Consider the following 53489-nt stretch of genomic DNA (forward strand, 5'->3'; position numbering starts at 1 on the left):
GGAGCCTTCGAGGACAGCCAGAATGACAGCCATATCCGCCTCACCTGCGCCGGGACAGTCTGCGGCCATCCGAGACGCTATGAAAAGGGGTAAGGCCGAATGAGGCCGAGCCTCGTTCTGCTTGCCGGCCCCAACGGCGCCGGCAAGTCCACGCTCTACGAAACGCGCGTTGCTCCGAGCTTTGCCGGGCCTTTCATCAATGCCGATGTCATCCAGCGCGATGAACTCAAGGACGCTTCCGTAGAGGCGTCCTACAAGGCGGCCGAGATCGCAGCGGCTCGTCGGCTGGAGATGCTGACCGAGGGCAGGAGCTTCGCGACCGAGACGGTCTTCTCCCATCCCTCGAAACTTGATGTCATCGAGGTTGCTCGGAAGCGGGGATACATCGTCATCGTCATGCACGTCGGGGTCGACAGCCCCGATCTTTCGGTTGCCCGCGTCCGAGGACGTGTCTCCGAAGGCGGTCACGACGTGCCCGAGGACAAGGTTCGCGCCCGCTTCGACCGTGGAGGTCCCCTGATCCGTCAGGCCGTGCTGCGTGCCGATCGCGGCTTGGTCTACGACAACTCAAGACTCAACGAGCCGCCGCGACAGGTCCTCGTCTTTGCGGACGGACGCCTGACCCAGGTCGTTCCCGACCTTCCGCAATGGGCACTGTCGATTTACGTCGACGACCTCGTGATCTAGCTCGTCGCGCGTCCCAATAGCTGCCCTGCGGTTCGTCGTCAGGCAATCACGTCTCACGTTTTTATGTAAGCTATAGATTGACATTTGGAAGCCGTTTGCTTACATTACCTCATGATCAGGACGTTCAGGAACAAGGCACTGGCCGAACTGTTCGAGGCAGGACTATCGGCCAAGATCGATGTGAAGATGCGGAAGCGCATCCTCCTGCGACTCGATCGGCTCGACGCCGCTCAACGGCCAGAGGACATGAACCTGCCCGGGTTCGATTTTCATGCCCTGAACGGTTTCAACCCAACCCGCTACACGGTCCACGTCAATGGGCCGTGGTGCATCACCTTCGAGTTCGACGGGCAGGATGCCGTCCGCGTCGATTTCGAGCAGTATCGCTGAGAGGTTCGACATGACCGAGTATATCGCCAAGCGGGGCGCCGATCGGTGTCCGAGCCATCCGGGTGCGTTGTTGGACGAAATCATTCCCGCGACCGGCAAGACAAAGGTGGAGATTGCCGCTCTCCTCGGGATTTCCCGCCAGCAGCTCTACGACATCATTGGCGAGCGCAAGCCCGTTTCGCCGCAGATGGCGGCGCGTCTGGGCAAGCTGTTCGGCGATGGCGCCGGCGTCTGGCTGCGCATGCAGGCTGCCCACGATGCCTGGAAGGCCGAACATGAGGTCGACGTCTCGGCCATCCCGACGCTCAAGGTGGCGTGAGAGCGTCCGCAGCTAGCCCAAACAAAAACCGGCCCCTCGGGGCCGGCTCGTCGTCCGTCTATCGCTCGCCTCACGCCCGCTCGGGCACCGGGGCCTCGCCCTTCTTCTCGCGGATCAGGTTGACGAAGCGCTTGAAGAGATAGTGGCTGTCCTGCGGGCCGGGCGAGGCTTCCGGGTGGTACTGCACCGAGAAGGCCGGCTTGTCTTTCACGCGCAGGCCGCAGTTGGAGCCGTCGAACAGCGACACGTGGGTCTGCTCGACGTTGTCCGGCAGGCTGTCGGGGTCGACGGCGAAGCCGTGGTTCATCGAGGTGATCTCGACCTTGCCGGTGGTGTAGTCCTTCACCGGATGGTTGGCGCCGTGGTGGCCCTGATGCATCTTCTTGGTCTTGCCGCCGAGGGCGAGGCCCATCATCTGGTGGCCGAGGCAGATGCCGAAGGTGGGCACGCCGGACTCGATCACCGCCTTGATGGTGGGCACGGCATAGTCGCCGGTGGCGGCCGGGTCGCCGGGGCCGTTCGACAGGAACACGCCGTCGGGCTGGTGGGCGAACACTTCCTCCGCCGTGGCGGTGGCCGGCAGCACGACGACCTCGCAGCCCTCGTCGACCAGCAGGCGCAGGATGTTGCGCTTGATGCCGAAGTCGAGGGCGACGACCTTGTACTTCTTGTCGATCTGGTGGCCGTAGCCCTTGTTCCAGGCCCAGCTGGCTTCCGTCCAGTCGTAGCTCTGCGGGTTGGTGACCTCGATGGCGAGGTCGAGACCTTCGAGACCCGACCACGCCTTGGCCTTGGCCTTCAGCGCCTCGATGTCGAACTTGCCGTCGGGCGCGTGGGCGATGACGGCGTTGGGCATGCCCTTCTCGCGGATCAGCGCGGTGAGCGCGCGCGTGTCGACGCCGGTGATGCCGACGATGCCGCGCGCCGTCAGCCAGGCGTCGAAGCCCTTGAGGGAGCGGTAGTTGGAGGGGTCGGTGACCTCGTCCCGCAGCACCACGCCGCGCACGCCGCTCTCGGCGGCCATGTTGACGGTCTCGATGTCCTCGTCGTTGACGCCGACATTGCCGATGTGCGGGAAGGTGAAGGTGACGATCTGGCCGGCGTAGGAGGGATCGGTGAGGATCTCCTCGTAACCGGTCATCGCCGTGTTGAAGCAGACCTCGGCCACCGCCTCGCCTCGCGCGCCGATGCCGAAGCCCTCGATGACGGTGCCGTCGGCGAGCACCAGGACGGCGGTGGGCGTGGGTTCCTGCCAGGCGGCGGTGGTCATGGCGGACGCTCCTTTGGGCTGAAAAGGCATCGCGGATCGGCGCTAAGGCGCACCGAAAGGCCGGCACGGCGGGCCGCCCGGCAGATCTCAGGCTACATAGGCGAGCCGGCCGGTGGCGTCAATGACGACGGCCGTCATTGACGCCGGCAGCCACCGGTTTTCGGACGAGGCGGTGGAGGACGAGGCCGGCGATCATCACGGCGAAGACGGTGACAGGGTAGAGGCAGGCCCCGCGCCCCGCCGCCCTGAAGGCCTCGGCCGCGTCGGCACCGTTCGAGAGGGCGGCGAGGCGGGCGCTCTGGAAGACGAGGTCGACCATGGCGAAGCCGAGGGCGGCGCCCACCTGCTGGAAGGCCTGCTGTACGCCGGCCGCCGCGCCATGGTCGGCCGGGGGCGCGGCGGCCATCACCGCCCGGAACAGCGCGTTGACCAGCGTGCCCATGCCGAGGCCGCTGAGGTAATGCGCCGCCGCGAAGGGGCCGGGCGCCGGTTCGGCGCTGCCGAACAAGGCGCGGATCGCCAGCATGCCGAGCGCGAACAGCAGGGCGCCGAGAGCGAGCTGGCGGGCGATCGGCTGACGCGCGATGCGGCCGATGATCAGCGAGGCGGTGAGTACGCCGGCCGGGAAGGCGGCGAGGACGAGGCCGGTGCGGCCTGGCGTCAGACCGACGCCGGCCTGCAGAGCCGTGGACATGGCCGCGAAGATGCCGGGGCTGGTGGTGAAGACGACGGCGGTGAGCGCTACGGCGCCGACCACCAGCGGCTGCTTGACCAGCGAGGCCGGCAGGATCTGCGGCTTGCCCAAGGCGGCGGCGCGGCCGAGATGGCGGCGGAGCTGGAACGCGACCGGCAGGGCGGCGGCGATGGGCAGGGCGATCCAGATCGGCCAGCCGGCGAGGCGGCCGACGGCGAGCGGCACCACCACCAGGAGGATGGCGAACGAGAACAGGAGAGTGCCCAGGCCGTCGAAGCCGGCATGGTTCCTGGCGGTGTCGGGCAGGGTGAGGACGCCGCCCGCGAGAATGACGAGGCCGGCCAGGCTCTCGTAGAGGAAGATCAGCCGCCAGCCGAAGCCGCCGGGGTCGAGCGTCAGCACGGCGCCCCCGAGAAGCGGGCTGAGGATGGAGCCGCCGGCGGTGGTGGCGATGAACAGGCCGATGCCGCTCACGCGCCCCTCGGATGGCCCGAGCCGGGCGGCCAGCGCCATGGCCTGTGGCAGGATGGCGGCAGCGGCGAAACCGGCCAGGAGGCGGCTCGCCAAGAGAGCGACGATGGACGGTGCCAACGCCATCGACAGGCTGGCCACGACCCAGACGGCGGCGCCGGTGAGCAGCACTTTTCGGCGACCGACAAGATCTCCAAGCCGGCCGAGCGGCAGCAGCCCCAGGGCGAAGGCCAGCGAGAAGGCGAGCGGCACCAGCGCCAACGTTGCGGCACCGGGCAGCAGGTCGCGGCCGATGGCCGGCAGCGAGATGATCAGGAGGGAGATGTCCATGATCGTCGTCGCGGCGGCGAACAGCACGACGACGAGCGCCAGGTGCGGGTGGCGGGAGTCGAACGGCGAGGCGGACATGACGACCTCCATGGGGGAATAATTCGAAACTTCATAAGTTACGAAAGAGGGCGCGTCAACCACTCATGTAACTTCTGTTGTTTCGTGATAGGGTGCGCCCGTTTTAGGGAGACGACGATGAGACACGACGGCCGCCTGTCCCGCATGCTGCACGTGCTGCTTCACATGGAGGAGCAGCAGCGTCCCATGACCTCGGATGAGATCGCCGGCATGCTCGGCACCAACCCTGCCCTGGTGCGGCGGACGCTGGCCGGGCTGCGTGAGGGCGGCTACGTCGTCTCCGAGCGCGGCCATGGCGGCGGCTGGATGCTGGGCAAGCCGCTCTCCGAGATGACCTTGCGCGACGTCTACGACGCGGTGGGGGCGCCAGAGGTTTTCGCGCTGGGCCTTGCCGACGACCAGCCGCAATGTCTCGTCGAGCAGGCCGTCAACACGGCGCTGCGCCAGACGCTGGATGAGGCGCGGGCGCTATTGCTCCGGCGCTTTTCCGATATCCGAGTGTCCGACCTGCGCGACGACTTCGCCGCCCGCGCCGCCGCGCTGGGGATCATGCCGGGGATGAGTTGCGCCGAAGCCTGACGCGGGCGCCTGTGAGGACCTGATCGCTTCATCCGTTTTGCCATCGCGCCCAGTTGGCGAACCATCGCGTTCGCAGTCGGTTGGTTGAGGCAGCCTTCCACTTGGACTAGTTTCGTCAACAAGGGCTCTTCCAACCCGCCATGCGCCGCAGACCCCGTTGCTGTGCCTCTCGAGCGATATGAGACGTTGGGACAATGAGATATCGGGGGCTGGACCTCAATCTTCTGGTGGCGCTCGACGCGATGCTGAGGACGCAGAGCGTCTCGCGCGCCGCCAGCGCCGTCAACATCACCCAGCCAGCGATGAGTTCGGCGCTGGCGCGGCTCAGGCAGTATTTCGACGATCCCCTGCTGATCAGCCGGAATGGTAGCTCGGTTCTGTCGCCGCTCGCCCAGACGCTGGCGGCGCCGGTCTCGGACATGCTCCGGACCATCGATCGCACCATCATCACCCAGCCGGCCTTCGATCCTGCCTTGGCCGACCGGGCTTTCAATCTTCTGGCGGCCGATACGGTGGTCGCGGGGCTCTTGGCCAAACCGCTCCAGCATATCTCGCAGCTGGCGCCGCATCTGCGATTGGAGATCACCACGCTGCGCGGCGAGATTTCCGAACGGCTGGATGCCGGACAGGTCGACCTGATCGTCGCCCCCGACGCCCACTGCGCGCCGAACCATCCGAAAGAGCTGCTCGCCGAGGAGGACCACTGCGTCATCGCCTGCGGCAAGAGCTTCGAAGCGGATACGCTGACGCTGGAACAATATGCCCAGGCCGACCACGTGGAAGTCTTCGTCGGCCCAGCCCAGAAGCCCTATCTGCCGGACCACCTCTTTACGGCTCACGGCATCCAGCGCCGGATAACGGTCAGGCTGGACAACTTTTCCCTCGTTCCGTTCTTCCTGACCGGCACGAAACGCCTGGCGACCTTTCCCGGCATGACCGCCGAACTCTATCAATCCATTGCCGATCTGAAACTGTTCGATCCGCCCTTCGAAATCCCCAGGGTGCAACTGATGATGCAATGGCATTCGCGGGCGAACAACGATCCCGGCCTCGCCTGGTTGCGCGACAGCATCAAGCAGGGGCTGAGCGCGTCGCACCGGCAGTATAAATCCCGCTTATACCGGCTCGCGCTGGAAACGATTTGAGTGGCTGTCTCTCCGGCTGCTAGCTCTCGTCGACATGTGAGAGCAACTGCCGGGACCACCAAGAGACATGTGTAAGCTGCACGCCCCGAACCTGACGCGCCGCCGCGCCCTGACCGCGATGGGCGCCACCCTGTTCACCCCCTTCATCGCCAGCAGCCTGTCGGGATCGGCCTTTGCCGCCGACAACGGCTCGGAGGCGGAGCCGAGCGGCGAGATCCTCATCCGTGGCGGCTATGTGCTTCCGGTCGAGCCGGGCATGAAGGACCTGGTCAAGGGCGACGTTCACATCAGGAACGGCGTCATCATCGACGTTTCCGAGCGGATCGACGCCCCGAACGCCGAGGTCATCGATGCCTCGAACATGATCGTGATGCCGGGTTTCGTCGATACCCACTGGCACATGTGGAACAGCCTCTGGCGGGGTATCGCGGACGACGCGACCGACTATTTCCACTACCACGAGCTGTTGCCCTTCTACAGCGTGGACGACCATCGCACGGCGGTTCAGTACGCCGCGCTCGAAGGCATCAACGCCGGCATCACCACCTGCCACAACTGGGCGCACGGGCTGCGGGACTACGACGACGCGCAGGCCGAGCTCGAGGCGCTGGCCGAAACGGGCATTCGTGCCAAGTTCAGCTACGCGGGCGTCATCGGAGGCGCTCCGACCCCGGTCGCCGATCTCCGGCGTACGCAGGACTGGATCGCCGCCAACGGCCATGGGCGGCTCGGTCTGGGCATGGAGCTGGAAGGGGCCGGCGAGCATTTCGCCCCGCAGGTGAAGGTGGCGCGCGAGCTCGGCTTGCGGCCGATCACCGACCACGGCAGCTTCCTGGCCTTCCCCGATCTCATCGGTCCGGAGTTCATCTTCACCCATGGAGCCGGCATCGCGCCCGAGGCCATTGCGCTCATTGCCCAGAAGGAGATCGGCGTCGCCTTGTGCCCCAGCACCGATCCGATGATCGGCAATGGCCTGCCGCCGGTTCACGCCCTGCTATCGGGGGGAGTTTCGCTCGACAACATCAGCTTCAGCGTCGACGTGACCTCTCAGGCGCCCGCCGATCCGTTCGCCAGCCTGCGCACGCTGGTCAACTCCGGCCGCATTCAGCAGGCCGAGGCGAACAAGTTGACCGGCAACATGATGGGGATTGTGGGCGCCGGTCTCAAATGGATGTTCGGTTATCGGGACGCGATCCACGCGGGTACGCTGAGCGGGGCGCACGTGCTCGGCCTGGACGATCAGGTGGGATCTCTCAAGCCGGGCAAGCGGGCCGACGTCATCCTCGTCCGCACCGACGCGCCGAACATGCTGCCGGCAGCCAACACCAACCCGACCTATCAGCTCGTCCAGCACGGCGAACCGGCCAATGTGGACACCGTCATCATCGACGGCATCATCCGCAAGCGTGCCGGCAAGTTGACCGGTTTCGACGTGGCGGCGGTCATCGAGAGAGCCGCCCAGGCCCAGATGGATATCCGCAAGCGCGCCAACATGCCGATGCTCGACACCGCCCTGTGACGGGCTCTCCGTCCTGACCCGCCACGCCGCGCGGCGCCGAACGCGGCGCCGCCGGTCGGCGGGTTGGGGCGGTATCTCGTTTTCCGGCCGACAAGCTGTCAGACTGTGGCGACCGCGTCGATTCCGCACCAACCATCAGGAGTGTATCGCGATGCCCTCTACCACGTCCGGCTCCTGTCAGTGCGGCGCCGTCCAGTTTCAGGTCTCGGGTGAGTTCGAGGCCTTTTTCCTCTGCCACTGCCAGCGTTGCCGGAAGGACACGGGGTCCGCGCATGCGTCCAACCTGTTCTCGTCGAAGGCGACGCTGAAATGGGTCTCCGGCCATGACAGCGTCCGGACCTACCGCGTTCCGGACACGCGTCACGAAAAGAGCTTTTGCGTGACATGCGGGGCCGCCGTTCCGAGCGTTCAGGCGGGTGGGGCTTTGTTGGTGGTGCCTGCCGGCAGTCTGGACAGCGCCATCGACATCCGCCCCAATGCCCATATTTGCTGTTCGAGCCGGGCGGAGTGGGACGACAACCTGGAAACCATCCCGAAACTGGATGGTCTTCCGGGCTAGGCTCGCCGGGTTTCGCCTCGGCGTCGAAACGCTCAGCCGCCCTTCAGGAGCGGCCCGATGGTCTCGACCTTGTTGGTCCAGACGTAGCCGTCGAAGCCCTTGGGGATCTTGGCGGCCAGCTCCGGCGTGTCGATGCCGGTGGAGAAGCCGCCGCCATCATAGGGGCCGACCAGGATCACCGTGGTGCCGGCGTCACGCATGCGCTTCAGGAAACGGTGCGGCCAGCCCCAGGCATAGGGTGCGTAATCGATCGGCAGGGCGACGATGGTGTTGCGGCAGCCACTCGGCACGATGCCGGTCCAGCCGTAGGCCTCATAGGGCAGGAGGCAGCCCTTGATCATCGTCCGGTCGAAACCCTTGAGGCCGGGCACCGCCTTGAGCGCTGCCTGCGTCGGCTCGGAGCCGCCATAGACGCCGAAGGTGGCGGCGCGGGCCTTTGGGTCGGCGTTGAGCAGGGCGGCCAGCGCCTCGCCCTCCTCGACGCGCCGGCTCTTGAAGTTGACGAGGAAGGATCCCTCCGGGAAGGCGGCGTAGACGTCTTCGAGGCGGGGCATCAGGCCGACGCCCTTGCCGCGCAGGGGAAAGGTCTTGCCGCCATCGGCGGTGTAGCCATAGCCGACGTCGAGCGTCTTGAGCGTCGTCCACGGCGTCTCCTCGGTGACGCCGTGGCCTTCGGTGCGGCAGTCGATCGTCCAGTCGTGCATGACGGCGAACACCTTGTCCGGCGTCAGGTGGATGTCGAGCTCCACCACGTCGGCGCTGGCCGCGAAGGCGGCGCGCATGGAGGGAATAGTGTTCTCCATCAACGCGTGGCTGGGCGGATCGATGCGGGCCGCGGTGCAGGTTTCCGCGTCGAGGCCGACGCGCGAATAGGTCTGGTGGACGCCGCGATGGGCGAGGATGCGCGGCGTGCCGGGCGATGCCGGCTCGGCCAACCAGGAGGCATTCAGGAGGTAGACGGCGCCGGCGACGAGTACGACGCCAGCCAGGATTTTCTTTCCGCGCATGCAGCTCTCCCTTCCGGCCCCAGTCGGAGGGGTAGCGACCAAATGCGGCGGCTTGCTGTCAGCGCAGGATGCCGTCGAGCAGCGGCAGGCCGATGACCACGGCGAGGGCGATCAGGCTGAGGCAGATGCGGCGGAAGGTGACCTCGGAGGCGACGCCGAACAGACGAGAGCCGCCCCAGAGGCCGATGGCGTAAGCGGGCGCCGTCATCAGGCAGAGCGGCACCAGCGCCGACACGAACAGGCCGCCCCAGAGGTAGTTGAGAAGCGTCAGCGCCGTCGATACCTCGAAGTAGAGCACGATGTTGGCACGTACGATATTGGCGGGAATGGCGCCGCCCAGCCAGTAGGCGATCACCGGCGGCCCGCCCACCTGGCTCGCGCCCGAGAACAGGCCGGACAATAGGCCGACGCCGACGGTGAGTGGCGGCTTCGGCCGGCCATGGTAGCGCCAGCCCGACAGCAACAGCATGAGAAGCGCGGCGCAGATGCCTATGATCGCCCAGCGGATGGTCAGCGGCTCAAGGTGGGTGAGGAGATAGACGCCGGCGGGCACGCCGACCAGCGCGCCGATCGCCATGGTCGCCACCTCGCGGCGGTCGGCGCGGCGGAAGGCGCCGGGCACCAGGCCGAGGGTGGTGATGGCATCGATGATCAGGATGACCGGCGCGGCAAGGCGCGGGCCGATCAGGGCGCTGGCCACCGGCATGAAGATCAATGCGGCGCCAAAACCGGAAAAGCCACGGGCGAGGCCGGCGACGAAGACGGTGGCGACGAGCAGCGTCAGCGAGGCGGGGGTGAGATCGGCGGGAAGCGACATGGACGGCGACTCGGAACGGCGCCGGGGCGGCGTCGCCTTTCTCCTAGCGCGTCAGATGTGTCCCGTAAACAGGGAGCCTACCTCTATGGGGAATAATATGCTGCGACTATGTTCCGGAGATTTTGCCATCTTTTACCATCATGAGCGAATTTGTGCTGGAAAACGGCGGCGCGTATGGCTCGCCGCTCATCGGTCGGGAATGGCCTTGGCCAGGAAGTCGAGGATGCCGGTGGCGACCTCGTCGTGAATGGCCTTTCGGCTTCGGGTGTCGCCGTCTTTGCAGACGATGCCTTCGCCCGGCATTTCCGCTTCCAGCAGGTCGACGGCGCCCGGCTTGCAGAGCTGCATGAAGCTGAAATGCAGCGCGTCGGGGATTTCGATCTCGGTGGTGGTCGGCTTGGGCAGGTTCTCGGCGAGATAGCCCGACTCCAGCTTTGCCGGCAGGTCGCCGATGTCGATGCCGGCGCCGTAGATCAGGGCCGGAACGCGGACGGCGGCGAGACTGTCCGGCGTGAAGCCACGGGCCAGCCCGAGGTCGAGGGAGACGATGGCGCCAATCCGGTGGTCGCTCATGCCGGTCTCGAAGGCGGCGGCGTTGGCCGGGGTTATGCCGAGCTCGGCGGCGAGGCCGCAGGTGCGTGGGTTGGGGTGGAGCTTGCAGTCCTCGGCGAAGCGGCTGGGGCTGAAGCGCCCGCCGGCGAGGGCAGCCACCGTCCATCCGCCAAGGGAATGGCCGATGGCGGCGATACGGTGGGGCGCGATGGCGCCGCCAAGGCCGGGGTCGCCGATCAGGGCGTCGATCGCCCGGCTGAGATCGTGCGGACGCTCCCACAGGCGAGCGGCCTCCGCCGGGGACTTGTCTAAGGTGGTCGTGCCCGGATGATCGGGCGCGGCGACGACGTAGCCCTCGCGTGCGAGCCTGCCCGCCAGCCAGTTGAGGTTCCGCCAGTTGCCGCCGTAGCCGTGCGACAGCACGACGAGCGGGTGGGCGTCACCGTCCGGCTTGGCATCCCTGATGGCGGCGATGCCATGGAAGACGACGTTGGCGCCAACCTCGACGGTGGGGGCGCTGTCGTCGGTCGGATACCAGAGGCTGACGTGGAGCGGCCGGGCGCCGCTTGCGTCGGGCACGGTCGTTTCCCGGAAGCCGACGGCGTCGGCGGCTTGCGCGGCGGTGAGCGAAAGGGCGGTCAGCAGGGCGGTGGTTAGGGCGGATCTGAGCACGGTTCCTCCGGCGAGGACTGAATGGCTGATCTTTGCCGGATGCGGACGCAACCGGAGACCTCGAACGCGATCAAGGACGGCTTCAGGCCCCGGTCACGGCGCCTTCTCGAAGGCCTCGATGATGATGCCGGCGAGAAGCTACAGAATAGCGTCGATGCCCTTGGTCTTGGCGAGTGCCAGGAGCTTCAGCGACGGGCCGCTGGGCTTTTTCTCGCCGCGCTCCCACTTGCTGACCAGCGAAGTGGTGACGTTAAGAGCCAGTGCGAACGTCGCTTGGCTGAAGCCGGCTTCCTCGCGGATTGCCTTGATGCCGGCTGCATCCAACTCTTCGACCGGGGTCAGGCAGCCAACGTCGAAATGCCGCATCGTCGCCTTGTCGATGACGCCATGACGATGCAGACCGGACATGGCTTCGTGCAAGACCTCCAGCGCATCGCTGCGGTATTTCTGGCCTTGGCTGCCTTCCACGTTAAAGCGCCTTTTCGATCGCCTCGACGATGATGTCGGCGTCGGGAGTGGTGTCGGGGGAGAAGCGGTCGATCACCTTGCCGTCGCGGCCGATCAGGAACTTCTCGAAGTTCCAGAGCACTTCAGGCGCCTCGGTGGGCGTGATGCCATAGCCGACGAGCTGGCTGCGGAAATCGGCTCCGGGCAGGGAACGCGCCTCGGGCTTCTCGGCGATCAGCGCCTTGTAGAGCGGGTGCTTGTCCGGGCCGGTGACGGCGATCTTGGAAAACATCGGGAAGTCGACGCCGAAGGTGGTCGAGCAGAAGGTGGCGATCTCCTCGTTGGTGCCCGGCTCCTGTTCCTTGAAGTCGTTGGCCGGGAAGCCCAGCACCTCGAAGCCGCGATCCTTGTAGCGCTTGTAGAGGCTGACCAGCACTTCATACTGCGGCGTCAGGCCGCACTTGGAGGCTGTGTTGACGACGAGCAGCACCTTGCCCAGCCAGGGCTTCAGCGTGGTGGGCAGGCCGTCGAGCGTGGCGAGCGGCGTATCGAACAGGGCGGTGGTCATTGGCAATGTCCTCGGTGGTTCAGAAGGGTTTGACGGTCATCAGGCCGTAGACGGCGATGAGCGTGACGATCTGGATGAACAGAGCGGTGGCAAGTCTGCCGCTGGCGCCGGCGGCCAGCGCCTTGCGACCGCGAACGCCGGCGACGCCGTGCAGCGCCACGGCGAGAAGACCGAGCCAGGGGAAAACGAAGGTCAGCCAGCCGCCCATCCAGACGATGACGAGACCGGTAACGCCGGAGAGGCCCGTGGTGGCCATGGCGGCGATGTAGGTCGGCTTCCATAGGCGCGGGGCCGGCTTCTGTTGAAGCGTTGGAATGAGGGCGAGGGCTGCCCAGACGACGGTGGCAAGGCAGCCGAGCATGGCGAAGCCGCGATGGGCTTCATAGAATGCGGTGTACATCGGTGCTCCCGAACGATGCTGGCGAGCGAACCGCTCGGATTCGCTGCGCGCCAATAGTGGTATTATCTGTTCAGGATGCGGCCGTCTGCGCAAGATGCCGTGAGCGGGGGATGGGCATGTGACGCCGCGTGCGGAGCAATGAATATCTTGGTTCGTTTCTGGAGCTCTATATCAGCGTTGTGCTCCATTCTGCCTGAGGTCCTGCGCCTTCGCGCAGGATGACGTTAAATTATATAACAAAAACAAACATATAATACCGTCATCCTGCGCGAAGGCGCAGGACCTCGGGCCGGATGGAGCGAGGGGCCGATATCGGTCTCCTGCATTCCGGGGGCAGCCTCCCACTTGTCGCGCTTTCCATCGCTCCCCCGCTCTGACTATATGGCGGCCATGCGCTTTGAACCGTCCCTTCTCGACCAGATCCGGGCCCGGCTGCCGATCAGCCAGGTGGTGGGGCGGCGCGTCACCTATGACAAGCGCAAGAGCCAGCCGGCGCGCGGCGATTTCTGGGCTTGCTGCCCGTTTCACAAGGAGAAGACGTCGTCCTTCCACTGCGACGACCGGCGCGGCATCTATCATTGCTTCGGTTGCGGGGCGACGGGCGATCACTTCAAGTTCCTGACCGAGACGGAAGGGTTGACCTTCCCCGAGGCCGTCGAGCGGCTGGCGGAGGAGGCTGGTGTTCCGCTGCCGAAGGCCGACCCGCGCGACCGCGAGCGCGAGGCGGTGCGCGTCGATCTGGCCGGCGCCTGCGAAATCGCCGCCAAGTTCTTCGAGCAGAAGCTGCGCTCGCCCGAGGGCAAGCCGGCGCGCGACTACATGTTGAGGCGCGGCATCCTGGAGAAGACCTCCATCGAGTTCCGCTTCGGCTACGCGCCCGACGAGCGCGACGGCCTGAAGCGCCATCTGATCCAGAACGGCGTCAAGGAGGAGACGGGCATCGCCGCCGGCCTGCTGATCAAGCCCGAGGATGGGCGCGCTTCCTACGACCGCTTCCGCGGCCGGCTGATGATCCCCATCCACGACGAGCGCGGCCGCGTCGTCGCCTTCGGCGGCCGCACGCTCGATCCGGAAGGGCAGCCGAAATACCTCAACTCGCCGGAGACGCCGCTCTTCCACAAGGGGACGATGCTGTTCAACGTCCACCGGGCACGCGAGGCGGCGCACAAGTCCGGCACGATCATCGTCACCGAAGGCTACATGGACGCCATCTCGGTCTATCAGGCCGGCATCCGCAACGTCACGGCGGCGCTGGGCACGGCCTTTACCGAGGACCACATCGCCCGTCTCTGGCGCTTCGCCGCCGAGCCGGTGATCTGCTTTGACGGCGACAAGGCGGGCGTGTCGGCTGCCCATCGCGCCATCGATCGCATCCTGCCGGCGCTGAGAAGTGGCTACTCCTTCAACTTCTGCTTCCTGCCCGGCGGCCAGGACCCCGACGACATCGTGCGCTCCGGCGGCGCCGACGCCTTTCTTGCCGAGGTGGCCAAGGCCCGGCCCTTGTCGGAAGTGCTGTGGGACCGCGAGGCGACTGAGGCCCGCGTCGACACGCCCGAGCGCAAGGCGGCGCTCGAAGCGCGCATCGACGAATTGGTCCGCCAGATCAAGGACGAGCGGGTGGCGCGGCGCTATCGCCTCGCTTTGCGCGTCAACATGTCCGAGCTGTTCTGGAGCCACGACCGGAAGGGGCGCGGTGAGGGGCGCGGAGAGTTCAGGGGCGAGGGGCGCGGCGAGGGCCGGGGCGAACGGCGCGAGAAGCAGGGGCTTGCCGTCGAGGCCGAGCTCAAGCAGCCGAACGAGCCGGATCTCGCCAACATCGAGCGGGTGCTGCTCGGCCTCGCCGTCGAGTATCCCGACCTCTATGAGGCCAACATGGAGCGGCTCGCCCGGCTCGATTTCCACGTGGCCGCCCTGGAGGATTTCAAGCGGGCGCTCTATCGCATCGCCGTCGATTTCGACGCCGACTCCGTCAGCGATTTCTACGAGGGGCTCGATGCCCGCTTCTACTTCGTGCTCAACGAGGTGCACGGCGACGAGATGAAACGCGAGGACGGCGTCAGCATCGGCCGAGGCCACAAGCTGCGCGAACGGCTGCCGATCCTGCGCTTCCACCCGCCGGAGAGCTTCGTCGAGACCTGCCTCGACCTTCTGATCGAGCGGCTGTGCCTCCGGGCGCTCGCCGCCGACATCGAGCGCGACATGAAGACGGTGACGGCCGACACCGACGAGAGCTTCGCCGCCTACATCTACGAGCTGACGCGCGACCTCAACCGCCGCCGCGAGGAGCTGTTCCGCCGCGAGCAGGAACTGGCCGAGGAAGCCAAGGCCATCCGCGACGCCACCACCGGAGGCGGCTCGTCGCAATCCGCCCTTTGGAAGTGACCGAAATTCGCTGGGGCGGGCATTTAGCTTGGGTTTCGGGGTGATTCTGACGACCTATATGGGCCGATCGCTCTATCCTGCGCGAGGTCCTCGCCTTCGCAAGGATGACAGCATTATACATAGGGATGACAATCGGTTAGGTGGGAGCTCTTTCATCGCGCTGTCATTTGCGACGCTTGCCGCTCATGCGGCATCAAGCTGTATGGCGCACACTCCAGCTGTTTCCCCTTTCTATCAAGTTGTCATCCTTGCGAAGGCGAGGACCTCAGGCCGGAAGGGGTGCAACGCTGATATAGCGCGCCCATGGATGCAGCGCGCAACGATAGCGACGCGAGAAAGGCGGATCAGCCAGAAAGAGGTACGGGGCATATATCGGGCTTCGCAAAGGGGGCGCCAACCCCGGCACCCCGCCACCGAATCACCCCTGCGGCACCCGAATCAGCGCCGAATCAAAGATTCTCTTTCGAATCACCCTTGCGGAATCCGTTTGCGCCGCTAAATACACCTTTCCGGGGATTTTCGGCGGGTCGGCAACGGCCCGCCTGTTTGGCTATGGCCGCAGCGATGCCGTGCGTCTTTTCAAGAGCGTCAGGGTTAAGTTGCGTTTAAGGCCTCGCCCGTATTGGTAGCGCGAGCCTCTTGACGGGACCTTTTGGCCTCGTGGCGAGTTGAGCGGAATGAGACGCGAGGCGTAATGGCCCGGCGCGGACGGCGGAGATGACTATGGCAACCAAGGCCACCGAAAACGACGAAGTCCAGGAAACCGGCAACGAAGGTCCGGACGGGCCTCTTCTCGACCTCAGCGATGCCGCCGTCAAGCGGATGATCAAGCTCGCCAAGAAGCGCGGCTATGTGACCTATGACGAACTGAACGAAGTGCTGCCGTCGGACCAGAACTCGTCCGACCAGATCGAAGACATCTACGCCATGCTCTCGGACATGGGCATCAACGTCGTCGATTCCGAGGAAGCCGAGGAGAGCCCGGCCGAGGACGCCGCCGGCGAGGAAGAGGGCGAAGTCAGCGAGGCCACCGGCACCGCCGTCGCCAAGACCACCACGACGCGCGAGCCGACCGACCGCACCGACGACCCCGTGCGCATGTATCTGCGCGAGATGGGTTCGGTGGAGCTTCTCAGCCGCGAGGGCGAGATCGCCATCGCCAAGCGCATCGAGGCTGGCCGCGAGGCGATGATCGCCGGTCTCTGCGAGAGCCCCTTGACCTTCCAGGCCATCATCTTCTGGCGCGACGAGCTCAACGAGGGCAAGATCCTCCTGCGCGACATCATCGACCTTGAGGCGACCTATGCCGGACCGGACGGCAAGGCCGGCGCGCTGCCCTTCGAGGGCGGCGAGGAGGGCTCGGAAGAGACAGCCGAAGGCGGCGAACAGCCGGCCCGTCCGCGCGGCGAGGATGGCGAGGAACGGCCCGAGGGCGAACTGCCCGAAGGCGAGATGTCCGACGAAGACGACATGGAGAACAACGTGTCGCTGTCGGCCATGGAAGCCGAGCTGAAGCCGAAGGTTCTCGAAACCTTCGACCGCATCGCCGAGAATTTCAAGAAGCTGCGCCGGCTGCAGGAGCAGCACGTCGAGAACCGGCTGAAGAACACCACGCTCAGCCCGTCGCAGGAGCGCCGCTACAAGAAGCTCGAGGAAGAGATCCAGGAAGACGTCAAGTCGCTCTCCCTCAACGCCGCGCGCATCGAGGCGCTGGTCGAACAGCTCTACGACATCAACAAGAAGCTGATGGGCTACGAGGGCAAGCTCCTCCGCCTCGCCGAGAGCTATGGCGTGGGACGCGAGGACTTCCTGCGCCAGTATCAGGCCTCCGAGCTCGATCCCAACTGGATCCGCCGCGTCGCCTCGCTGTCGTCCAAGGGCTGGAAGGAATTCGTCGCCCGCGAGAAGGAAGACATCCGCGAGCTGCGCCAGACCATCCAGACGCTGTCGTCGGAAACCGGTCTTGAGCCCGGCGAGTTCCGCCGCATCGTCCACCTGGTACAGAAGGGCGAGAAGGAAGCGCGCATCGCCAAGAAGGAAATGGTCGAGGCCAACCTGCGCCTCGTCATCTCCATCGCCAAGAAGTACACCAACCGCGGCCTGCAGTTCCTCGACCTGATCCAGGAAGGCAACATCGGCCTGATGAAGGCGGTCGACAAGTTCGAGTACCGCCGTGGTTACAAGTTCTCGACCTACGCCACATGGTGGATCCGGCAGGCGATCACCCGTTCGATCGCCGACCAGGCCCGCACCATCCGCATTCCGGTGCACATGATCGAGACGATCAACAAGATCGTCCGCACCTCGCGCCAGATGCTGCACGAGATCGGCCGCGAGCCGACGCCGGAAGAGCTGGCCGAGAAGCTGGCGATGCCGCTCGAAAAGGTGCGCAAGGTGCTGAAGATCGCCAAGGAGCCGATCTCCCTCGAAACGCCGATCGGCGACGAGGAGGACAGCCATCTCGGCGACTTCATCGAGGACAAGAACGCCATCCTGCCGATCGACGCGGCCATCCAGTCGAACCTGCGCGAGACGACGACGCGCGTGCTCGCCTCGCTGACGCCGCGCGAAGAGCGCGTCTTGCGCATGCGCTTCGGCATCGGCATGAACACCGACCACACGCTGGAAGAAGTCGGCCAGCAGTTCTCGGTGACGCGCGAGCGTATCCGCCAGATCGAGGCCAAGGCGCTCAGGAAGCTCAAGCACCCGAGCCGCAGCCGCAAGCTCCGCAGCTTCCTCGACAACTGAGGCAGCGACAGGCGAAAGAAATCGGGACGGCGGGTCGAAAGGCCCGCCGTTTTTCTATTTGGGCGATGGCGGCGATATCCGGCCGCAGTGGCGCCCGAAATGGATGCGACCCTGCGGCCGGTTCATCTTTGGGAGGCCGGACTTGAAGACGCCCGTCAGATCATCCCGCGCGCCGTTCCTGAAGTCGCTTTCCTTCCGCAAGCCGGCGGGGGAGGGCGACGATTATCCCTTCACCGTTCCCCTGTTCTCCCGCGACTTCGTCATGGCGTTCCTGAAGCCGGTGTCGATCTTCGTCGGCGAGAATGGTGCGGGCAAGTCGACGCTTCTCGAAGCGATCGCGCTCCATTGCGGCTTCAACGCCGAGGGTGGCAGCCGCGATCACCAGACGCACGGCCGAAGCGACGTCGATCCGGTGCTCGAATCCCTGCGCTTCTCGTGGCTGCCACGGGTGACGACGGGCTTCTTCTTCCAGGCCGAGAGCTTCTTCGCCTTCTCCAACTACATCGACGCGGTGTCGGCGGGCCGCACGGACGCCTACAGCCTGACGGGTGGCCGGTCGCTGCACCACCAATCGCACGGCGAGGCGTTCCTGGCGCTGTTCTCGAAACGGCTGGGCGGTCGCGGCGTCTACATCTTTGACGAGCCGGAGGCGGCGCTGTCGCCGGCCCGGCAGCTCACTTTCCTCACGATCCTCAGGCGGATGGAGCTGACGACGCAGTGCCAGATCATCATGGCGACCCATTCGCCGATCCTGATGAGCTACCCCTTCGGCGAGCTGTTCTCCTTCGAAGGTGACGGCGAGCTCAGGGAAATCTCCTTCAAGGCCAGCGAGCACTGGAAGCTCTACGGGCGCTTCCTTGCCAACCCCGAAAAGTTCCACGCCACGCTGTTCGAGGACGAGTGAGCCTTACGGCAAGCCGGAGGGGAAGGCGTCGGTTGTCGGCAGCGGCGCGGCTTCCTTCAGCATGATCAGCTCGATGCGGCGGTTGCCGGAGAGGAAGGGGTCGTCGGGGAACATCGGGTCCTTGTCGGCGACGCCGGTGACCTCGGCGAGGCTGCCCGGCCCGAGGCCGAAGCTGCCGAGGATGCCGGCGGCCGAGATCGCCCGGTCGGCCGAGAGCTGCCAGGCGCCGCCTCCGGCCACCGCCATGTGGCCGACGGATTCAGTGTGCCCGACAATCCTGAGCCGGCCCGGCATCTGCTGGATGACCGGGGCGATGCGCGACAGGATGATCTTCAGCCGCTCGGTCGGCTCGCGCGACTGCGAGGCGAACATCGGCCGGCCGTCCTGGTCGATGATCGAGATGTGCAGGCCGTCGTCGGCGATCTTGAGGATGATCTGCTTGGAAAGCTCGGCGTAGTCGGGCAGGTCCTGCAGCGCCTGCCGTAGCGACTCCGACGCCGTCAGATACTCGCGCGGCTTGCTCTCGGCCGCCTTCTCGAACCGGTTGGTGTTCACCTCCGGTCCCTGCTTTTCATACTGGTCGTTGAAGTCGGTGGCGAACTCCACCGCCTCGGACAGCGACATCGCCTCGACGTTGCGGAGATACTTGCGCTCGGGCAGGCCGTTCTGTTCGATCATGCCGGCGGGGCGCTGCACCGACTGGTAGCCGAAGGCGTCGCGCATCGAGCCGGCGGCCTCGTTGAGCTTCTGCTCGTCCTGGCTGGAGAAGGACACGATCATCACGAACAGCGCCATGAGAAGGCTCATGAGGTCGGCGAAGGTGATGACCCATGGCGCTCCGCCATGGCCGCCACCGTCGCCGCCGCCGCCACGCTTCTTCTGGGCCATTGGCCGCTTACTCCTCGCCCGCTGCGCCGTCTCGAAGGCGCGCTTCGAGCGGTGCTTTTGGGAGAAGCTAAGTCCGGTCCATTAATAAACCGTACTGTACAGTATGGTTCCTTTTTGCATACCTTGAATCATTTCAGCGGCAGGAACAGCTCGGCCACCGCCTCATGGTCCGGTCCGTCGGGGGCAAAGCTCAGCCGCCGGCAGTTTGGCCCTTACCGCCCCCTGACCAGCTCGGTCAGCTCGGTCACCAGCGCGTCGAACACGGCCCGGCAGCGGGTGTTGGCGCCAAGATCCTCGTGCATCACCACCCAGGTTTCCAGATCCTCGTGAAAGGCGTCCGGCAACACGCGCACGAGGTCGGGCTCGGCGTCGGCGATGATGGTCTGGCAGATGCCGATGCCGAAGCCGGCGCGGATGGCGGCGAGGTGGGCGATGTTGCTGTCGACGCGCAGGGCGAACATGGCCCGGTCGAGGCCCGGATGGCGCTCGGCGAAGGCCCGGATGGCCGGCGTTTCGGCATCATAGCCGATGATGTCGTGCTGCGTCAGCTCGTCCATGCTCCGGGGCGTGCCGCGGCGGGCGAGATAGTCCCTGTGGGCGTGGAGGCCCACCGGGAAGACGCCGACGCGCCGCGCGAGCAGCGCCTGCTGTTCGGGTCGGACCATGCGGATGGCGATGTCGGCCTGCCGCTTCAGGAGGTCGTCGACGGCGTTCGACAGCGACAGTTCGACGGTGAGGCGGGGGTAGCGTTGGCGCAGCCGCGCCAGGATGGCCGGCAGGTGGACGAGGCCGACCATCTCGCTGGCGCTGATGCGGACGGTGCCGTCCACCTCGCCGCTGCGGCCCTCGGCGGTGCGGAGGAGGGCGGCGGAGGTGGAGGCCATCAGCTCGGCGAAGGGCTTCAGCTCCAGCGCCGCGTCGGTGGGGGAGAGGCCGCGCGCGGTGCGCAGAAACAGCGGCGCGCCCACCGCCTCCTCCAGGGCGTCGATGTGGCGGGCGATGCTCGGCTGCGTCAGGCCGAGCGACCGCGCCGCGCCGGACAGCGAGCCCTCGGCGAGCACGGCGTTGAAGGTGCGGTAGAGGTCCCAGCTTGGTTCGCGGTTCATCTATTTCCGTATAGCATATGCAGAGATTTCGACAATTTCGTTCATGTGCTGCCGGGGCCATCTTCATCCCATCAACAGATGGAGACGGACAATGAACACCAGGATAACCCTCGTTCTCGGCGCCACCGGCGGTATCGGCGGCGAACTCGCGTCCAGGCTGGCGTCCGGCGGCTGGCAGGTGCGAGCGCTCAACCGCAACCCCGACAGGGCCGGCAAGGAGGACCGCTTCCAGTGGATCAAGGGCGACGCCATGGTCGCCGCCGACGTGGCGACAGCGGCCGAAGGCGCGTCGCTGATCGTTCACGCCGTCAACCCGCCCGGCTATAGCGACTGGGACAAGCTGGTGCTGCCGATGCTCGACAACACCATCGCCGCCGCCGAGGCGAACGGCGCCCGCATCGTCCTGCCCGGCACCGTCTACAACTACGGCCCCGACGCCTTCCCGGTGATCGCCGAAGACGCGCCGCAGAACCCGCTGACCCGCAAGGGCAAGATCCGCCGGGAGATGGAGCGGCGACTGAAAGCGGCGGCAGGGCGCGGCAAGGCGAGGGTGCTGATCGTCCGGGCCGGCGACTTCTTCGGCCCGAGGGCGGCCAACAACTGGTTCAGCCAGGGGCTGGTGAAGGCCGGCAGCCGGCCACGCTCGATCGGCTATCCGGGCAAGCGCGGCATCGGCCATCAGTGGGCCTATCTGCCCGATGTGGCGGAAACGATGGCGCGGCTGGTCGAGCACGACGGCCTCGCCGACTTCGAGAGCTTCCACATGGACGGCCATTGGGACGCCGACGGCACGAAGATGACGGAGGCGATCCGCCACGCCCTCGACGATCCCTTCCTGCCGGTGAAATCCATGCCCTGGTGGCTGATGCGGCTCGCGTCGCCCTTCGTGCCCTTCCTCAGGGAGGTGATGGAGATGCGCTATCTCTGGCAGGTGCCGGTGCGGCTCGACAATGCCAGGCTCGTGGCAACGCTCGGCGCCGAGCCGCGCACCCCGCTCGACAAGGCCATCAGGGCGACGCTCATCGGGGTGGGGTGCCTTGGGAGTGAGGCGCCGGAGCGGGCGGTGAGCCAGGCCCGCTTGTCGAGAAGCTAGGGAGCCGCCCAAGCGGGCGGGACCATGTTGGCCGTCCGCTCATCATGCCGTCGGATGGACAAACAAAACGCCATGACGGAAGAATGGGTCGCGATGGGGGAGGCCCTGGAAGCGGCGGGTGCGGCTGGAAGATGGCTGTGTCGCTCCATTGGCGCGAAGGGCAAGGTTGGTCATGATGAAGCGCTCGAACGATGATGGCGCGGCGCGTGAGGAGGCCACGGCGTCCGCGCCGAAGCGGTCGGCCCAGGAGCGCCCCACGATCGGCGCGGCCGGTCGGTTTGCCATCGGGGCGGCGATCGGGGCTGGGCTGGTGGCGCGCTCGGCGGTGCGGGGCGGCGCCGATTTCATCCTGGCTCTGAGCGCCGGGCGGGTTCGGGTGATGGGTGCGCCGTCGGTCGTCTCCATGCTGCCGATCCATCAGACCAACGCCTTCGTGGCGGAGTTCGCCAGGGCCGAAATTCTCGGCCGCGTCGACGTGCCCGTGCTGTTCGGCGCCTCGACCCTCGATCCGCGCACCGATATTCCAGAGCTCGTCCGGCAGATCGCGTCATGGGGGTTCGATGGCGTCATCAACTTCCCGAGCGTCATTCTGCTCGACGGCGACAGGCGGGCCCGGATGGCCCGGGCCGGCCTTGGCTGGCAGCGCGAGGTCGAATTGATTTCGGCGGCGAAGGACGCCGGTCTCCTGGCCGCCGCCTATGTTCGTACCGGCCAGGAGGCGGCCGACATGGTGGCGGCCGGCAGCCGGCTCGTCTGCGTCAATTTCGGCTGGACGGCCGGTGGCTTTGCCGGCGAACCGGCCACGCAGGATACGGCCGGCGCGGCGGCCGAGGCGAAGGCGGTGTTCCGGCAGGTGCGACGCCTCAATCCCAAGACGCTCTGTTTCGTCGAAGGCGGGCCCATCGTCACGCCGCAGGCGGCGGCGGAAGTTTGCCAGGCCGGCAACGCCGACGGCTATATCGCCAGCTCCACGCTCGATCGCATTCCGCTGGAAACGGCGGTCGTCGATACCGCGGCGGCCTTCAAGGCGGTGGCCGGCCTGACGCGCAAGGTCGAGGCGCTCAAGACCGCGATGCTGGGCGACGGGCGGCGGTTCGGTCTCTACGGGCGATCGGCGGCGATGACGCAGTTGGTTCGCATGATCGAGCGCCTCGCCGACAGCGACCTGACCGTGCTGATCCGCGGAGCGAGCGGCACCGGCAAGGAGCTGGTGGCACAGGCGCTCCACCGGGGCAGCCGGCGGCGCGACTGTCCGTTCGTCGCCGTCAACTGCGCTGCCATCCCGCGCGATCTCATGGAAAGCGAGCTGTTCGGCTTCGAGCGCGGCGCCTTCACCGGCGCCAGTCGGGCGCGCGTCGGGCGCTTCGAGGAGGCCAACAACGGCACGCTGTTCCTCGATGAGATCGGCGATCTCGATCTGTCGCTGCAGGGCAAGCTGCTGCGCGTTCTCGAAAGCGGCGTCATCGAACGGCTTGGCAGCAACCAGGCGCATCAACTGAACGTGCGGGTGCTCTGCGCCACCCATCGCGACCTCAGGGCGATGAGCGCCGACGGCCGGTTCCGCGAGGATCTGTTCTTTCGCCTGAGCCAGCTGGAGATCCGCGTTCCCGCCCTCTCCGAGCGGATCGACGACATTCCGCTCCTGGCGCAGAATTTCCTGGCGGACTTTGCCACCCGCCACAGCGCGAGCCCGAAGGTGATCGACAATATCGCCTACCAACTGCTGATCGGCCATTCCTGGCCGGGCAACGTCCGCGAGTTGCGCAACGTGGTGCAACAGGCGGCGATCCTTACCGACGGCGAAGTCATCGGCGCTGCCGATCTGGTGCCTCTGCTCGGCGAGAGGGCGGCGGCTCGCGACGTGACGCAGCTTCCGATCCGGGTCGCCAACGCCGGAACGATCGCCGACACATCGGCCGTCACCGCCGAAACCGAGCGGGACTGGATCCTCGAGGCGCTCCGCCGCAATCGCTTCCGGCGCGGCGCCACGGCACAGGAACTCGGCCTGTCGCGCAAGACGCTCTACAACAAGCTCCGCCAATACGGGATCGAGTGATCGTCAGCCGGCCCGATCCCTCATCTCGCGGCGCGTGATCGACCAGTCGACAACGCCATCGCTGGCGGCGATCAGCGGAGCCAGGATGGAGCCATAGGCCGGGTGGCGGAAGGCCAGGATAGTCGCCTCGGGCGCGGCGTCGCGAATGACCTGGGCTGTGTCCAGCGTGATCGCGGCAGAGCGGGTTCTGTCCGACGGATCGTCGCCAGCGAAAGGCGGATAGGCGAGAAGCTGCCGCAGGCCCGCCGCCGTCGCCTCACGGGCCTGCGCTACCGTCCTCACCACGGCAATGACGTCGAGGCCTTGTTCCGCCGCCATTGCGAGCGTCTCGAGCTCGGCGGCATAGTCGACACCGGCATGGCTCAGGGCTTCTGCGAGGCCGTCGGTGATGCCGGCGACGGTCGGCAGGTTGGTCACGCCGCGGATGCCGGCCTCCTTGATGAGGCCGAGGAGCATCGGCGCCGGCCGGAACGGATCGGCCGCGAGGATGCCGGCGAAGACGCCGTCCTTGCCGCCAAGGCTGCCGGCCGCGGCCAGCAGGGCGCCGTTGGCGTCGCCGGTCGGAAGGCAGCCGACCAGATCGGCCTCTTCCGCGCTCAGCCCGGCGAAGTGAGGGCAGACGATCTGAAATCCGCCCGCGCTCCGAGTGACCCGATCGACGATCTCTCCGTTTTTCAGCACGCCTTTCCTCCCTGGATCGCCGGATCGCCCGCGCTGGGGCGGTTGGTTAAGGTCTGTCAATGAATGGGTAAAAATGGGTATTTTTGGGAAGTTCTCTCCTCTTTACCCATTGGGCGCGGGCAAAACGCCTTGTTATTGCTGGTTTGCCTCATGGCACGGCACTTGCGTTCTTTTTAGTCAAGGCGGCGCGGGAGTCCGCCTCATTTCGGGAGGAAATCCAGATGCCATCGTCATCCGCCGGTCCCGGCGTAGCTTACGTCGCAGGCACCTTCGATACCAAGGGCCATGAACTCACTTTCATCGCCGACTGCGTGCGAACTGCCGGCGTTCGGGCCGTCACCGTCGATCTCAGCACCACCGGTGCCAAGTCCTCGGCCGACATTTCGGCCGCCACGGTCGCCGGGCATCACCCAGAAGGAGCCGCCGCCGTGTTTACCGGCGATCGAGGATCGGCCATCGCGGCGATGACGCTGGCCTTCCGCCGCTTCATCACGTCACGGACCGACCTCGGCGGTTTGATCTCGGCCGGCGGGTCCGGCGGTACGGCGCTGGTGACGCCGGCCATGCGCGATCTCGCTGTCGGCGTCCCCAAGGTGATGGTGTCCACCATGGCCTCGGGCGACGTCCGTCCCTATGTTGGCCCCTCCGACATCTGCATGATGTATTCGGTGACCGACGTCTCCGGAATAAACCGCATCTCGGAACAGGTTCTTTCCAACGCCGCCAACGCGCTGGCCGGCATGATCGCCCACCATCGCACGCCCAGCGCCGCCGGCAAGCCGGCCATCGGCCTCACCATGTTCGGCGTCACAACGCCCTGCGTGCAGGGCGTCACTGCCGCCCTGGCCGATCGCTACGATTGTCTGGTGTTCCACGCCACCGGTACCGGCGGCCAATCGATGGAGAAGCTCGCCGACTCCAGGCTGCTGGCCGGTATCATCGACATTTCGACCACCGAGGTGTGCGACCTGTTGATGGGCGGCGTTCTTGCCTGCACCGAGGACCGTTTCGGCGCCATCATTCGCACCAAACTGCCCTATGTGGTGTCCTGCGGCGCTCTGGACATGGTGAATTTCGGCGCGCCGGAAACGGTGCCCGCTCACTACAGCGGCCGCTGCTTCTACCCTCACAATCCGCAAGTCACGCTGATGCGCACCACGGCCGAGGAAAACGCCTGCATGGGCGTGTGGATCGGCGAGCGGCTGAACAGGATGGAAGGACCGGTTCGCCTGCTGATCCCGGAAGGCGGCGTCTCGATGATCGACCGGCCCGGCCAACCGTTTCACGACCCGGAAGCCGACAAGGCGCTGTTCGACGCGCTGGAGCGGACCGTCGTCCAGACGGCGAACCGCCGCCTCATCCGCCGTCCCGAGCACATCAACGATGCCGGTTTCATCGCGGCGCTGGTCGCCAACTTCCTCGAAATAGCCTGATCAAGGAGACTTCATGATGCCCAAGTTCACACGTGCGGCCCTGCTCGACAAATACCGCAAGATGATCGCTGCCCGCGATCCGATCGTCGGCGGCGGCGCGGGCACCGGCCTGTCCGCCAAGTGCGAGGAGGCCGGCGGCATCGACCTCATCGTCATCTACAATTCCGGCCGCTATCGCATGGCCGGACGCGGGTCGCTGGCCGGCCTGATGGCCTATGGCAACGCCAACGACATCGTCGTCGAAATGGCGTCGGAAGTGTTGCCGGTGGTCAAGCGCACGCCGGTGCTGGCCGGCGTCAACGGCACCGATCCGTTCATGCTGCTGGAGCCTTTCCTTCGCAAGCTCGGCGACCTCGGCTTTTCGGGCGTGCAGAACTTCCCGACCGTCGGCCTCATCGACGGCATCTTCCGTGCCAACCTTGAAGAAACCGGCATGGGTTACGGCCTGGAGATCGACATGATCGCCAAGGCGCACGAACTCGACATGCTGACCACGCCCTACGTGTTCGATCCCGATCAGGCTCGGGCGATGGCCAAGGCCGGCGCCGACATCATCGTCTGTCACATGGGCCTGACGACCGGCGGGGCCATCGGTTCCCAGACGTCGCGCAAGCTCGAAGACTGCCCCAAGCTGATCAACGAGTGGGCGGAAGCAGCGCTCAAGGTGCGCAAGGACGTGATCGTCCTCTGCCACGGCGGGCCGATTTCCGAGCCGGATGACGCCAACTACATCCTGAAGAACTGCCCGAACTGCCACGGCTTCTATGGCGCCTCCAGCATGGAGCGCCTGCCGACCGAGCGGGCTCTCACCGAGCAGACCAAGCGCTTCAAGACAATCCGCCGCTGACGCGGATCGTCTGTCGCGGGATGGCCATCTTCCGTCCGGCTGCGTCCGGCCGGACGGGAGGGGTTTGCCGCATGAGGGAGTTGAAACGAGGCGGCATTTCCGCGGCAGGGGAGTTCAGCAGATATCAGATAAAACGGGAGGAAACGTCATGAGCAACAGTGCAGCAGCTGTCGAAACACCCGGACCGGTGGTGATCAACCGGGTTCCGCTCTGGCTGGCGGTGGCCATCACCGTCGTCATATCGTTGCCGTTCGGCCTGTGGCTCGGCAAATACAACTTCACGCTCTGGTGCGCGTTCATCGCCTGGGCGGAGTATTTCGCGCTCGGCGCCAAGCCCAAGGTCATCCCGACGATCCTCATCAGCTTCGGCTATGCCGCCGTGCTGACCGGTCTTTCGCTGGCCATCATCCCGATCTTCGGCTTCCTGCCGGCCATGGTGACGCCGGGCGACATTCCCACGGCGGTGTCGCTGTTCGTCGTCATCGCCTTCATGGTCTATTCGATGAAGTGGTCGCATCATTTCATCGACGGCAGCCTGCCGTTCTTCAACGGCATCTCGATGGGGCTGGCGGTGTTTTTCACCAGCTCCTATCCGCAGCTGGGGCCGGCATCGCTGATGCCGATCACCGCTGCCATCTGGGCGACGGCGATGGCTGCCTTCGGGATCCTGCTCGGCGTCATCACCGTCGCCCTGCAGTTCCCCACCAAGCGGTAAGTCCGGCGACGTTGAGCCAGCGACCTCGTCCGGATACGCCCTCGAACAGGTGAAGCCGATCGTCTGTGGCCCACGAGGGCCACAGACGATCATTGGCGTATGTCATCATTCCGCCGGCTGCTCGGCCACGGCCGGTTCGCGCCGGCGCCTTGAGGCCATGCTGCGGAGCTTCTCGCAGCCGATGAAGATCACCGGGGTGATGTAAAGCGTCAGGAACTGGCTGACCACGAGGCCGCCGACGACGGCGACGCCGAGGGGTTGGCGCAGTTCGGCGCTGGCGCCGTGGCCGATGGCGATGGGCAGCGTGCCGAGCAGGGCGCAGAAGGTGGTCATCATGATCGGGCGGAAGCGCCGGGTCGCCGCCTCGTGGATGGCGTCCCTGGCCTTGGCGCCATCCTCGCGCATCAGCTGAAGCGCCACGTCGACCATCATGATGGCGTTCTTCTTGACGATGCCGATCAGCATCAGGATGCCGATCAGCGCGATGATGGAGAGGTCCATGCCGGTGAGCTTGAGGGCAAGGAGCGCGCCGAGGGCGGCCGACGGCAGGCCCGACAGGATGGTCAGCGGGTGGATGAAGCTCTCGTAGAGCACGCCGAGCACCACGTAGATGGTGAGGATGGCGGCGAGGATCAAAAGCGGCGTGTTGGCCGTCGAGTCGGCGAATACCTGCGCCGTGCCGGCAAACGAGGTGAACACCGTCGACGGCAGGCCGATCTCCTGCTTGAGGGTTTCGATGCGGGTGGTGGCGGTGCCGAGCGACACGCCCTGCGGCAGGTTGAAGGAGACGGTGATCGAGGTGAGCTGCCCCGTCTGGTTGACGGTGACGGGGCCGGCCTTCCGTTCCACCGAGGCGAAGGCGGTGAGCGGCACCAGCGCGCCGGTGGTGGAGGAGCGGACGCGCAGCTCCGACAGGCGGTCGTTGCTCCAGGCGAGGTTGGGATCGTATTCGAGGATCACCGAATAGCTGTCGCCGGTCGACTGGATGTCGGCGACCGACTGCTCGCCGAAGCCTTCGCCCAGCGTCTTGCGCAGGGTGGCGGCGTTGATGCCGAGGCTTTCCGCCCGGTCGCGGTCGATGACGATGCGGGCCTGCAACGCGTTGTTCTGCAAGTCGGTGGCGACGTCGGTGAAGGTGCCGGGCTCCGCTGCCATGGCCCCGCGCAGCCGTTCGGCCCAGTCGCCGAGCTCGGTGGCGTCGAGCGACTGCACGACGAGCTGGTACTGGCTCTGGCTGGAGCGGCCGCCGAGGCGCAGGCTCTGCGAGGGGGTGACGAAGCTCTGGAGGCCGACGACGCGGCCGAGCGACTGGCGCAGCCGGCCGACCACCGCGTCCATGGCATCGCGCTCGTCACGCGGCTTCAGCTGCACGTTCATGTTGCCGGAGTTGAGCTGCGAGGTGCCGACCTGGGCGTTGACGTGAGCGACGGCCGGATCGCGGGCGACGACGTCGGCCGCCTGCCTCTGCAGCTTGGCCATGGCGTCATAGGAGATGTCCTGCCGGGCCTGGGTGGAGATGGAGAGCTGGCCGATGTCCTCCTGCGGCAGGAAGCTCTTGGGCAGGTCGGCAAACAGCCAGGCGGAACCGGCGAAGGTGGCGAGGAAGACCAGCGCCACGGGCAGCGGGTGGCCGAGCGTCCAGCCGACGCTTTTCGAATAGCCGGCGAGCACCCGAGCGAAGCCGGCGTCGAACAGGCCGGCGAGGCTGTAGCGGGCCGGTGGCTTGCCGATACCGGTCGGCAGGCGGGCGGCCAGCGTCGGCGTCACAGTGAGGGAGACCAGCGCCGAGGCGGTGATGGCCAGCGACACCACCATGCCGAATTCGGTGAACAGGCGGCCGACCACGCCGCCCATCAGGAGGATGGGCAGGAAGACGGCGATCAGCGACAGCGACATGGAAATGATGGTGGAGGTGACCTCGGCGGCGCCCTTGAAGGCGGCGGCCATCGGCTTCTCGCCCTTTTCGATGTGGTGGACGATGTTCTCCAGCATGACGATGGCGTCGTCGACCACGAGGCCGACCGACAGCGTCAGGGCGAGCAGCGACATGTTGTCGATGGAATAGCCGAGCACGTACATCGCCCCGAAGGCGATCAGGATGGACAGCGGCACGGCGATGGCCGGGATGGCGGTGGTGAGAAGCTTGCCGAGGAACAGGTAGATCACCAGGATGACGAGACCGATGGTGAGCAGCAGCGTGAACTGAACGTCGGCGACGGCGGCGCGGATCGGCGCGGAGTTGTCGTTCATCAGCGACACGCTGACCGAGGCCGGCAACTGGGCGGTGATGGCCGGCAGCGCCGCCTTGATGGCGTCGACCACCTCGACGGTGTTGGCGTCGGGCTGGCGCTGGACGGCCAGCGTGATGGCGCGCGTGCCGTCGTACCAGCTGGCGGAGTTGCGGTTTTCGACGCTGTCGATGACGGTGGAGACGTCGCCGAGGCGCACCGGGCCGGCGGAGCTGGACGCGACGATCAGCGTGCGAAAGCCATCGGCCGAGGTCAGCTGGGTCGGTGCGTCGAGCGTGATGGTCTGCGCGGCATTGTCCATGCTGCCGACCGGTGACTGGTTGTTGGCGTTGGCGATGGCGGTGGCGAGCTGGTCGAGGCCGATGCCGCGGGCGGCGAGGCGGTCGGGGTCGGCCTCGATGCGGACGGCGTATTTCTGCGAGCCGAAGATCTGCGCCTGGGCGACGCCGCTGATGGTGGAGATGGCTGGCGACAGCACGTTCTGGGCCAGCGAGTCGATCTCGGTGAGCGGAACCGTCGGCGAGGTGATCGACAACAGCAGGATCGGCATGTCGGCCGGGTTGACCTTCCGGTAGCTCGGGTCGGAGGTCATGTTGTCGGGCAGGCGGCGGCGCGCCGAGTCGATGGCCGACTGCACGTCGGCGGCGGCGCTGTCGATGTCGCGCGTGAGCTCGAACTGCAGGGTGATGGAGGTGGAACCGAGCGACGATCGGGCGGAGATGGTGTCGATGCCGGAAATCGTCTGGAACTGCTTGATCAGCGGTGTCGCCACCGCCGTCGCCATGGTTTCCGGCGAGGCGCCGGAGAGCTGGGCCGACACGGTGATCGTCGGGAAATCGACGCGCGGCAGGGCGGCCACCGGCAACAGCCGATAGGCGAAGAAGCCGGCGAGCGACAGGCCGAGCGCCAGGAGGATGGCGGCCACCGGCCGTCGGATGAACAGGGCCGGGAGGCTCATCATTGCGCCTCCGCCGTGCTGGTCGGCTTGCCGGCGCCGGGCTTGCCGTTGGCGGCGTCGGCCGAGGTGTCGATCACCTTCATGCCATCGGCAAGGCGCACCTGTCCTTCCACCACCACCCGGTCTCCGGCGTTTATGCCCGAGGACAGGCCGGAGCGGTCGCCGACGGAAAGCGCGACCGTCACCGGTTTCGCGGCCACCGTTCCATCGGCGCCGACGACATAGACGATGCTGCCCTGCTGCGTTGCCTGCAAGGCCACCGTCGGCACCGCCACGACGGGCATCGAGCCGATGGCCGCCTCGACGGCGATCGACTGGCCCGGCACCAGCCGGTCGGCGACGCCGTGAAGCGTCGCCCGGGCGAGGAAGGTGCCGGATGCGGCGTCGACGGCGTCATCGACGAAATCGACGGTGCCGGTGAAGGCGTCGGTGGCGCCGAGCGGGGTGACGGACACCTCGATCGGCTTGCCGGCGGCGCGCGCCGACCGGACCAGAGCGGCGTCGCTTTCGGACAGTGCGAAGCTCGCATAGAGCGGGTCGAGACGGGTCAGGCGGACGATGGCCGTGCCCGGCTGCACGAGGCTGCCTTCCACGACGCCGACAGCGCCGAGGCGGCCGTCGAACGGGGCGCGGATGGTCTTCTGGTCGAGGGTGACGAGGTCGGACTTCAGGCTCGCCTGGTCGACGGCCACCGTCGCCTCGGCGGTCTTGACGGCGGCGTCGGCGTCTTCCAGCGACTGCTGCGACACCGCCTCGTTGCTGAGCAGCTTCTGCTGCCGGGCGGCGGTTTCCCGGGCATGGTCGAGCGTGGCCTGATCGCGGGCGAGCGCCGCCCGGTCTTTCTCGACGGTCGCCTCGGCGATGCGGCTGTCGAGACGGACCAGCACGTCGCCGGCCTTCACGTCGGCGCCGTCGGCGACCAGGATGTCGGTGACGAGGCCCGAGGTCTCGGTGGTCACGGTGAGGTTGGCCGGCGAGGCGATGGCGCCGATGGTGCGGCGCTCGATCGGCATGTCCTCCGCCGTTGCCGCCACGGTGGCGACGCGCGTCGGGGCGGCGCCACGGCGATTGCCGGAGGTGGCTGGGGCGGCCTTTCCGTTGCCCGGGGCAACGGGCGTCGCGGTGGCCGACACGGCTGCGAACGCGCTGGAAACGTATGGCGTGGTGACGGCGACGAGGCCGTCGCGCCAGTAGAGGCCGGCCGCCGCGGTGGCGGCCAGAATGATTCCAAGCGTTCTTTTCATCGCCGATGGTCCGTTTCGTCTTGTCGGTCTGGATGGAGTCGCACACCGTCGTGGCGGGTGTCGCCAGCCTATGTCGACTTTGGTCGATGAGTGACGAAACAACTGTGGCAATTCATGGAAATCGCCGTCCACGTTACACATTGATGCAATTTTGTCGGCGGGGAACAAGCGGTCGTCGCGATCGCCCGGCCTCATCGGAAATCTCCACTTGTTTCTATACCGACTAGTTGGTATGTAGACTGCCAGGAGGCGAGGCGATGTTCAGGCTGGCCGCGAAGATGGATGCCCGTTCGAAGCTCCTGGATGCCGCGCTGTCGGTAATCCGCCACAAGGGCTATTCGGCGTCGACGGTCGACGAGCTCTGCGCGGCGGCCGGCGTCACCAAGGGCGCCTTCTTCCACCACTTCAAGAGCAAGGATGCGCTCGGCGTCGCCGCGGCGGACCACTGGTCGGAGACCACCTCGGCGCTGTTTGCCGAGGCGGCCTATCACCGGCACGCCGACCCGCTCGACCGCGTGCTCGCCTATGTCGACTTCCGCAAGAGCCTCATCGCCGGCGGGGTGCCGGACTTCACCTGCCTCGTCGGCACCATGGTGCAGGAGACCTACGAGACGGCGCCCGGGATCCGCGACGCCTGCGACCGCAGCATCAGCGGCCACGCGGCGACGCTGGTCGCCGACATCGAGGCGGCGATGGCCGAACGGGGCATGGTGGCGACCGGGTGGACGGCCCAGTCGCTGGCCCTCCATACGCAGGCGGTCCTGCAGGGCGCCTTCATCCTGGCCAAGGCCAAGGGCGGGGCCGAGGTGGCCAAGGACAGCGTCGACCATCTGAGGCGCTACATCGAGCTGCTGTTCGGCCGGGTGCCGGCGGCATGACGCGGGGCACCGGCGAGGACGGTCGCCGGGCGCCCAATGGCTCAGGGTTTCAAGAGGAGGGAACCATCATGACCGATCTCGTGACGTGCCTGTGGTTTGACCATGGCGAGGCCCGCAAGGCGGCGGAGTTCTACGCCGCGACCTTTCCCGACAGCCATGTGGGCCAGGCCAACGCCGCCCCCGGCGACTTTCCCGGCGGCAAGGCGGGCAATGAGTTGACGGTGGAGTTCACCGTTCTCGGCCGGAAGTTCGTCGGTCTCAACGGCGGGCCGGTGTTCACGCCGAACGAGTCCGTCAGCTTCATGGTGGTCACCGAGACCCAGGAGGAGACCGACCGCTACTGGAACGCCATCGTCAACGGCGGTGGCGCCGAGAGCGAGTGCGGCTGGTGCAAGGACCGCTGGGGCTTCTCCTGGCAGATCACGCCGAGGGTATTGCTCGACCTGATGGCCGGCTCGGACGCCGCCAGGACCAAGCGGGTGTTCGACGCCATGATGACGATGCGGAAGATCGACATCGCCACATTGGAAAAGGCGGCGGCTGCCTGAGGAGATCCGGATGATCCCGACGATCACCGCCTTCGCGCGGTCGCCCGACGGCGGCCGGGGCCTGGCGCGCGACATGCGCGTGCGCTGGGCGCTGGAGGAGACGGGCCAGCCCTATGAGGTCAGGCTCGTGTCCTTCAAGGCCATGAAGGAGCCCGATCACCTCGCGCTGCACCCCTTCGGCCAGATCCCGACCTATGAGGAGGGCGACCTTGCCCTCTTCGAGACGGGGGCGATCATCCTCCACATCGCCGAGCGCCACGATGGCCTGCTTCCCAAGGAGCCGAACGGACGGGCGCGGGCGATCACCTGGATGTTCGCGGCGCTCAACACCGTGGAGCCGCCCATCCTCGATCGGGAAACGACGGCGCTCAGCGAACGCGGCGAGACCTGGGGCGAGGCGCGCCTGCGCCTCACCGAGGAGCGCATCCGCGTCCGCCTGTCGCAGCTCTCGGCCCAGCTCGGCGACGACGACTGGCTCGACGGCGCCTTCAGTGCCGGCGACCTGCTGATGGTGTCGGTGCTGATGCGCCTCGGGCCGCCCATCCTCGACGAGTTCCCGAGCCTCGCCGCCTACGTGGCGCGCGGCCAATCCCGCCCCGCCTATCAACGGGCGTTCGAGGCGCAGCTCAAGGTGTTCCGGGAGGGGATCTGAGGTCTTCTTGGTGGACTATTGATCACCTGTGCCGGCTGGGTGATTTCGTCGCGCGGTGCGGTCACTCGCGCCATCGCCAGACACCGGTTCGACTTCCCCCCCACACCCTTCAGTTTGAATCAAACCGGGCACGAGCACCCCGGATATTCTCCTGATTGCTGCTCGCCCAGGTCACGAGAGCCATCACTGGCGCAAGAAGGGTCCGTCCAAGCTCCGTCAACTCATAGTCCACGCGCGGCGGAATGGTGGGAAACATTGTCCTCTTCACCAAGCCGTCACGTTCCAGCCCCCGCAGGTTGATCGTCAGCATTCGTTGTGAAATGCCGTCGATCTGGCGCCGCAGTTCATTGAACCGAACCGGTCCGCTTCTGAGCGTCGCGATGATGTACAGGGTCCACTTGTCGCCGACGAGATCGAGGATCTCCCGAACCATCCGACAGTCGTCGCCCTCGCCGGGGGTAGGAAAATCGGTGTCACCAAGTGTCATGGGTGTGCCTTCTTGCGGAGGAGATGGTGGTCACTTTAATAGCGCCAGTAACAGGAAGTTACTACCGGGCTCACGTCGGAGTAAAGGCCGCCCGCAGGCGAGCCGGCCAACTGCTCAGGCTGTGAGCGCAAACAGATGGCAGCGAAAAGGATCTCTCATGACCACCAAGAAAACGATCGCAATATTCGGCGCGGGCACCGGACTTGGAGCTTCTCTTGCACGGCGTTTCGGTCGCGAAGGCTACCGCGTCGCGCTCGTCGCGCGGTCTGCCGAGCCGCTGGAGAAACGAGCGGCCGAACTGGACGAGGAAGGTATCGAAGCGGCCGCGTTCCCCGCGGATCTCACGGATCTGGCGGGCATCCCCGCGCTCGTTCGTTCGATCGAAGCACGCTTCGGCACGATCGACGTTGCGGTCTATTCGCCCGTACCCTCCAACCTCGGCTTCGTTTCGGCGGTGGACCTCGACAGCGCCACGCTCAAGTCGATGACGCCGATCTATACCTATGCGCCGATCGAGCTGTCGCATGCGCTGCTGCCGGGCATGCTGGCTCGTGGTGACGGCGCGATTATCCTCGTCACCGGCCTCACGGCCATTCACATCGTGCCCGGCCTCAGCGGCGTTGGCCCTGCGATGACGGCGGCGCGCAACTATATCCTCACGCTGAATGCCGAAGTGGCCCAAAAAGGCGTGTTCGCCGGATCTGTGAGCATCGGCGCGATGATCGACCGCTCGACCGGAATGCGCGCTGCGACAGCCGGCGGTGCGCCACTCGATCCGAGGCTTCAGGTGATCGATCCCGACACCATTGCGGAGGAGATCCGGAACCTCGTCATCAAGCGGGACCGGGTCGAGGTGATCCTGCCCAAGCCGCCGCAGTCCTGAACCCAACTCCGATGAGCGTGCGCACGGAATACCCCCGGAGCTGCACGCTCAACGACCGGAAAGATGACATGCCGCTGCAAATCGATCTCTATACCGAGATCACCTGTCCCTGGTGCATCATCGGCCATCACCGCCTCGACAAGGTCTTGGCGGAGCGCTTCCCCGAGCTTGAGGCGGATATCCGTCAACATCCGGTCCTTCTGCTTCCCGATGCGCCGGCGGAAGGCCTCTACATTCCCGATCTTCTCCGCTCGCGCTATGGCGTGACCGATCCGAAGGCGTCGTTCGCCCGGCCTGAGGCGGAGGCACGGGCGTCCGGCCTTGATCTTGACCTGAGCCGCCAACCCTGGACCTACAGGACGCAGGCCGCGCACGGGTTGGTCCTTGCGGCGCGGGAACGAGGTACGCAGCATCGGCTCACCGTCGCGATCACCCATGCGCATTTCCTGGAAGCCAAGACCATCTCGGACGCCGATGTCCTCGCGGACATTGCCGTGGCCCATGGGTTCGAACGCCAGGAAGCTCGTGCAATCGCGCTTGACCCCGAGCAACACAGGCGTGTCGAGCAAGAGGCGGCCCGGGCGATGGCGGCCGGGGTCAGGTCGGTTCCTCACTTCGTCTTCGGCGGACGCATCGCCATCAACGGAGGACGCGGCGAGGACGAGATAGTATCGGCCATCCGTGAAGCTGTTGGTGTCGCCACCTCGGCCTGACAAAACCCGGATCAAGCAGGCCGCCTGTTGGTCGTTTGGGCAAGCGTCCGGAGATGCCGCGCATGCCCGTGGCGGGCGTCGGGCTCGTCTCCGACCGGCTCACTTCCTGCGTCTTCTCGTATCGCCACGGTCGTTGGTGCAGTTGCAAATTTAGGATCATTCTGATGTTTGCGCCGCGGTGCAAATAAACTTGACTCACCCTATCATCTTTGAGATTGGCGAGGGGGTGGCCCGCCGTGCCGGGCCGCGGCCGGTGCGTTGCCGGCCGGTGGTCAAGGGATAAGCGCGTGTTCTCCGTCTCCAACCTCGACGTCGCCATCGCGGGCACCCCACTTCTTCAGGATATCTCCGCCGCCTTCGCGCCGGGCGAGATGATCGGCCTGATCGGCCACAACGGCTCGGGCAAGTCGACGCTGGTCAAGGTGCTGGCCCGCCAGATCGCCCCTTCCGGGGGATCGGTGACCTATGGCGGCAGGCCGGTCGCCGCCATCGATCCGCGCGCCTTCGCCAAGGAGGTCGCCTATCTGCCGCAGCACAGCGGCGACACCGGACAGATGACGGTGCGCGAGCTGGTCGCCTGCGGCCGCTACCCCTGGCACGGCGCCCTCGGCCGGTTCAGCGAGGAGGACGCCCGGGCGGTCGAGGAGGCCATGGCGCGGACGCATGTCGACGGGCTCTCTGGCCGGATCGTCGGCACCATGTCGGGCGGCGAGCGCCAGCGCGTCTGGCTGGCCATGCTGGTGGCGCAGAACAGCCGCTTCCTGCTGCTCGACGAGCCGACGTCGGCCCTCGACATCGCCCATCAGGTGGAGGTGCTGACGCTGGTCCGGGCGCTCGCCCACGACAGCGGCCTCGGGGTGATCGTGGTGCTGCACGACGTCAACATGGCCGCCCGCTTCTGCGACCGCATCCTGGCGCTGAAGGGCGGCCGGCTGCTGATCGACGCCGCGTCGGACACCATCATGAACAGGGCGCTGCTCAGGGAGATCTACGGGGTGAACATGGGCATCACCCGCCACCCCGAGCTCGACATGCCGCTGGCTTACGTCGGTTGATGAGGCTGGGCATGCGATCTCTTTCACGACGGAGCCTGCTGGCGGCGGCCGGCGCGAGCCTCTGGGCGCTGCCCACCCATGCCGGCGCCAAAGCGCCGAGGATCGTCAGCCTCGACTACGGCCTCTCCTCGACGCTTCTGTCGCTGGGGCTGGCGCCGGTCGGCATCGCCGGGGTCGCCGACTGGGGCAAGTGGGTGGTCGAGCCGCCGCTGCCGCCGGGGGTGGCCGACGTCGGCGACGCGCTGATGGTCAACCGGGAGGCGCTGACGGCGCTGGCGCCGACGCTGATCCTGTCGACGCCCTATCTCGACAGCCTGACGCCGATGCTGGAGACGATCGCGCCCGTCCTCAGGCTCTCCGTCTACGACGCCAGCGGCGGGCCGGTGCTGCCGAAGGCCGAGGCGGCAACGCGGCTTCTCGGCGACCATTTGGGACGGCGCGCCGAGGCCGAAGCCTTTCTCGAACGCGCCGACCGGCATTTCGATACGTGCCGCGCGGCGGTGCGGGCAGCCGGCGCGCCGCCAGTGGCGGTGATCAGCTTTCTCGACGCGCGGCACGCTCGCATCTACACGGCGCCCGGCCTGTTCGACGACACGCTCGGCCGCATCGGCATGCGCAACGCCTGGCCTCGCGCCGGGCAATACTGGGGCTTCGACACCATCGGCATCGAACGGCTGACCGAGATCGACGCGCCCGGCGCGCATCTGATCGCGCTCGAACCCCTGCCGCGCGAGGCGCTGCCGACGCTGAGCGACAGCCCCATCTGGTCGAGCCTCTCCTTCGTGCGGGAGAGACGCTTCGCCGTTCTGCCGATCACGCTGATGTTCGGCATGGTCAACGAGGCGATGCGCTTCGCCGGCCAGATGGCCGAGTATGCAAGGCGGGTGACATGAGCGTTTCGGTTTCTCTCCCGCCGTTCCCATCCAGGCATCCGGCGCCCTTCGCCGCCCTTCTGCTGGCGCTGGCCGGATGGCTCGCCTGGCTCACGATGGCGCCGCTTCTCGCCGCGTCCGGGCCGGTCGACAGTCTCCTTCTGATGAACTCGGCCTTGCCCAGGCTGGCGGTGGCGCTGCTCGCCGGGGCCGCGCTGGGGCTCTCCGGCGCGCTGTTCCAGTTCGTCCTGAAAAACCCGCTGGCCTCGCCCGCCACGCTCGGCGTGTCGGCGGGCGCCAATCTGGCGCTGGTCGTCGCCATGCTGTACGCGCCCGCCCTGATGGGGCTCGGGCGCGACGTGGTGGCGCTGGCCGGCAGCGGCATTGCGGCGGCCGTGGTGCTGCGCCTCGGCGCAAGGCGCGACTTCTCGCCCTTCGTGCTGATCCTCGCCGGCCTCATCGTGTCGCTTTGGTGCGGCGCGCTTGCCGCCATCCTGATCCTGATGAACGACCGCTATCTGGCGGGCCTGTTCATCTGGGGCGCCGGGTCTCTGTCGCAACAGAGCTGGCAGCCGGTGCTGTCGCTCGCCCCGAAGCTCCTGGTCGCCGCCGTGCTCGCCGGGCTGATGCTGCGGCCGCTGGCGCTTCTGGAAGCGGGCGACGTGACGGCGTCGTCGCTGGGCGCCCGCGTGCCGCGCCTGCGCTTCATGGCCGTCGCCATCGCCGTGGTGCTGGCGGCGCTGGTGACCAGCACGGTGGGCGTGATCGGCTTCATCGGCCTCGTCGCGCCGGCCATCGCCCGCCTCACCGGCGCGCGGCGTCCGGCGGCGATCCTGCTCTGGTCGGGCGTGTTCGGCGCCGGGCTTCTGTCCGCCACCGACGGGCTGGTGCAGTGGATGGCCGGCGGCATGAAGGACTTCGTGCCGACGGGCGCCGTCACCGCCGTCATCGGCGCGCCGCTTCTTCTGGCGCTGCTCGGCGGGCTGAAGGCGCGTCACCGACCGCTGCCGGCCGCCCGTCCGCAGAGGATGGCGGCGAGCGTCGAGCGCTGGGGCAGGGGGCGCTGGGTGGTCCTCGCCCTCGGCTTCCTCCTGCTGCTGACCCTGGCGCTGTTCGTCGGCAGGGCGCCGCTCACCGGCGGCTGGAGCCTGCCGCCGCTTCCCGTGCTCGACGACATCCTGGCGCTGCGCCTGCCGCGCGTCGTCGCCGCGCTGTCGGCCGGGGCCATGCTGGCGGTGGCCGGCGTCATCCTGCAACGGCTGACCGGCAACGAACTCGCCAGCCCGGAAGTGCTGGGCATCAGCGCCGGGGCGACCGTCGGCGTCACCGTGCTGCTGTTCGTCGCCGCCGTGCCGACGCTGCCGCTCCAGCTTCTGGCGGCATCGCTGGGTTCGCTCGCCGTGCTTGCCGCCATCTTCACGCTGGGCTTCGGAAAGCGCTTCGAGCCAGAGCGCCTTCTGATGGCCGGCGTGGCGCTGAGCGCGCTGGTCGACGCGATCTGCGGCGTCATCGCCGTCAACGGCGATCCCCGGGCGATGATCCTGTTGCGCTGGATGAGCGGCTCGACCTATTCGGCCGATCTCACGCTGTCGCTGACGGTTCTCGTGAGCGGCCTCGTCCTGGCCGTCGCCGCTCTCGCCATGCGGCGCTGGCTCGACATCCTGCCGCTCGGAACCGAGACGGCGTCCGGCGTCGGCATCGACCTCGGCCGCTCCCGCCTGCTGCTGTTCCTGGTGGCCGGCATCCTCTCCGGCGCGGCGACGCTGGCGGCAGGTCCCCTCAGCTTCGCCGGGCTGATGGGGCCGCATATCGCCCGCGAGCTGGGGCTCAAGCGGGCCGGTTCGCAGATCGTCGGCGGGGCGCTGGCAGGAGCCGGCATCCTGGTGCTGGCCGACTGGGCCGGCCGCAACCTCGCCTTCCCCTACGAGATGCCGGCCGGCCTGGTGGCGGCGCTGATCGGCACGCCGCTGCTGCTGGCCTTGATAAGGCGTGGGTAATCAGCCCCGTCCTTGCGGCAGCGGGCAGGTTTCGCCGCAGCCGCCGATGCCCGGCAGCATGTAGCGCAGGCAGCAGACCTTGCGCTGCGATTGCACGCTATCACCGACCGAAATGCGCTTGATCGAGCCGTGCAGCGGGTTGTCCATGCCGTCGGCGAGCTTGTATTTGCCGAACAGCTGAAGGCCTGCCGCATCGTCGCTGCCGGGGTCGAGTTCCCTGGCGATCCAGTCGATGTAGCCGGCGGCGTTGCACCAGAGAAGGCGCGGCGACAGCCGGCAGTGACCGCTCAGGAAGGCGATGGCCGGGCGGAGGTGATCCTCGATCATCGTCCCCAGGGCGTCACTGGCCTTGAGGCCATGCGCGACGTGTCCGCGATGTGGCAGCACGAATGCGTCCGGCAACCCCGTGTCGGGCGTGGCGATCATCCTGAGATCGCCGAGCGCCAGCGGCAGCACGAGGCCGAGCCGCCGCCACAGGACGACTGGGGCGATGGCGAGCGTTGAAAAATAGTAGAGCGACCACAGCGACGCCACCGCACGCCGGTCGCTCTCGGGGTAGCGGTCGAGAAGCGGAGCGAGCGCGCCGTCGAAGCCTTCGGCGGTGAACAGGTCGCGGCAGGCGACCACCCCGCCGCCCGGCGGGGCGGCGAGGCGCAGCTTGCCCGTGAGGTAGCCGGCCAGCGCCGGTTCGGCGCGGGCCAGCAGATCGTCCAACTCTCCAGTCATTACCAGCTGTATTTCAGCTTGCCGAAAATGGCGCGACCGTCGCCGTAGTAGTCGGTGCCGTAGTAGGTAGTGGAGACGTACTCTTCGTCGAAGATGTTGGTGGCGTTGACCTGGAGGGTGACGTTTTCCGTCATCTTGTAGGCGGCCATGGCGTCGAAGACGATGTGGGAGGGAACCTTGACGGTGTTCTCGGCGTCGCCCCAGGTCGAGCCGACATAGCGCGCGCCGGCGCCCAGCGTCAGGTCGCCGAAGGTGCCGTTGCCGGGGATCGTGTAGTCGAGCCACACGGAGGCAAGGTGGCTGGGCACGCGCTCGGGCGTGTTGCCGATGAGGCCGCTGCTTCCGTCGCTGGTGATCTCGCCATCCCAGTAGGAGTAGGCGAGCGTGGCGTTGAGGCGGTCGAAGACCTCGAACTTGCCTTCCAGCTCGACGCCGCGCACCCGCACTTCGCCGATCTGCCTCTGCACCGTGTGGGCGTCGTTCCACGAGGGTACGTTGGTCTGGGTGAGATCGAAGAAGGCCAGCGTGAACAGGCCCTTGAAGTCCTCCGGCTGGAACTTCAGGCCGACCTCGTATTGCGTGCCTTCCTGGGCCTTCAGCGATCCGTCGACGGCATAGCCGTTGGCGGTGGGCGCCACCAGCGGCTGGAAGGACTCCGAATAGTTGGCATAGGCGGAGAGCCCCGGCGTCAGCAGGTAGCTGGCGCCGAGCCGCTTGGTGAGGGCGTTTTCCGTGCCGTGGTCGCTGGTGCCGCTGTCGACATAGTCGGCGGTGCTGTCGACGTAGTCGTAGCGGAGGCCGCCGGTCAGCGTCAGCCGGTCGAACAGGGTCAGCTCGTCCTGGGCATAGACGCCGAGGGCGCTCTGCTTGACGCGCCAGTTCACGTAAGGGGCGGTGGTGATGCAGGAGAGGCCGCAATAGACGGGGTTGAAGATGTCGATCGGGCCGACGGTGCCGGAGACGATGTCCTCGCGGGTGTTGTCATAAGTGAAGTCGGTGCCGAGCAGCAGCTTGTTCCGGGCGCCGCCGATGTCGTGGTCGTATTGCAGCTGGTTGTCGATGGCGAAGCGGTTGGAGCTGCCGTCGACGGCGAAGGAGGTGCGGTCGGCGGTGGGGTCGGTGGTGGCGCCGTAGACCTCCCGGTAATCGAGGCCGACGTGCGAGTAGCGGGCGTTCTGGCGGAAGGTGACGCCGTTGTCGAAGCGGTGCATGAACTCGTAGCCGGCGTCCGCCTGGGTGGTGTCGAACTTGTTGAAGTCGGGCTCGCCCAGGAAGGTGTCGATGTCGAAGCCCGTCACGCCGTGGGGAATGCCGCGGGCCGGCGAGCCGTTGCGCCGGGAGTAGTTGGTGAGAAGCGTCAGGCTGGTGGCGGCATCCGGGCTGTAGGTCAGGGCCGGCGCGACATAGAGGCGGTCGTCCTTGGAATAGTCGTAGCTTCGGCCGTCTGACTTCTGGCCCTTCATGGTGATGCGATAGGCCCAGGGGCTGTCGGGCGACAAGGGACCGCCGATGTCGAGGCCGGTCTCGAAGTGGTTGTCGGTGCCGAGCGTGGTGTAGACCTCGCCGAAGGGCGTCGTGGTCGGCTTCTTGGTCACTGCGTTGATCAGGCCGCCGGGGCCGTTCAAACCGAACAGCGTCGACGTCGAGCCCTTCAGCACCTCGACCCGCTCAAGCCCGTAAGGCTCCAGCCGAGCGGCGGTGAACCAGGCGGGAATGCGGGCGGGCAGGCCATCGCGATAGGTGCCGAGCGAGGTCTGATCGAAGCCCCGGATGCGGTAGTAGTCGTAGCGGTCGTCCGAGCCGAACTCGTCGACCGACACGCCAGAGGTATAGGACACGGCTGCCTGCACCGATTGGGCGGCGCGCGTCTCGATCTCCTTCTCCGTGACGACGGAGACGGAGTTGGAGCTCCTCAGGATCGGCGTGTCGCTCTTGGTGGCGCTTTGCGACGTGGCGGAGACGATCGACGTCGCCGGGTTGTCGCCCGTTCCGGTCTCGACGACGATCGGTTCGAGGCTGACGGCCGACGGATTGTCGGCGGACTGGGCGAGGGCCGGCGTCGCCTGGAGCATGGCGATGACGACGAGGCTCGTTCCGGAGAACAGAACGGCGCCACGGGCGGCGCCGGCCGACCGGGACGAGTGATTTGCAATGGCTCGGTGCACGGAGCCCCCCTTCAAGTTCCAAACATCCGCTTGCGGATGCGCAGTTAATATGAGTCTATGACTCAACTTAGAGGGGGCGGAGAAAGCCAGTCAACGCGAAAGCGCGACTTTGGAAGTGTTTTAACTTGGGTATCGGATCTGTCCACAAATGTAAATTTAGAATAATTCAAATTACGAGTGGATTCTCGCGAGATTTCTTGCGCATTTCTCAAGTATCAGATCCGGGAGATTCGGCGATTGAATTATGTGTGACCGCTTCTCATCTGGGTCAGCGTCTCGCCGCCTGAGGAATATTGCCGTTTCTTGGCCCCTGAGCGGCGGCGAGGGTGATCTCTTCTATCGGTGCGCGTTCGGGCGCCTCTCGCGGTGTTCAGGGGCGGGATGGAAGGGTTACAGAGTCTCCGGCCATTTTCGCGCCGTGTGCATCACCGTCAGGACTTCGATTGACGAAGTCTGGACCCGATAGGGCACGATATAGGGGATATCGGCAAAGACCAGTTCGCGCGTCTCTCTGATGCGTCCCACCCGGCCGATGGCTGGATGGTCTGCCAGACGTTCCACCCCGGTGATGATCCGCGCGACCACGCGGGCTGCGGCGGCGGGATCATCGGCGGTGATATGCGCTCCAATCTGGTCGAGGCGCCGAACCGCTCGCTTCGTCCAACGGATCTCGCGGCTCATGTCTTGCTGTCGGATCCCACGTATTTGGCGACGACAGCGGAAAGGTCGTCGGCCGTCGCAAACTCACCCTGATCGGCTTCCGCCAAACCGGCTTCGATCTCGGCGATCTGCCATTCCTCACGGGCCAGAAAGTCGTCTATGGCCTGGGCGGCCAGGTAGGAGCGCGACCGGTCGAGCTTGCTTGCCAACTGATCAAGCTTGCGAGTCTTCTCGTCATCGAGGCGGACGGTGAACGCGGTCATGGCTTGCAACCTGTGTGGTTCAACATGGTTTGTCTCGATTATTCGCGCATCCATCCGGTTCGTCAACGATGGACCTGGTTGTCGGCCGTCTGGAGCCGCCCCTCCGCCTTGCCCTCATCCCCTCGCGGCCTTATTGCTGGGGGAACCCACGAAACGGAGGAAGCCCATGTCGTTCCTGAAGAAACTGTTCGGCCTCGGTGGCAGCGCGCCGGCGGCGGAAACGCCGGCCGAGACGCAGGACTACAAGGGCTTCAAGATCGCCGCGACGCCATTCAAGGACGGCGGACAGTGGCAGCTCTGCGGCGTCGTCAGCCTGGAGGAGAACGGGGTCACCCGCGAGCACCGCTTCATCCGCGCCGACAAGTTCTCCGACGCCGACCAGGCCAAGGAAATGGCCTTCGAGAAGGGCCGGCTGATCGTCGATCAGCTCGGCAAGTCCGTCTTCAATTAACCCTTCGCCGGCTCCACCGCCTCCGCCTTCATGCGCAGGCGATGGCGCTGTGCCTTGACGCGGTTGCCGCAGGAGTCCATGGCGCACCAGCGGCGCTTCTGCGACCGGCTGGTGTCGAGGAAGACGCCGCCGCAGGGATCGGCTTCGCACATGCGCAGCGTGCCGGCATGCGGCAGGGCCAGGAAGGCGCCGATGGCGAGCGCCGCCCGGGCGAGCGGCAGCGCCATGTCCGCCCCGGTGAGCGTGTCGGCCGGCAAGCCGGCGATGGCGAGATCCGGCGGGCCGAGCGCCGTGGTCACCATATGGCGCAATACCTCGGGCGGCCGACGGGCGGGGGTCAACGCGCGCGTCGCCTCGCCGAGATGGATCTTCCACCTGTCGCGCAGGCGGATGGCGGCCGAGAAGACGTCGGCCGCCTGCAACGGCATGAGCCCTTCGCCCTCCCTGAGGCGGTCGCCTTCGCTCTCCGCCAGCAGGCCGGCGACGATGGCCCAGTCGACCAGCGCCCTGTAGCCGGTCAGGAAGTCGATCTCCCGGCCGTCGCGCCAGTGGCGGGTGTTGGCGAAGTCGAGCGCCGCGTCTCCGCCCAGCATCCTGAGCCGCCCCAGTTCCGAATAGTAGGCCGCGTCGTCCATTGATCGTTTCCGTGACATCCTGTAACCTTTTATGGGGTTACTTAACCCCCTTATCGTCTCTTCGCCAGTGTTGCACCCAAACTTGTCGAGGGAAACCATGCGACGCATCCCGTTGTTTCCGGCCGTCGTCACGCTGCTGGCGCTGGCCGGCCCGGCCGCCGCCTTCGAGCCCAGCGACATCTACACCGCTCAAGTGGTGGTGAGCGGGCAGGGCGAGGCCAACCGCCTGACCGGTTTCGGCATCTGCCTCGAACGGGTGCTGACGCGCGTCACCGGCGACGCCGCGCTGGCGGCCAAGCCCGAGGCCAAGGCGGCGATGGCTAGAGGGGCCGACTATGTCGCGGCCTACTCCTACCGCGACCGCCTCGAAGGCCGGCCGATCCACGACGAGCAGGGCACCTACGACCGGCCGCACAACCTCACCTGCCGCTTCAAGGCCGGCCCGCTCGACCGGCTGATCGCCGATCTCGGCGGCAAGCCGTGGCTGATGCGCCGGCCGGTGCTCGCCGTCTTTCTCGATGTCGAGAAGCCGGCCGCCCGCTACACGGTCGCCGCCAATAACGAGCGCGACCTCGCCATGCGCCAGTCGTTCGGCAACGCCTCCGACCTGATCGCCCTCGATGTGGTGTTCCCGCCGGAGACGGCGGCGCTCAACCTCGATCCCGCCCATCTCGATCCCGCGTCATCGGCGCTGAAGCAAGCGGCCGAGGCGGCCGGCGGCGACCTGCCGCTTGCAGGACGGCTCGTCTGGAGCGACGCCGACCACGGCTGGGTGGCCGACTGGGCGTTGGAGGCGGGCGGGGCGGTTCACCGCTGGCAGGTGCGCGGCGTCAGCTTCGACGACGCCTTCCGCGTGGCGCTCCGGGGCGCGGCGCGGCTTCTGTCGGGGAGCGGCGAGCCGCAGTGAGCCGGTTGTTGCGCGGCGTAGGTGGTTTGGCTTAGAACCGCTTCACGCGCTAACAAAATCGGGTCGCAAATCATGTCGGACGAGCCGCACGGCGAACTCACCATCCGCACCATCGCCATGCCGGCCGACACCAATGCCAACGGCGACATCTTCGGCGGCTGGCTGATGAGCCAGATGGACTCGGCCGGCGGCATGGCGGCGGTGCAGCGCTGCGGCGGCCGGGTGGTGACGGTGGCAGTCAACGCCATGGTGTTCCACAGGCCGGTGAAGGTGGGCGACATCCTCTGCGTCTACACCGACATCGTCCGCGTCGGCCGTAGCTCCATGCACATCCGCATCGAGGTCTGGGTGCGCCGCTTCATCACCGACCAGCACGAGAAGGTGACCGAGGGCGAGTTCACCTATGTGGCGATCGACGAGAACGGCCGCTCCCGGCCGGTCGATCCGGTGGCCTGACGGCAAAACGGCGGATCTCGGAAGACCCGCCGCCAGCTGCAACGAACCGAAGATGCCTGCTTATTTCGCGGCCGGCTCGATTTCCCACGTCATGTGAACGGTGGCGCGGATGTCCTGCTCGCCGGCCATGAAGGGAACGGCTTCGGCCTGAGGTGCGGCCTTGGCCATCATCATCGGCATCGGCGGCGTGTTCTCGCCGCCCTCGGAGATCGACAGGATGCGCTTCAGCGTGAAGCCGCCCGTCCTGGCGTAGAGTTCGGCGCGGGTTTCCAGCGTCTTCATCGCCTCGACGCGCGCCTCGTCCATCAGGCTGTCCTGGTCGTCGACGGTGAAGCTGACGCCGCGCACGTCGTTGGCGCCGACGCGGATCACCTTGTCGAGCAGGCCGCCGGCCTTGGCGATGTCGCGCAGCTTGACGGTGACGGCGTTGGAGACGCGGTAGCCGGTGATCTTCGGCGCATCCTGCGAGCCGTCGTCCTTCTGCGGCGGGTAGACCATCACCGGATCGATGGTGAACGAGGAGGTGGCGATATCCTTGTCGGCGACGCCGGCTTCCTTGAGGGCGGAGAGCGTTTCCTGCATCGCCTTGTTGTTGGCCGAGAGCGCCTCGTCGGCGGTGTCGGCCTCCTTGACCACGCCGAGCGACACGATGGCGGTGTCCGGCGTGGCGCTGACGACGCCGTCGGCGGTGAGCGTCAGCGTCGCGGTTGCCGGCTCGGCGGCGAAGGCGGCGGCGGGCAGCAGCGCGAGGCCGGTGGCGACCAGCAGCGGGCGGGAAAAGGCGATCATCGTCAGTCTCTCCGTCTCTTCTTTCGGGGCCAGCCCCGATCGACGGCGACCTTCGCCCGGCAATGAGGCGGATTCGTGGGGTGGGTGAACGACCGGAGGTCGTAGCGCCGATCGATCAGGCCATCCGCGCCTCGGCCGTGGCGGCGTCGGCCAGCGCGTTGTACTCGCCGTCGATCAGGCGGAGGATCTCGCGTTCGGCGAGGTCGGCCAGCGTGCCGTCCGGTTCGCGGTTCCTGAGGCGCGCCACGTCGAAGTCATGGCCGGGGCCGCCGAACTCCGAGCGGTAGGCGATGGCCGCGATCTCCCAGTCGTCGCCGTCATGCTCCAGGGTGACGATGCAGTCGATGCCGCCGATGAGCACTCCGGCCCGGCCGATCAGCTCCACATGGGCGGGCACCTCCGCCGTCCGGCCGGCAAGGTGGGGGCCGTCGAGGCGGTCGGGATAGGCGGCGAGGCGGTTGGCCCAGATGGCGTCGGTGTTGAGCATGAGGTGGCGTCCTTGCCGCTGGCGTGTCGATGGGCTGGAATGGCTCGTTCGCCGATAATGGGCAAAAGACCGTTTTCCTGCTCGCGCGGTGTCCGTGTCCTCCGTCGCCGTGTGGGGTTTGTGCGACGTTCGATCTAGATAAAATTGACAAGGATCAATGCGGCCTGCCCGGTCCCTCATAAAGTTGAGTGTGAAACGCAGTTGAGGGGCGAAGACCTGTGTCGTGGCGTAGCCGCCGGCGGGGCCGGGGCGGACGACGGGCGGGTTACCGTTTGCGTTTTCGAACAGGGAGGCGCTCTTGCATAGGACGGATTGGCAATGCAGAACTCAGAGGCGCGGGAATACAGCCCGGTCGCCAAGCTCTTTCACTGGCTGATGGCGGCGATCATCGTGGTCGCCTGGTTCGTCGGCTACTATGGCGGCGCCGTGCTGCACTACGGGGTGAGTGACGCCGAGACCGCGCAGAAGATCTGGGCGATCACCCTTCACAAGTCGATCGCCACCACGACGCTGTTCCTGATCGTCGGCCGCCTCATCTGGCGCGCCTACCACCGCCCGCCGGCGCTGGTCGACATGCCCGACATCATGAAGCACATGACCCATCTCGGTCATGCGGCGCTGTATTTCCTTATGATCGCCGTTCCCGTGTCGGGCTGGGCCAACAGTTCGTCGGCCGGTTATGCCATTCCGGTCGCCGGCCTGTTCACCATTCCCGGTCTCGGACCGAAGAACCCGGAGCTGACGCCCTATCTGGTGACCGCCCACTGGTTCCTGTCGTGGGCGCTGGGCCTGACGGTGCTCGGCCACCTGCTGTTCGCGCTCAAGCACCACTTCCTCGACAAGGACTCGGCGCTGCGGTCGATGATGCCGGGTCGGAGCGCCTGACAAGCCGACGTGGGGCGTGGCAGGCCGCCACGCCCCACCACCATTTTAGGCCTACTTGATGCCGGCGCGCAGGAAGCCCTGGATGAACTGACGCTGGAAGATCAGGAAGGCGATCAGCAGCGGGGCGATGACCATGACGGTGGCGGCGCTGACGATGGCAATGTCGACACCGCTCTCGGGGGCGCCGAACAGCGACAATCCCACGGTGAGCGGGCGCCGGTCCGGCGAGTTGGTGACGATCAGCGGCCACAGGAAGTTGTTCCAGTGGGTCGCCACCGAGACCAGGGCATAGGCGAGATAGACCGGACGGGCCGCCGGCACATAGACCCGCCACAACACCCCGAGCCAGCCGCAGCCATCGATGCGCGCCGCTTCCTCCAGCTCGACCGGCACCGACTTGAAGGCCTGCCGCAGCAGGAAGATGCCGAAGGCGCTGGCGATATAGGGCAGGCCCATGCCGGCGATGCTGTCGAACAGCGAGAGGCGGGCGATCATGGCGTAGTTCTCGACGATCAGCACCTCCGGCAGGATGAACAGCTGCATCAGGATGACGACGAACAGCACGTCGCGGCCGGGGAAGGCGAAGCGGGCGAAGGCATAGCCGGCCAGCGTGCACAGGACGAACTGACCGACCAACGTGAAGCTCACCAGCATCAGCGTGTTGGCGAAATAGGTAAGCCAGGGAGCGGCGTTCCAGGCGTTGCGGTAGTTGTCGAGCGTGAAGCCGGTGTCGCCGAAGCCGAGCGCCGCGCCGGAGGGGCGCAGCGACGCCCAGATGGCGAACATGAGCGGCGCCACCCACAGGAGCGCCAGCAGCCAGGCGCCGATGGTGTCGAAGGCTTCGCCGGCACGTGGCAAGGCGCGCCGCCGGGGGAGGGATGCGGTCATCGGTAGTGGATCCGCCGGTCGAGAACGCGGAACTGGAACACGGCGATCAGCCCGAGCACCAGCAGCACCAGAACGGTCATCGCCGCGGCGCGCGGGGCGTCGAAGTAGGCGAAGGCCATTTCCCACACCCAGTAGAGCACCAGCTTGGAGGCGTTGTTCGGGCCGCCCTTGGTGAGGATGAACAGGTGGTCGATCAGCTTCACCGAGTTGATCAGCGCGTTGATGAAGATGAAGGCGGTGGTCGGCATCAATAGCGGCAGCAGCACCCGGCGCGTATAGGTGATCCGCCCGGCGCCCTCCACGGCCGCCGCTTCCCTGAGGTCGGGCGGAATGGTCTGCAGCGCCGCCAGATAGAAGATCATGAAGAAGCCGGCTTCCTTCCACACCGTGACGACGATCACCGCCCACAGCGCCGTCTGCGGCTGGCCGAGCCAGTTGACGGGCGGCAGGCCGAACAGGCCGGTGACGGCGTCGATCACCCCGAGGCCGGGCGTGTAGAAGAACAGCCAGATGTTGGCCGCCGCGATCATCGGCAGCATGGTCGGCGTGAAGAAGGCGCCGCGCACCACGCCGCGCAGGGGGATCTTGGCGTTGGCCCACAGCGCCATGGCCAAGGCGATGACGATGGAGGCGGGAATGGTGACGCCGGCATAGAGAAGGTTGTTGCCGACCACCGTCGCAAAGCTCGGGTCGGCGATGAGATCGGCGTAGTTGTCCCAGCCGCTGAACGCCGAGGGGCGGCGGATGGTGCCGCGCGAGTGGAGGCTGGCCCAGAAGGTGGCGACGGTCGGCGAGAGGGCGAACAGCGTCAGCAGGATGAGCGCCGGGGAAACCAGCAACCAGCCGTAAAGGGCCTGCCGGCGCCGGTGGTAGGTGGCAAGCTGTTCCATGGTACGCCTTGGTTCGCGACATACAAAAACTCCGGCGGGGCGGATTGCGCCGCACCCCGCCGGCTTTGGGCGATCAGTTCTTGTAGGGCTTCAGCAGCCGGTCGGCGGTCGCCTGGGCATCCTTCAGTGCTTCTTCCGGCGTCTTGGTGCCGGTCAGCGCCGCCTGGACCGCGTTGTTGAGCGCCTCGCGCACCTGGGCGGTCTGCCAGGTGGAGAACTCGGCGATGGCCACCTTCAGCTGGTCGCGGGCGACCAGCGCCTGCGGGAAGCCCTCGCCATAGGTCTTCAGCGCCGGTGTGTCGTAGGCGGCCGGGCTGGTGCCGACATAGCCGGTGGCGACCGACCATTCGGCGGCGCGCTCGGGCGCCGTCATGTACTTGATGAGGTCGAGCGCGGCCGCCCGCTCGTCGTCGCTGGCGTTCTTGAACAGATAGAAGTTGCCGCCGCCGGTGGGCGAGCCGGGCTGCTTGTGGGCCGGCAGCTCGGCGACGCCGAAGTCGAACTTGGCCTCGTTCTTGACGGCGGTCAGGTTGCCGGTGGTGTGCCACATCATGGCGGTCTGGCCCTGCACGAAGGCCTGGCGCAGCGTGCCCCACTCGACGAGACCGTCCGGCGACACCTTGTGCTCGGTGGTCAGCGAGCGCCAGAAATCGAGGCCGTCGACTACGGCGGGATCGTCGAAATAGACCTCCGTGCCGTCCTTGTTCATCAGCTCCTTGCCGTTCTGAATGGCGAAGCACTGCAGCATCCAGTAGGGGTAGCCGGTCGACGGCACCATGATGCCGTAGCGGCCGTCCTTGGCGAGCGCCTTGGCGTCGGTCACCAGTTCGTCCCAGGTCTTCGGCGGCTTCTCGGGGTCGAGGCCGGCCTCACGGAACATGTCCTTGTTGTAGTACATGACGATGGTCGAACGCTGGAACGGGATGCCCCAGGTCTTGCCCTCGATCTGGCCGTTGGCCATCAGCGCCGGGTAGAAGCTCTTCAGCCATTCCTTGTCGGCGTCGGTCTTCGCCACGTCGTCGAAGGGAACGATCAGGTCCTGTTCCATCAGGTCGTAGGCGTCGATGGAGAACAGCACCGACAGCTGCGCCGGCTGGCCGCTCTTGATGGCCGACAGGGCGCGAACGCGCGTGTCGTCGTAGTTGCCGGCGTAGACGGCCTCGACCTTGATGCCGGGATGCTCGGTCTCAAAGCCGTCGATCATGCCGTCGATGACCTTGGTCAGCGGCCCGCCGACCGAGACGGGGTAATACATGGTCAGCGAAACGTCCTTGGCGGCGGCGGGGAAAGCCACGCCGGTGGCCAGCATCGCGGCGAGCAGGGCGCGCCTGTTGAGCGAAATCATGGAAGTGTCTCCGTCTGAAAATGGGGAGGATGACCTGTCGCGCCCATCGCTCTCGGAGGGGCGCTCCCACCATGCGAAGCCCCCGCCTCGGCATGGCGATGCTCGCGGGGCGGCAGCGACAGGCGCTTGCCGGTGGCACGTTCGAACAGTGTGGCGGCGCCGGGCGCCCAGTCGATGCCGACCGGCTCGCCGGCACGGATCGTCAGGCGGCCCGGCAGGCGGGCGATCGCCTCGCCGGTTCCGGTGGTGAGGTAGACGAGGGTTTCGGCGCCCAGGAACTCGGCGTCGCGCACGGTCGCCCGGTGGCGGTGGGGCGCCGGCTCGGCCAGCGAGATGGCTTCCGGGCGGATGCCGATGTCGAGGCCGGCAAGGTCGTCGCGCGGTGTGCCCGGCGGCAGCAGGCGCTCGGGCACGCTTTCCGCCGGCATCAGCACCATTGGCGGGCTGCCGAGGAAGGTGGCGACGAAGGCGGTGTCGGGGTGAAGGTAGAGCGCGTCCGGCGTGTCCGCCTGCTCGACGCGGCCGCCGTTCATCAGCACGACGCGGTCGGCCATGCCCATGGCTTCGGTCTGGTCGTGCGTCACGTAGACCACGGTCATGCCGAGCTCGCGCTGCAAGGCGCGGATTTCCTGGCGCACGGCGTGGCGCAGCTTGGCGTCGAGGTTGGAGAGCGGCTCATCCATCAGGCAGATCGGATGGCCGGCGACGATGGCGCGGGCCAGAGCGACGCGCTGGCGCTGGCCGCCGGACAGGGCGGCGGGCTTGCGTCCCTCGAGACCGGTCAGACCGGTGAGCGACACCGCCTTGGCGAGCGCGTCCTGCCGCTCGCGGCGCGGCACGCGGCGCACCGACAGGCCGAAGGTGATGTTGTCGGCCACCGTCAGGTGGGGGAACAGCGCATAGGACTGGAACACCATGGACAGGCCGCGCGCGGCGGGCGGTTCGGCCGTCATGTCGCGACCGGCGATGACGACGCGGCCGGTGTCCGGCGTTTCGAGGCCGGCGATCATGCGCAAGGTGGTGGACTTGCCGCAGCCGGACGGGCCGAGCAGCACCACGAACTCGCCTTCGTCTATGGCGAGGTCGACGCGCTCGACGCCCCGGTTGCCGCCCCAGCTTTTCGACACGCCGTCGAGGCGGATGAAGGGGGGCTTGCTCATTGCGACACTTCCTCGGCGACGATCAGCTCGGCGCCGGCCTCGCCGATCAGGCGGACGATCGGCTCCGGCGGCGGCCGATCGAAGACCACGGTGTCCATTTCGCTCAGTTCGCCGCCCCGGCAGGGCGCGGCGCGGCCGATCTTGGAGAGGTCGGCGACCAGGATCGACCGGCGGCAGCCCTCGCGCATGGCGCGGCGGGCCGAGACTTCCTCGGGGCTGAAGTCGAGCAGGGCGCCGTCGTGGTCGATGCCGCCGACGCCGAAGATGGCGAAATCCGCCCGGTAGGCGCGGAACAGGCGGTCGCCGTCGGGGCCGAGAAGGTCGCGGTCGGGCAGGCGCAGCGTGCCGCCCGGCAGGATGACGCGGCTCGATCCGGTGATCGCCAGCGCGTCGGCGACGTTGAGATTGTTGGTGACGACGGTGAGTTCCTCGTGGCCGGCCAGCGCCACGGCCACCTGCTCGGGCGTGGTGCCGATGCCGATCAGCAGCGAGGCGCGGTCGGGAATGAGGGCGGCGACGGCGCGGCCGATGGCGCGCTTGGCGTGGACGTTGATGATCTGGCGGGCCTGATAGGCGAGGTTGCCGCTGGCGTTGACCGTTTCGACCCCGCCGTGGCGGCGGCGCAGCAGGTTCTCGCCGCAGAGCGCGTTGACGTCGCGGCGGATGGTCTGCGTCGTCACGCCATAGCTGGCCGCGAGCGTTTCGATGCTCACGAAGCCCCTCTGGCGGACTTCAACCAGGATGCCGTTCTGCCGCTCGCTCAGGTTCATGTGCGTCCCGTCATGCTCAAATGAACATGAGGAACGCTATCGGGCCTCCGTGACGCTGCATTGAAGGCACAATGACATTCATATGAAACTTGGGGCGCTTTTGCCCGCCTACTTCTTCT

General features: G+C 66.8%; 54 protein-coding genes (1 of these 54 running past the window's edge). 27 read left to right on the top strand and 27 right to left on the bottom strand.

Annotated features, from left to right (window positions below; genetic code table 11):
• Positions 1-99 precede the first annotated feature (99 nt).
• From M4J39_RS18425 to M4J39_RS18435, 3 genes are all read left to right on the top strand, one after another.
• The gene (locus tag M4J39_RS18425; protein ID WP_251729952.1) at positions 100-687 is read left to right on the top strand and encodes a zeta toxin family protein; all 588 of its coding nucleotides are present in this window, start codon (positions 100-102) and stop codon (positions 685-687) included.
• Positions 688-798: 111 nt separating this feature from the next.
• Positions 799-1077 carry a type II toxin-antitoxin system RelE/ParE family toxin gene (locus M4J39_RS18430; protein ID WP_251729953.1) on the top strand — a complete coding sequence of 93 codons (279 nt, stop codon included), beginning with the start codon at positions 799-801 and terminating at the stop codon, positions 1075-1077.
• Between the two features lie 10 nt (positions 1078-1087).
• Positions 1088-1396, top strand: coding sequence for a HigA family addiction module antitoxin (locus tag M4J39_RS18435; protein WP_251729954.1), 309 nt, complete (start codon positions 1088-1090; stop codon positions 1394-1396).
• Positions 1397-1466: 70 nt separating this feature from the next.
• Here M4J39_RS18435 and carA read toward each other — a convergent pair whose 3' ends face one another.
• Positions 1467-2666, bottom strand: coding sequence for a glutamine-hydrolyzing carbamoyl-phosphate synthase small subunit (gene carA / locus M4J39_RS18440; protein ID WP_251729955.1), 1200 nt, complete (start codon positions 2664-2666; stop codon positions 1467-1469).
• A gap of 118 nt (positions 2667-2784) precedes the next feature.
• Entirely contained in the window at positions 2785-4239 is a 1455-nt protein-coding gene (locus M4J39_RS18445; protein ID WP_251729956.1) for an MFS transporter, read from the bottom strand.
• Positions 4240-4356: 117 nt separating this feature from the next.
• Between M4J39_RS18445 and M4J39_RS18450 the strand changes: the two genes are divergently transcribed.
• The 4 genes from M4J39_RS18450 to M4J39_RS18465 all read left to right on the top strand — a co-directional run bounded on the left by M4J39_RS18450 (position 4357) and on the right by M4J39_RS18465 (position 8041).
• Positions 4357-4818 (top strand): Rrf2 family transcriptional regulator, encoded by a 462-nt coding sequence (locus tag M4J39_RS18450; RefSeq protein ID WP_251729957.1) that lies wholly within the window; start codon positions 4357-4359, stop codon positions 4816-4818.
• Between the two features lie 194 nt (positions 4819-5012).
• On the top strand, positions 5013-5963 hold the full coding sequence (locus tag M4J39_RS18455) for a LysR family transcriptional regulator (RefSeq protein ID WP_251729958.1): 951 nt from the start codon (positions 5013-5015) through the stop codon (positions 5961-5963).
• A 67-nt stretch (positions 5964-6030) separates the two neighbouring features.
• Entirely contained in the window at positions 6031-7482 is a 1452-nt protein-coding gene (locus M4J39_RS18460) for an amidohydrolase family protein (protein ID WP_251729959.1), read from the top strand.
• Between the two features lie 151 nt (positions 7483-7633).
• Entirely contained in the window at positions 7634-8041 is a 408-nt protein-coding gene (locus tag M4J39_RS18465) for a GFA family protein (RefSeq protein ID WP_251729960.1), read from the top strand.
• A 32-nt stretch (positions 8042-8073) separates the two neighbouring features.
• Here M4J39_RS18465 and M4J39_RS18470 read toward each other — a convergent pair whose 3' ends face one another.
• The 6 genes from M4J39_RS18470 to M4J39_RS18495 form a co-directional block, all read right to left on the bottom strand.
• Positions 8074-9048: a glycerophosphodiester phosphodiesterase family protein gene (locus tag M4J39_RS18470; RefSeq protein WP_251729961.1), complete on the bottom strand. Its 975-nt coding sequence runs from the start codon at positions 9046-9048 to the stop codon at positions 8074-8076.
• Between the two features lie 58 nt (positions 9049-9106).
• Entirely contained in the window at positions 9107-9865 is a 759-nt protein-coding gene (locus tag M4J39_RS18475; RefSeq protein WP_251729962.1) for a sulfite exporter TauE/SafE family protein, read from the bottom strand.
• Positions 9866-10051: 186 nt separating this feature from the next.
• On the bottom strand, positions 10052-11089 hold the full coding sequence (locus M4J39_RS18480) for an alpha/beta fold hydrolase (RefSeq protein WP_251729963.1): 1038 nt from the start codon (positions 11087-11089) through the stop codon (positions 10052-10054).
• Between the two features lie 138 nt (positions 11090-11227).
• Positions 11228-11557: a helix-turn-helix domain-containing protein gene (locus M4J39_RS18485; RefSeq protein WP_371875481.1), complete on the bottom strand. Its 330-nt coding sequence runs from the start codon at positions 11555-11557 to the stop codon at positions 11228-11230.
• A gap of 1 nt (position 11558) precedes the next feature.
• Complete coding sequence (locus tag M4J39_RS18490; RefSeq protein ID WP_251729964.1) at positions 11559-12104, bottom strand: glutathione peroxidase; 546 nt, start codon at positions 12102-12104, stop codon at positions 11559-11561.
• Between the two features lie 19 nt (positions 12105-12123).
• Positions 12124-12504 carry a hypothetical protein gene (locus tag M4J39_RS18495; protein WP_251729965.1) on the bottom strand — a complete coding sequence of 127 codons (381 nt, stop codon included), beginning with the start codon at positions 12502-12504 and terminating at the stop codon, positions 12124-12126.
• 390 nt (positions 12505-12894) lie between these two features.
• On the opposite strand from M4J39_RS18495, the gene dnaG reads away from it, so the two are divergent.
• The 3 genes from dnaG (at position 12895) to M4J39_RS18510 (ending at position 18538) form a co-directional block, all read left to right on the top strand.
• Positions 12895-14886 (top strand): DNA primase, encoded by a 1992-nt coding sequence (gene dnaG, locus M4J39_RS18500; protein ID WP_251729966.1) that lies wholly within the window; start codon positions 12895-12897, stop codon positions 14884-14886.
• Between the two features lie 723 nt (positions 14887-15609).
• Complete coding sequence (rpoD, locus tag M4J39_RS18505; protein WP_251729967.1) at positions 15610-17634, top strand: RNA polymerase sigma factor RpoD; 2025 nt, start codon at positions 15610-15612, stop codon at positions 17632-17634.
• 142 nt (positions 17635-17776) lie between these two features.
• A complete protein-coding gene (locus M4J39_RS18510; protein WP_251729968.1) occupies positions 17777-18538 on the top strand; it encodes an AAA family ATPase in 762 nt (253 codons plus the stop codon).
• 3 nt (positions 18539-18541) lie between these two features.
• On the opposite strand, the gene M4J39_RS18515 is transcribed toward M4J39_RS18510, so the two are convergent.
• Both M4J39_RS18515 and M4J39_RS18520 read right to left on the bottom strand, forming a co-directional pair.
• Positions 18542-19426 (bottom strand): flagellar motor protein MotB, encoded by an 885-nt coding sequence (locus tag M4J39_RS18515; protein ID WP_251729969.1) that lies wholly within the window; start codon positions 19424-19426, stop codon positions 18542-18544.
• Between the two features lie 212 nt (positions 19427-19638).
• Positions 19639-20532 carry a LysR family transcriptional regulator gene (locus tag M4J39_RS18520; protein ID WP_251729970.1) on the bottom strand — a complete coding sequence of 298 codons (894 nt, stop codon included), beginning with the start codon at positions 20530-20532 and terminating at the stop codon, positions 19639-19641.
• Between the two features lie 91 nt (positions 20533-20623).
• On the opposite strand from M4J39_RS18520, the gene M4J39_RS18525 reads away from it, so the two are divergent.
• Together M4J39_RS18525 and M4J39_RS18530 are read left to right on the top strand one after the other, a co-directional pair.
• Positions 20624-21625, top strand: a complete 1002-nt coding sequence (locus tag M4J39_RS18525) for an SDR family oxidoreductase (RefSeq protein ID WP_251729971.1) — start codon at positions 20624-20626, stop codon at positions 21623-21625.
• A gap of 172 nt (positions 21626-21797) precedes the next feature.
• On the top strand, positions 21798-23681 hold the full coding sequence (locus M4J39_RS18530; RefSeq protein ID WP_251729972.1) for a phosphoenolpyruvate hydrolase family protein: 1884 nt from the start codon (positions 21798-21800) through the stop codon (positions 23679-23681).
• Positions 23682-23684: 3 nt separating this feature from the next.
• Here M4J39_RS18530 and M4J39_RS18535 read toward each other — a convergent pair whose 3' ends face one another.
• On the bottom strand, positions 23685-24362 hold the full coding sequence (locus tag M4J39_RS18535) for a phosphoenolpyruvate hydrolase family protein (protein ID WP_251729973.1): 678 nt from the start codon (positions 24360-24362) through the stop codon (positions 23685-23687).
• A gap of 221 nt (positions 24363-24583) precedes the next feature.
• Between M4J39_RS18535 and M4J39_RS18540 the strand changes: the two genes are divergently transcribed.
• The 3 genes from M4J39_RS18540 to M4J39_RS18550 all read left to right on the top strand — a co-directional run bounded on the left by M4J39_RS18540 (position 24584) and on the right by M4J39_RS18550 (position 27357).
• Positions 24584-25795: a Tm-1-like ATP-binding domain-containing protein gene (locus tag M4J39_RS18540; RefSeq protein WP_371875482.1), complete on the top strand. Its 1212-nt coding sequence runs from the start codon at positions 24584-24586 to the stop codon at positions 25793-25795.
• A gap of 16 nt (positions 25796-25811) precedes the next feature.
• The gene (locus tag M4J39_RS18545) at positions 25812-26642 is read left to right on the top strand and encodes a phosphoenolpyruvate hydrolase family protein (protein WP_251730154.1); all 831 of its coding nucleotides are present in this window, start codon (positions 25812-25814) and stop codon (positions 26640-26642) included.
• Between the two features lie 148 nt (positions 26643-26790).
• Positions 26791-27357 carry a DUF1097 domain-containing protein gene (locus M4J39_RS18550; RefSeq protein WP_251729974.1) on the top strand — a complete coding sequence of 189 codons (567 nt, stop codon included), beginning with the start codon at positions 26791-26793 and terminating at the stop codon, positions 27355-27357.
• 105 nt (positions 27358-27462) lie between these two features.
• On the opposite strand, the gene M4J39_RS18555 is transcribed toward M4J39_RS18550, so the two are convergent.
• Complete coding sequence (locus M4J39_RS18555) at positions 27463-30564, bottom strand: efflux RND transporter permease subunit (protein ID WP_251730155.1); 3102 nt, start codon at positions 30562-30564, stop codon at positions 27463-27465.
• Complete coding sequence (locus M4J39_RS18560) at positions 30564-31808, bottom strand: efflux RND transporter periplasmic adaptor subunit (protein ID WP_251729975.1); 1245 nt, start codon at positions 31806-31808, stop codon at positions 30564-30566. The genes M4J39_RS18555 and M4J39_RS18560 overlap by 1 nt, the downstream gene beginning before the upstream one ends.
• A gap of 257 nt (positions 31809-32065) precedes the next feature.
• Here M4J39_RS18560 and M4J39_RS18565 point away from each other — a divergent pair, with 257 nt between their 5' ends.
• The 3 genes from M4J39_RS18565 (at position 32066) to M4J39_RS18575 (ending at position 33886) form a co-directional block, all read left to right on the top strand.
• A complete protein-coding gene (locus M4J39_RS18565; protein WP_251729976.1) occupies positions 32066-32686 on the top strand; it encodes a TetR/AcrR family transcriptional regulator in 621 nt (206 codons plus the stop codon).
• A 68-nt stretch (positions 32687-32754) separates the two neighbouring features.
• The gene (locus M4J39_RS18570; protein WP_251729977.1) at positions 32755-33234 is read left to right on the top strand and encodes a VOC family protein; all 480 of its coding nucleotides are present in this window, start codon (positions 32755-32757) and stop codon (positions 33232-33234) included.
• 10 nt (positions 33235-33244) lie between these two features.
• Positions 33245-33886 carry a glutathione S-transferase family protein gene (locus M4J39_RS18575; RefSeq protein ID WP_251729978.1) on the top strand — a complete coding sequence of 214 codons (642 nt, stop codon included), beginning with the start codon at positions 33245-33247 and terminating at the stop codon, positions 33884-33886.
• 109 nt (positions 33887-33995) lie between these two features.
• Here M4J39_RS18575 and M4J39_RS18580 read toward each other — a convergent pair whose 3' ends face one another.
• Positions 33996-34373: a helix-turn-helix domain-containing protein gene (locus M4J39_RS18580; protein WP_251729979.1), complete on the bottom strand. Its 378-nt coding sequence runs from the start codon at positions 34371-34373 to the stop codon at positions 33996-33998.
• A gap of 157 nt (positions 34374-34530) precedes the next feature.
• Between M4J39_RS18580 and M4J39_RS18585 the strand changes: the two genes are divergently transcribed.
• The 5 genes from M4J39_RS18585 (at position 34531) to fhuB (ending at position 39893) form a co-directional block, all read left to right on the top strand.
• Positions 34531-35256: an SDR family oxidoreductase gene (locus M4J39_RS18585; RefSeq protein WP_251729980.1), complete on the top strand. Its 726-nt coding sequence runs from the start codon at positions 34531-34533 to the stop codon at positions 35254-35256.
• A gap of 68 nt (positions 35257-35324) precedes the next feature.
• Entirely contained in the window at positions 35325-35969 is a 645-nt protein-coding gene (locus M4J39_RS18590; RefSeq protein ID WP_251729981.1) for a DsbA family oxidoreductase, read from the top strand.
• 287 nt (positions 35970-36256) lie between these two features.
• Positions 36257-37024 (top strand): ATP-binding cassette domain-containing protein, encoded by a 768-nt coding sequence (locus M4J39_RS18595; RefSeq protein ID WP_251729982.1) that lies wholly within the window; start codon positions 36257-36259, stop codon positions 37022-37024.
• 11 nt (positions 37025-37035) lie between these two features.
• Positions 37036-37917 carry an iron-siderophore ABC transporter substrate-binding protein gene (locus M4J39_RS18600; protein WP_251729983.1) on the top strand — a complete coding sequence of 294 codons (882 nt, stop codon included), beginning with the start codon at positions 37036-37038 and terminating at the stop codon, positions 37915-37917.
• Entirely contained in the window at positions 37914-39893 is a 1980-nt protein-coding gene (gene fhuB / locus M4J39_RS18605) for a Fe(3+)-hydroxamate ABC transporter permease FhuB (RefSeq protein ID WP_251729984.1), read from the top strand. The genes M4J39_RS18600 and fhuB overlap by 4 nt, the downstream gene beginning before the upstream one ends.
• Here the strand turns inward: fhuB and fhuF are convergent, their stop codons facing one another.
• The 4 genes from fhuF to M4J39_RS18625 form a co-directional block, all read right to left on the bottom strand.
• Positions 39894-40619 (bottom strand): siderophore-iron reductase FhuF, encoded by a 726-nt coding sequence (gene fhuF / locus M4J39_RS18610; RefSeq protein WP_251729985.1) that lies wholly within the window; start codon positions 40617-40619, stop codon positions 39894-39896.
• On the bottom strand, positions 40619-42691 hold the full coding sequence (locus tag M4J39_RS18615; protein WP_254005018.1) for a TonB-dependent siderophore receptor: 2073 nt from the start codon (positions 42689-42691) through the stop codon (positions 40619-40621). The genes fhuF and M4J39_RS18615 overlap by 1 nt, the downstream gene beginning before the upstream one ends.
• 483 nt (positions 42692-43174) lie before the next feature.
• Positions 43175-43465 (bottom strand): type II toxin-antitoxin system RelE/ParE family toxin, encoded by a 291-nt coding sequence (locus M4J39_RS18620; RefSeq protein WP_251729987.1) that lies wholly within the window; start codon positions 43463-43465, stop codon positions 43175-43177.
• On the bottom strand, positions 43462-43707 hold the full coding sequence (locus tag M4J39_RS18625) for a CopG family ribbon-helix-helix protein (RefSeq protein ID WP_251729988.1): 246 nt from the start codon (positions 43705-43707) through the stop codon (positions 43462-43464). Before M4J39_RS18625 ends, M4J39_RS18620 begins: the two co-directional genes overlap by 4 nt.
• 166 nt (positions 43708-43873) lie before the next feature.
• On the opposite strand from M4J39_RS18625, the gene M4J39_RS18630 reads away from it, so the two are divergent.
• Entirely contained in the window at positions 43874-44158 is a 285-nt protein-coding gene (locus M4J39_RS18630; protein ID WP_251729989.1) for an HlyU family transcriptional regulator, read from the top strand.
• On the opposite strand, the gene M4J39_RS18635 is transcribed toward M4J39_RS18630, so the two are convergent.
• Complete coding sequence (locus M4J39_RS18635; protein WP_251729990.1) at positions 44155-44793, bottom strand: CGNR zinc finger domain-containing protein; 639 nt, start codon at positions 44791-44793, stop codon at positions 44155-44157. The two genes, M4J39_RS18630 and M4J39_RS18635, sit on opposite strands and share 4 nt — an antisense overlap.
• A 97-nt stretch (positions 44794-44890) precedes the next feature.
• On the opposite strand from M4J39_RS18635, the gene M4J39_RS18640 reads away from it, so the two are divergent.
• Positions 44891-45700: a DUF2066 domain-containing protein gene (locus M4J39_RS18640; protein WP_251729991.1), complete on the top strand. Its 810-nt coding sequence runs from the start codon at positions 44891-44893 to the stop codon at positions 45698-45700.
• Between the two features lie 72 nt (positions 45701-45772).
• A complete protein-coding gene (locus tag M4J39_RS18645; RefSeq protein WP_251729992.1) occupies positions 45773-46156 on the top strand; it encodes an acyl-CoA thioesterase in 384 nt (127 codons plus the stop codon).
• 60 nt (positions 46157-46216) lie between these two features.
• On the opposite strand, the gene M4J39_RS18650 is transcribed toward M4J39_RS18645, so the two are convergent.
• Both M4J39_RS18650 and M4J39_RS18655 read right to left on the bottom strand, forming a co-directional pair.
• A complete protein-coding gene (locus tag M4J39_RS18650) occupies positions 46217-46945 on the bottom strand; it encodes an SIMPL domain-containing protein (protein ID WP_251729993.1) in 729 nt (242 codons plus the stop codon).
• A 115-nt stretch (positions 46946-47060) separates the two neighbouring features.
• Positions 47061-47432: a hypothetical protein gene (locus tag M4J39_RS18655; protein WP_251729994.1), complete on the bottom strand. Its 372-nt coding sequence runs from the start codon at positions 47430-47432 to the stop codon at positions 47061-47063.
• A 318-nt stretch (positions 47433-47750) separates the two neighbouring features.
• On the opposite strand from M4J39_RS18655, the gene M4J39_RS18660 reads away from it, so the two are divergent.
• A complete protein-coding gene (locus M4J39_RS18660) occupies positions 47751-48317 on the top strand; it encodes a cytochrome b (RefSeq protein ID WP_251729995.1) in 567 nt (188 codons plus the stop codon).
• Positions 48318-48368: 51 nt separating this feature from the next.
• On the opposite strand, the gene M4J39_RS18665 is transcribed toward M4J39_RS18660, so the two are convergent.
• From M4J39_RS18665 to M4J39_RS18690, 6 genes are all read right to left on the bottom strand, one after another.
• The gene (locus M4J39_RS18665; RefSeq protein ID WP_251729996.1) at positions 48369-49205 is read right to left on the bottom strand and encodes a carbohydrate ABC transporter permease; all 837 of its coding nucleotides are present in this window, start codon (positions 49203-49205) and stop codon (positions 48369-48371) included.
• Entirely contained in the window at positions 49202-50095 is an 894-nt protein-coding gene (locus tag M4J39_RS18670; RefSeq protein WP_251729997.1) for a carbohydrate ABC transporter permease, read from the bottom strand. The genes M4J39_RS18665 and M4J39_RS18670 overlap by 4 nt, the downstream gene beginning before the upstream one ends.
• Positions 50096-50168: 73 nt before the next feature.
• Positions 50169-51440: an ABC transporter substrate-binding protein gene (locus M4J39_RS18675; protein WP_251729998.1), complete on the bottom strand. Its 1272-nt coding sequence runs from the start codon at positions 51438-51440 to the stop codon at positions 50169-50171.
• Positions 51437-52600, bottom strand: coding sequence for an ABC transporter ATP-binding protein (locus M4J39_RS18680; protein WP_251729999.1), 1164 nt, complete (start codon positions 52598-52600; stop codon positions 51437-51439). The genes M4J39_RS18675 and M4J39_RS18680 overlap by 4 nt, the downstream gene beginning before the upstream one ends.
• Positions 52597-53370, bottom strand: coding sequence for a DeoR/GlpR family DNA-binding transcription regulator (locus M4J39_RS18685; RefSeq protein ID WP_251730000.1), 774 nt, complete (start codon positions 53368-53370; stop codon positions 52597-52599). The genes M4J39_RS18680 and M4J39_RS18685 overlap by 4 nt, the downstream gene beginning before the upstream one ends.
• Positions 53371-53478: 108 nt before the next feature.
• On the bottom strand, positions 53479-53489 hold the 3' end of the coding sequence (locus M4J39_RS18690; protein ID WP_251730001.1) for a DUF2336 domain-containing protein. It continues 1066 nt past the right edge of the window; only the last 11 of its 1077 coding nucleotides appear in the window; its start codon lies beyond the right edge, outside the window — the gene reads right to left on this strand; the stop codon is at positions 53479-53481.

It is taken from the genome of Pleomorphomonas sp. NRK KF1, from assembly GCF_023721755.1.
Taxonomy (GTDB): Bacteria; Pseudomonadota; Alphaproteobacteria; order Rhizobiales; family Pleomorphomonadaceae; genus Pleomorphomonas.

What these genes read in the sequence shown, in the direction of transcription:
- M4J39_RS18585 (WP_251729980.1), top strand. Translation starts at nt 34,531, where the DNA reads ATGACCACCAAGAAAACGATCGCAATATTCGGCGCGGGCACCGGACTT.
- M4J39_RS18635 (WP_251729990.1), bottom strand. Translation starts at nt 44,793, where the DNA reads ATGGACGACGCGGCCTACTATTCGGAACTGGGGCGGCTCAGGATGCTG.
- dnaG (WP_251729966.1), top strand. Translation starts at nt 12,895, where the DNA reads ATGCGCTTTGAACCGTCCCTTCTCGACCAGATCCGGGCCCGGCTGCCG.
- M4J39_RS18680 (WP_251729999.1), bottom strand. Translation starts at nt 52,600, where the DNA reads ATGAGCAAGCCCCCCTTCATCCGCCTCGACGGCGTGTCGAAAAGCTGG.
- M4J39_RS18525 (WP_251729971.1), top strand. Translation starts at nt 20,624, where the DNA reads ATGAACACCAGGATAACCCTCGTTCTCGGCGCCACCGGCGGTATCGGC.
- M4J39_RS18575 (WP_251729978.1), top strand. Translation starts at nt 33,245, where the DNA reads ATGATCCCGACGATCACCGCCTTCGCGCGGTCGCCCGACGGCGGCCGG.
- M4J39_RS18455 (WP_251729958.1), top strand. Translation starts at nt 5,013, where the DNA reads ATGAGATATCGGGGGCTGGACCTCAATCTTCTGGTGGCGCTCGACGCG.
- M4J39_RS18520 (WP_251729970.1), bottom strand. Translation starts at nt 20,532, where the DNA reads ATGAACCGCGAACCAAGCTGGGACCTCTACCGCACCTTCAACGCCGTG.
- fhuF (WP_251729985.1), bottom strand. Translation starts at nt 40,619, where the DNA reads ATGACTGGAGAGTTGGACGATCTGCTGGCCCGCGCCGAACCGGCGCTG.
- M4J39_RS18460 (WP_251729959.1), top strand. Translation starts at nt 6,031, where the DNA reads ATGTGTAAGCTGCACGCCCCGAACCTGACGCGCCGCCGCGCCCTGACC.
- M4J39_RS18630 (WP_251729989.1), top strand. Translation starts at nt 43,874, where the DNA reads ATGTCGTTCCTGAAGAAACTGTTCGGCCTCGGTGGCAGCGCGCCGGCG.
- M4J39_RS18425 (WP_251729952.1), top strand. Translation starts at nt 100, where the DNA reads ATGAGGCCGAGCCTCGTTCTGCTTGCCGGCCCCAACGGCGCCGGCAAG.
- M4J39_RS18495 (WP_251729965.1), bottom strand. Translation starts at nt 12,504, where the DNA reads ATGTACACCGCATTCTATGAAGCCCATCGCGGCTTCGCCATGCTCGGC.
- carA (WP_251729955.1), bottom strand. Translation starts at nt 2,666, where the DNA reads ATGACCACCGCCGCCTGGCAGGAACCCACGCCCACCGCCGTCCTGGTG.
- M4J39_RS18655 (WP_251729994.1), bottom strand. Translation starts at nt 47,432, where the DNA reads ATGCTCAACACCGACGCCATCTGGGCCAACCGCCTCGCCGCCTATCCC.
- M4J39_RS18550 (WP_251729974.1), top strand. Translation starts at nt 26,791, where the DNA reads ATGAGCAACAGTGCAGCAGCTGTCGAAACACCCGGACCGGTGGTGATC.
- M4J39_RS18540 (WP_371875482.1), top strand. Translation starts at nt 24,584, where the DNA reads ATGCCATCGTCATCCGCCGGTCCCGGCGTAGCTTACGTCGCAGGCACC.
- M4J39_RS18475 (WP_251729962.1), bottom strand. Translation starts at nt 9,865, where the DNA reads ATGTCGCTTCCCGCCGATCTCACCCCCGCCTCGCTGACGCTGCTCGTC.
- M4J39_RS18450 (WP_251729957.1), top strand. Translation starts at nt 4,357, where the DNA reads ATGAGACACGACGGCCGCCTGTCCCGCATGCTGCACGTGCTGCTTCAC.
- M4J39_RS18490 (WP_251729964.1), bottom strand. Translation starts at nt 12,104, where the DNA reads ATGACCACCGCCCTGTTCGATACGCCGCTCGCCACGCTCGACGGCCTG.
- M4J39_RS18560 (WP_251729975.1), bottom strand. Translation starts at nt 31,808, where the DNA reads ATGAAAAGAACGCTTGGAATCATTCTGGCCGCCACCGCGGCGGCCGGC.
- fhuB (WP_251729984.1), top strand. Translation starts at nt 37,914, where the DNA reads ATGAGCGTTTCGGTTTCTCTCCCGCCGTTCCCATCCAGGCATCCGGCG.
- M4J39_RS18625 (WP_251729988.1), bottom strand. Translation starts at nt 43,707, where the DNA reads ATGACCGCGTTCACCGTCCGCCTCGATGACGAGAAGACTCGCAAGCTT.
- M4J39_RS18620 (WP_251729987.1), bottom strand. Translation starts at nt 43,465, where the DNA reads ATGAGCCGCGAGATCCGTTGGACGAAGCGAGCGGTTCGGCGCCTCGAC.
- M4J39_RS18515 (WP_251729969.1), bottom strand. Translation starts at nt 19,426, where the DNA reads ATGGCCCAGAAGAAGCGTGGCGGCGGCGGCGACGGTGGCGGCCATGGC.
- M4J39_RS18470 (WP_251729961.1), bottom strand. Translation starts at nt 9,048, where the DNA reads ATGCGCGGAAAGAAAATCCTGGCTGGCGTCGTACTCGTCGCCGGCGCC.
- rpoD (WP_251729967.1), top strand. Translation starts at nt 15,610, where the DNA reads ATGGCAACCAAGGCCACCGAAAACGACGAAGTCCAGGAAACCGGCAAC.
- M4J39_RS18675 (WP_251729998.1), bottom strand. Translation starts at nt 51,440, where the DNA reads ATGATTTCGCTCAACAGGCGCGCCCTGCTCGCCGCGATGCTGGCCACC.
- M4J39_RS18665 (WP_251729996.1), bottom strand. Translation starts at nt 49,205, where the DNA reads ATGACCGCATCCCTCCCCCGGCGGCGCGCCTTGCCACGTGCCGGCGAA.
- M4J39_RS18580 (WP_251729979.1), bottom strand. Translation starts at nt 34,373, where the DNA reads ATGACACTTGGTGACACCGATTTTCCTACCCCCGGCGAGGGCGACGAC.
- M4J39_RS18555 (WP_251730155.1), bottom strand. Translation starts at nt 30,564, where the DNA reads ATGAGCCTCCCGGCCCTGTTCATCCGACGGCCGGTGGCCGCCATCCTC.
- M4J39_RS18615 (WP_254005018.1), bottom strand. Translation starts at nt 42,691, where the DNA reads ATGCTCCAGGCGACGCCGGCCCTCGCCCAGTCCGCCGACAATCCGTCG.
- M4J39_RS18640 (WP_251729991.1), top strand. Translation starts at nt 44,891, where the DNA reads ATGCGACGCATCCCGTTGTTTCCGGCCGTCGTCACGCTGCTGGCGCTG.
- M4J39_RS18660 (WP_251729995.1), top strand. Translation starts at nt 47,751, where the DNA reads ATGCAGAACTCAGAGGCGCGGGAATACAGCCCGGTCGCCAAGCTCTTT.
- M4J39_RS18645 (WP_251729992.1), top strand. Translation starts at nt 45,773, where the DNA reads ATGTCGGACGAGCCGCACGGCGAACTCACCATCCGCACCATCGCCATG.
- M4J39_RS18430 (WP_251729953.1), top strand. Translation starts at nt 799, where the DNA reads ATGATCAGGACGTTCAGGAACAAGGCACTGGCCGAACTGTTCGAGGCA.
- M4J39_RS18435 (WP_251729954.1), top strand. Translation starts at nt 1,088, where the DNA reads ATGACCGAGTATATCGCCAAGCGGGGCGCCGATCGGTGTCCGAGCCAT.
- M4J39_RS18465 (WP_251729960.1), top strand. Translation starts at nt 7,634, where the DNA reads ATGCCCTCTACCACGTCCGGCTCCTGTCAGTGCGGCGCCGTCCAGTTT.
- M4J39_RS18650 (WP_251729993.1), bottom strand. Translation starts at nt 46,945, where the DNA reads ATGATCGCCTTTTCCCGCCCGCTGCTGGTCGCCACCGGCCTCGCGCTG.
- M4J39_RS18530 (WP_251729972.1), top strand. Translation starts at nt 21,798, where the DNA reads ATGATGAAGCGCTCGAACGATGATGGCGCGGCGCGTGAGGAGGCCACG.
- M4J39_RS18545 (WP_251730154.1), top strand. Translation starts at nt 25,812, where the DNA reads ATGCCCAAGTTCACACGTGCGGCCCTGCTCGACAAATACCGCAAGATG.
- M4J39_RS18570 (WP_251729977.1), top strand. Translation starts at nt 32,755, where the DNA reads ATGACCGATCTCGTGACGTGCCTGTGGTTTGACCATGGCGAGGCCCGC.
- M4J39_RS18445 (WP_251729956.1), bottom strand. Translation starts at nt 4,239, where the DNA reads ATGTCCGCCTCGCCGTTCGACTCCCGCCACCCGCACCTGGCGCTCGTC.
- M4J39_RS18670 (WP_251729997.1), bottom strand. Translation starts at nt 50,095, where the DNA reads ATGGAACAGCTTGCCACCTACCACCGGCGCCGGCAGGCCCTTTACGGC.
- M4J39_RS18685 (WP_251730000.1), bottom strand. Translation starts at nt 53,370, where the DNA reads ATGAACCTGAGCGAGCGGCAGAACGGCATCCTGGTTGAAGTCCGCCAG.
- M4J39_RS18600 (WP_251729983.1), top strand. Translation starts at nt 37,036, where the DNA reads ATGCGATCTCTTTCACGACGGAGCCTGCTGGCGGCGGCCGGCGCGAGC.
- M4J39_RS18565 (WP_251729976.1), top strand. Translation starts at nt 32,066, where the DNA reads ATGTTCAGGCTGGCCGCGAAGATGGATGCCCGTTCGAAGCTCCTGGAT.
- M4J39_RS18590 (WP_251729981.1), top strand. Translation starts at nt 35,325, where the DNA reads ATGCCGCTGCAAATCGATCTCTATACCGAGATCACCTGTCCCTGGTGC.